This is a genomic window from Vibrio sp. 10N.286.51.C3 (assembly GCF_003050065.1).
Taxonomy (GTDB): domain Bacteria; phylum Pseudomonadota; class Gammaproteobacteria; order Enterobacterales; family Vibrionaceae; genus Vibrio; species Vibrio crassostreae.
In genome coordinates this window covers 1-57671 of sequence record NZ_PIGC01000001.1, presented here as the reverse complement: position 1 = coordinate 57671, position 57671 = coordinate 1, and the positions used below count along the sequence as shown (strand labels likewise).

General features: G+C 44.4%; 50 protein-coding genes. 21 read left to right on the top strand and 29 right to left on the bottom strand.

Annotation, left to right across the window (positions count from 1 at the left end; translation table 11 throughout):
- Positions 1–146 precede the first annotated feature (146 nt).
- Positions 147–3788, top strand: coding sequence for a pullulanase-type alpha-1,6-glucosidase (gene pulA / locus CWO27_RS00250; protein ID WP_107898340.1), 3642 nt, complete (start codon positions 147–149; stop codon positions 3786–3788).
- Positions 3789–4359: 571 nt separating this feature from the next.
- Here the strand turns inward: pulA and CWO27_RS00245 are convergent.
- Positions 4360–5190 (bottom strand): MalM family protein, encoded by an 831-nt coding sequence (locus CWO27_RS00245; RefSeq protein WP_107898339.1) that lies wholly within the window; start codon positions 5188–5190, stop codon positions 4360–4362.
- A 161-nt stretch (positions 5191–5351) separates the two neighbouring features.
- Positions 5352–6560 carry a maltoporin LamB gene (lamB, locus tag CWO27_RS00240; protein WP_017078577.1) on the bottom strand — a complete coding sequence of 403 codons (1209 nt, stop codon included), beginning with the start codon at positions 6558–6560 and terminating at the stop codon, positions 5352–5354.
- Positions 6561–6994: 434 nt separating this feature from the next.
- Here lamB and glgX point away from each other — a divergent pair, with 434 nt between their 5' ends.
- The 3 genes from glgX (at position 6995) to CWO27_RS00225 (ending at position 11828) form a co-directional block, all read left to right on the top strand.
- On the top strand, positions 6995–8968 hold the full coding sequence (gene glgX / locus CWO27_RS00235) for a glycogen debranching protein GlgX (RefSeq protein ID WP_107898338.1): 1974 nt from the start codon (positions 6995–6997) through the stop codon (positions 8966–8968).
- Positions 8969–9216: 248 nt separating this feature from the next.
- Complete coding sequence (locus tag CWO27_RS00230) at positions 9217–10959, top strand: sensor domain-containing diguanylate cyclase (RefSeq protein WP_107898337.1); 1743 nt, start codon at positions 9217–9219, stop codon at positions 10957–10959.
- A 140-nt stretch (positions 10960–11099) separates the two neighbouring features.
- A complete protein-coding gene (locus CWO27_RS00225) occupies positions 11100–11828 on the top strand; it encodes a tRNA (adenine(22)-N(1))-methyltransferase (protein ID WP_102530031.1) in 729 nt (242 codons plus the stop codon).
- Positions 11829–11932: 104 nt separating this feature from the next.
- Here the strand turns inward: CWO27_RS00225 and CWO27_RS00220 are convergent, their stop codons facing one another.
- The gene (locus tag CWO27_RS00220; RefSeq protein WP_102530030.1) at positions 11933–12877 is read right to left on the bottom strand and encodes an acyltransferase; all 945 of its coding nucleotides are present in this window, start codon (positions 12875–12877) and stop codon (positions 11933–11935) included.
- A gap of 338 nt (positions 12878–13215) precedes the next feature.
- Between CWO27_RS00220 and CWO27_RS00215 the strand changes: the two genes are divergently transcribed.
- The 3 genes from CWO27_RS00215 to CWO27_RS00205 all read left to right on the top strand — a co-directional run bounded on the left by CWO27_RS00215 (position 13216) and on the right by CWO27_RS00205 (position 15643).
- Positions 13216–14019, top strand: coding sequence for a ferredoxin--NADP reductase (locus tag CWO27_RS00215; RefSeq protein WP_102431445.1), 804 nt, complete (start codon positions 13216–13218; stop codon positions 14017–14019).
- Positions 14020–14092: 73 nt separating this feature from the next.
- Positions 14093–14425 carry a DUF1971 domain-containing protein gene (locus CWO27_RS00210; protein ID WP_048660978.1) on the top strand — a complete coding sequence of 111 codons (333 nt, stop codon included), beginning with the start codon at positions 14093–14095 and terminating at the stop codon, positions 14423–14425.
- Between the two features lie 222 nt (positions 14426–14647).
- Positions 14648–15643 (top strand): 2-hydroxyacid dehydrogenase, encoded by a 996-nt coding sequence (locus tag CWO27_RS00205; RefSeq protein ID WP_107898336.1) that lies wholly within the window; start codon positions 14648–14650, stop codon positions 15641–15643.
- A 100-nt stretch (positions 15644–15743) separates the two neighbouring features.
- Here CWO27_RS00205 and CWO27_RS00200 read toward each other — a convergent pair whose 3' ends face one another.
- The 8 genes from CWO27_RS00200 to ltnD form a co-directional block, all read right to left on the bottom strand.
- On the bottom strand, positions 15744–16616 hold the full coding sequence (locus CWO27_RS00200; RefSeq protein WP_107898335.1) for a patatin-like phospholipase family protein: 873 nt from the start codon (positions 16614–16616) through the stop codon (positions 15744–15746).
- A gap of 204 nt (positions 16617–16820) precedes the next feature.
- A complete protein-coding gene (locus CWO27_RS00195; protein ID WP_107898334.1) occupies positions 16821–18272 on the bottom strand; it encodes a catalase in 1452 nt (483 codons plus the stop codon).
- 200 nt (positions 18273–18472) lie between these two features.
- Positions 18473–19642, bottom strand: coding sequence for a glycerate kinase (locus CWO27_RS00190; protein WP_107898333.1), 1170 nt, complete (start codon positions 19640–19642; stop codon positions 18473–18475).
- A gap of 113 nt (positions 19643–19755) precedes the next feature.
- On the bottom strand, positions 19756–21210 hold the full coding sequence (locus CWO27_RS00185) for a GntP family permease (RefSeq protein WP_102479560.1): 1455 nt from the start codon (positions 21208–21210) through the stop codon (positions 19756–19758).
- 159 nt (positions 21211–21369) lie between these two features.
- A complete protein-coding gene (otnI, locus tag CWO27_RS00180) occupies positions 21370–22146 on the bottom strand; it encodes a 2-oxo-tetronate isomerase (RefSeq protein WP_102479562.1) in 777 nt (258 codons plus the stop codon).
- Entirely contained in the window at positions 22146–22793 is a 648-nt protein-coding gene (gene otnC / locus CWO27_RS00175; RefSeq protein WP_170960800.1) for a 3-oxo-tetronate 4-phosphate decarboxylase, read from the bottom strand. The genes otnI and otnC overlap by 1 nt, the downstream gene beginning before the upstream one ends.
- An 11-nt stretch (positions 22794–22804) precedes the next feature.
- Positions 22805–24061, bottom strand: coding sequence for a 3-oxo-tetronate kinase (gene otnK, locus CWO27_RS00170; RefSeq protein WP_102479564.1), 1257 nt, complete (start codon positions 24059–24061; stop codon positions 22805–22807).
- A 2-nt stretch (positions 24062–24063) separates the two neighbouring features.
- Entirely contained in the window at positions 24064–24978 is a 915-nt protein-coding gene (gene ltnD, locus CWO27_RS00165; RefSeq protein WP_102479566.1) for an L-threonate dehydrogenase, read from the bottom strand.
- 280 nt (positions 24979–25258) lie between these two features.
- On the opposite strand from ltnD, the gene CWO27_RS00160 reads away from it, so the two are divergent.
- Positions 25259–26017 (top strand): DeoR/GlpR family DNA-binding transcription regulator, encoded by a 759-nt coding sequence (locus tag CWO27_RS00160; protein ID WP_102479567.1) that lies wholly within the window; start codon positions 25259–25261, stop codon positions 26015–26017.
- 180 nt (positions 26018–26197) lie between these two features.
- On the top strand, positions 26198–26659 hold the full coding sequence (locus tag CWO27_RS00155; protein WP_102478783.1) for a hypothetical protein: 462 nt from the start codon (positions 26198–26200) through the stop codon (positions 26657–26659).
- Positions 26660–26702: 43 nt separating this feature from the next.
- On the opposite strand, the gene CWO27_RS00150 is transcribed toward CWO27_RS00155, so the two are convergent.
- Complete coding sequence (locus CWO27_RS00150; RefSeq protein ID WP_102478784.1) at positions 26703–28934, bottom strand: hypothetical protein; 2232 nt, start codon at positions 28932–28934, stop codon at positions 26703–26705.
- Between the two features lie 455 nt (positions 28935–29389).
- Between CWO27_RS00150 and CWO27_RS00145 the strand changes: the two genes are divergently transcribed.
- On the top strand, positions 29390–30289 hold the full coding sequence (locus CWO27_RS00145; RefSeq protein WP_102431785.1) for an AraC family transcriptional regulator: 900 nt from the start codon (positions 29390–29392) through the stop codon (positions 30287–30289).
- A gap of 169 nt (positions 30290–30458) precedes the next feature.
- Here CWO27_RS00145 and CWO27_RS23685 read toward each other — a convergent pair whose 3' ends face one another.
- From CWO27_RS23685 to CWO27_RS00125, 4 genes are all read right to left on the bottom strand, one after another.
- Positions 30459–30761 (bottom strand): hypothetical protein, encoded by a 303-nt coding sequence (locus tag CWO27_RS23685; protein WP_240698013.1) that lies wholly within the window; start codon positions 30759–30761, stop codon positions 30459–30461.
- Positions 30762–30814: 53 nt separating this feature from the next.
- Positions 30815–31153 carry a Fis family transcriptional regulator gene (locus CWO27_RS00135; RefSeq protein ID WP_102478785.1) on the bottom strand — a complete coding sequence of 113 codons (339 nt, stop codon included), beginning with the start codon at positions 31151–31153 and terminating at the stop codon, positions 30815–30817.
- Positions 31154–31351: 198 nt separating this feature from the next.
- Complete coding sequence (locus CWO27_RS00130; RefSeq protein WP_102478786.1) at positions 31352–32326, bottom strand: Gfo/Idh/MocA family protein; 975 nt, start codon at positions 32324–32326, stop codon at positions 31352–31354.
- 3 nt (positions 32327–32329) lie between these two features.
- Complete coding sequence (locus CWO27_RS00125) at positions 32330–32653, bottom strand: putative quinol monooxygenase (RefSeq protein ID WP_017072302.1); 324 nt, start codon at positions 32651–32653, stop codon at positions 32330–32332.
- Between the two features lie 106 nt (positions 32654–32759).
- On the opposite strand from CWO27_RS00125, the gene CWO27_RS00120 reads away from it, so the two are divergent.
- The gene (locus CWO27_RS00120) at positions 32760–33626 is read left to right on the top strand and encodes a LysR substrate-binding domain-containing protein (protein WP_102478787.1); all 867 of its coding nucleotides are present in this window, start codon (positions 32760–32762) and stop codon (positions 33624–33626) included.
- 27 nt (positions 33627–33653) lie between these two features.
- On the opposite strand, the gene CWO27_RS00115 is transcribed toward CWO27_RS00120, so the two are convergent.
- The 4 genes from CWO27_RS00115 to CWO27_RS00100 form a co-directional block, all read right to left on the bottom strand.
- The gene (locus CWO27_RS00115) at positions 33654–34847 is read right to left on the bottom strand and encodes a winged helix-turn-helix domain-containing protein (RefSeq protein WP_102478788.1); all 1194 of its coding nucleotides are present in this window, start codon (positions 34845–34847) and stop codon (positions 33654–33656) included.
- Positions 34848–34881: 34 nt separating this feature from the next.
- The gene (locus CWO27_RS00110) at positions 34882–35529 is read right to left on the bottom strand and encodes a DsbA family oxidoreductase (RefSeq protein ID WP_107898472.1); all 648 of its coding nucleotides are present in this window, start codon (positions 35527–35529) and stop codon (positions 34882–34884) included.
- A 190-nt stretch (positions 35530–35719) separates the two neighbouring features.
- On the bottom strand, positions 35720–36517 hold the full coding sequence (locus tag CWO27_RS00105; RefSeq protein WP_102478789.1) for a Cof-type HAD-IIB family hydrolase: 798 nt from the start codon (positions 36515–36517) through the stop codon (positions 35720–35722).
- Positions 36518–36595: 78 nt separating this feature from the next.
- Positions 36596–37168 (bottom strand): TetR/AcrR family transcriptional regulator, encoded by a 573-nt coding sequence (locus CWO27_RS00100; RefSeq protein ID WP_102478790.1) that lies wholly within the window; start codon positions 37166–37168, stop codon positions 36596–36598.
- Between the two features lie 138 nt (positions 37169–37306).
- Here CWO27_RS00100 and CWO27_RS00095 point away from each other — a divergent pair, with 138 nt between their 5' ends.
- The 3 genes from CWO27_RS00095 to arsB all read left to right on the top strand — a co-directional run bounded on the left by CWO27_RS00095 (position 37307) and on the right by arsB (position 39465).
- A complete protein-coding gene (locus CWO27_RS00095) occupies positions 37307–37831 on the top strand; it encodes an HPP family protein (RefSeq protein WP_102478791.1) in 525 nt (174 codons plus the stop codon).
- 134 nt (positions 37832–37965) lie between these two features.
- Positions 37966–38307, top strand: coding sequence for an ArsR/SmtB family transcription factor (locus tag CWO27_RS00090; RefSeq protein WP_060980666.1), 342 nt, complete (start codon positions 37966–37968; stop codon positions 38305–38307).
- Between the two features lie 102 nt (positions 38308–38409).
- Positions 38410–39465: an ACR3 family arsenite efflux transporter gene (arsB, locus tag CWO27_RS00085; protein WP_102478792.1), complete on the top strand. Its 1056-nt coding sequence runs from the start codon at positions 38410–38412 to the stop codon at positions 39463–39465.
- Positions 39466–39557: 92 nt separating this feature from the next.
- Here arsB and CWO27_RS00080 read toward each other — a convergent pair whose 3' ends face one another.
- Positions 39558–40445: a LysR family transcriptional regulator gene (locus tag CWO27_RS00080; protein WP_102478793.1), complete on the bottom strand. Its 888-nt coding sequence runs from the start codon at positions 40443–40445 to the stop codon at positions 39558–39560.
- 111 nt (positions 40446–40556) lie between these two features.
- Between CWO27_RS00080 and CWO27_RS00075 the strand changes: the two genes are divergently transcribed.
- The 5 genes from CWO27_RS00075 (at position 40557) to glpD (ending at position 46764) form a co-directional block, all read left to right on the top strand.
- The gene (locus CWO27_RS00075; protein ID WP_055319949.1) at positions 40557–40988 is read left to right on the top strand and encodes a PACE efflux transporter; all 432 of its coding nucleotides are present in this window, start codon (positions 40557–40559) and stop codon (positions 40986–40988) included.
- Between the two features lie 450 nt (positions 40989–41438).
- Positions 41439–42293 carry an MIP/aquaporin family protein gene (locus CWO27_RS00070; protein ID WP_102478794.1) on the top strand — a complete coding sequence of 285 codons (855 nt, stop codon included), beginning with the start codon at positions 41439–41441 and terminating at the stop codon, positions 42291–42293.
- Between the two features lie 59 nt (positions 42294–42352).
- Complete coding sequence (gene glpK / locus CWO27_RS00065; protein ID WP_102478795.1) at positions 42353–43873, top strand: glycerol kinase GlpK; 1521 nt, start codon at positions 42353–42355, stop codon at positions 43871–43873.
- Positions 43874–44148: 275 nt separating this feature from the next.
- The gene (locus CWO27_RS00060; RefSeq protein ID WP_004732237.1) at positions 44149–44934 is read left to right on the top strand and encodes a DeoR/GlpR family transcriptional regulator; all 786 of its coding nucleotides are present in this window, start codon (positions 44149–44151) and stop codon (positions 44932–44934) included.
- Positions 44935–45204: 270 nt separating this feature from the next.
- Positions 45205–46764 carry a glycerol-3-phosphate dehydrogenase gene (gene glpD, locus CWO27_RS00055; RefSeq protein WP_048669081.1) on the top strand — a complete coding sequence of 520 codons (1560 nt, stop codon included), beginning with the start codon at positions 45205–45207 and terminating at the stop codon, positions 46762–46764.
- 269 nt (positions 46765–47033) lie between these two features.
- Here glpD and CWO27_RS00050 read toward each other — a convergent pair whose 3' ends face one another.
- From CWO27_RS00050 to CWO27_RS00035, 4 genes are all read right to left on the bottom strand, one after another.
- Positions 47034–47270: a YdcH family protein gene (locus tag CWO27_RS00050; protein ID WP_012600119.1), complete on the bottom strand. Its 237-nt coding sequence runs from the start codon at positions 47268–47270 to the stop codon at positions 47034–47036.
- Between the two features lie 665 nt (positions 47271–47935).
- Entirely contained in the window at positions 47936–48631 is a 696-nt protein-coding gene (locus tag CWO27_RS00045; protein WP_107898332.1) for an aspartate/glutamate racemase family protein, read from the bottom strand.
- A gap of 160 nt (positions 48632–48791) precedes the next feature.
- Complete coding sequence (locus CWO27_RS00040; RefSeq protein ID WP_107898471.1) at positions 48792–49775, bottom strand: HAD family hydrolase; 984 nt, start codon at positions 49773–49775, stop codon at positions 48792–48794.
- 242 nt (positions 49776–50017) lie between these two features.
- Positions 50018–51262: an NADH:flavin oxidoreductase/NADH oxidase family protein gene (locus CWO27_RS00035; protein WP_102480558.1), complete on the bottom strand. Its 1245-nt coding sequence runs from the start codon at positions 51260–51262 to the stop codon at positions 50018–50020.
- Between the two features lie 279 nt (positions 51263–51541).
- On the opposite strand from CWO27_RS00035, the gene nfsA reads away from it, so the two are divergent.
- On the top strand, positions 51542–52264 hold the full coding sequence (nfsA, locus tag CWO27_RS00030; protein WP_102480557.1) for an oxygen-insensitive NADPH nitroreductase: 723 nt from the start codon (positions 51542–51544) through the stop codon (positions 52262–52264).
- A gap of 118 nt (positions 52265–52382) precedes the next feature.
- On the opposite strand, the gene CWO27_RS00025 is transcribed toward nfsA, so the two are convergent.
- Positions 52383–53915: a phospholipase D family protein gene (locus tag CWO27_RS00025; RefSeq protein WP_102480556.1), complete on the bottom strand. Its 1533-nt coding sequence runs from the start codon at positions 53913–53915 to the stop codon at positions 52383–52385.
- 205 nt (positions 53916–54120) lie between these two features.
- Positions 54121–54690 (bottom strand): TetR/AcrR family transcriptional regulator, encoded by a 570-nt coding sequence (locus CWO27_RS00020; protein ID WP_102480555.1) that lies wholly within the window; start codon positions 54688–54690, stop codon positions 54121–54123.
- Between the two features lie 61 nt (positions 54691–54751).
- Between CWO27_RS00020 and CWO27_RS00015 the strand changes: the two genes are divergently transcribed.
- A complete protein-coding gene (locus tag CWO27_RS00015; protein WP_102431537.1) occupies positions 54752–55318 on the top strand; it encodes a dihydrofolate reductase family protein in 567 nt (188 codons plus the stop codon).
- 120 nt (positions 55319–55438) lie between these two features.
- Here CWO27_RS00015 and CWO27_RS00010 read toward each other — a convergent pair whose 3' ends face one another.
- Together CWO27_RS00010 and CWO27_RS00005 are read right to left on the bottom strand one after the other, a co-directional pair.
- On the bottom strand, positions 55439–56719 hold the full coding sequence (locus tag CWO27_RS00010; protein WP_102480554.1) for a dicarboxylate/amino acid:cation symporter: 1281 nt from the start codon (positions 56717–56719) through the stop codon (positions 55439–55441).
- A gap of 166 nt (positions 56720–56885) precedes the next feature.
- On the bottom strand, positions 56886–57671 hold a 786-nt coding region (locus CWO27_RS00005; RefSeq protein ID WP_107898331.1), incomplete at its 5' end, for a zinc-binding dehydrogenase.

Below are 57671 nucleotides of genomic sequence, written 5' to 3'. Positions count from 1 at the left end.
TAAAAATAACTTTATACATTGCCATCACAAATAGTTGACCTTGGTTAAAGCTAGGATATTTATCTTCATAAAAAGTGAAATATGGATATCAAAACGTGAACAACATAAATATTAATAAAATTATATCTCTACGAAACACCTTCAATATGACCAAAAAGAGAAGCTTCAAGCGCTCGACTTTGGCCAAAGCGATTTTACCTCTATTCACCGCTACTTTGATCGCAGGTTGTGGCAGTGATAGCGACAATGACACAGACGCAGGCAACGATGGCTTATACAAAGCAGGCGAAAACGAAGTCGTTGTGTATTACAAACGTGATGTTGCAGCCGCGAGCACTTCGGGCTCAACTTACGACGGTTGGGGGCTTCACCTATGGAATGGCGAAGGCTGTACTAGCACAGACTTAAAAGGCATGGGGCTAAGCGAAACGGGTACTAACTGGGAAGCACCTTACGAATTTGATGGTATCAGTGATACCTACGGCGCTTACTATGTGTTGAAAGTCGATCCAGATGCTTCTGACCCACATAAATGCATGAACTTCATCTTACACAATGGCGACGAAAAAGCGTTTGGTAGTGCCAATTCAAAAATCGAGTTAACCAAACTTGGTGATTCGCAAGGTGTATTCGGGTTCCATGGCAGCAGCGAGCTGTACTACGACCCAATTTCAGAGCGCCCAGTGAATATTGATGGCCAAAAAGCGCATTGGTTAGACGCAGACACTATCGCTTGGGAAGCCGCTGGTAACGCCGATTCTGTCAAGCTGTTCTACGCACTCGATAACAGCATCACGATGAACGACGACAAAGAGATCGTGGGCGGCACTGCAATTGAACTAAGCAAAGATGGGGAATTGTCTTCTGAATTGAAAGAGCGTTTCCGCCACCTTGCAAGCTTACCTGCCCTTGCTATCGACGTTGACGACAACACATTACGCACCATCTTAAAATCTCAGATAATTTTTGTTGCCTATAATGCCAATGGCGATGTTATCTCTTCAACTGAGGTTCAAAAGCCAGGTGTGCTTGATGCGGTATTTGCTAGCGAAGATGCTGGTAACGCAATGGGTGAAGAACTAGGCGCGATTGTTGAAGGCAGTGCAGCGACCTTCAAGCTTTGGGCACCAACCGCGCAAGATGTAGAACTCGTCTTGTACAGCGAAGATCTGCAAAGTTCACAAGTGTTCCCAATGACGGAAAGCACTGAGACGGGTATTTGGGCGACTGACGCGGTACCTAACGCTGTCAACAGTTACTATCGCTACCAAGTGAAGGTTTACCATCCAACCACAGGTAACATTGAAACTCGCCTAGTAACCGACCCTTACTCACTCAGTTTGTCGAAAAACTCAGCATACTCTCAAGTGATCGATCTTGATGATTCAGCATTAATGCCTGAAGGTTGGGTTGGATATGAGCGTCCAACGGTAGAGAAAGACGAAGACCATGTACTTTACGAATCACACCTTCGTGACTTTAGCTTCAGCGATAAACTAGGCACAGCAAGCCTGAACGGCAAGTACCTCGCTCTCACAGAAGCCGATCGTGAGTCGGTCAAGCACCTACAAGCTCTGCAAGAAGCAGGTTTAACCACGCTGCATATCTTACCGGCATTTGATATCGCGACCGTTGATGAAGATGCCGCGAGCCGCGTCGATATCACCGACACCGTTGGCAAACTGTGTGATGTAAAACCGACTGCTGCTTTATGTGGAAACGAAGACGAAAATAAAGTCATCGAAGATGTACTCGATGGTTATGACCCTTCAACAGGCGATGCGCAAGCATTAATGAACGACCTGCGCATGCTGGACAGCTTCAACTGGGGCTACGACCCATTCCACTACACTGTGCCAGAGGGCAGCTACGCGACCGATCCTAATGGTTCTCAACGTATTCTAGAATTCCGTCAAATGGTGAAAGCCACGCACGACATGGATCTCAAGCTGATCATGGACGTGGTATACAACCACACCAATGCATCTGGCGTAAACGATAAGTCAGTACTGGATAAGATTGTCCCTGGGTACTACCACCGTCTTAATGTGAACACAGGTGGCGTGGAAAACTCGACCTGTTGTGACAACACTGCGACCGAAAACCTAATGATGGGTAAGTTAATGGTCGACTCACTTAAGGTGTGGGCTGACGACTACAAGGTGGATGGTTTCCGTTTTGACTTAATGGGTCACCAACCAAAAGACGTAATGGTAGAAGCTCTTGCTGAAGTTCGTAAAATCGACGAGAACACACTGTTCTACGGTGAAGGGTGGGATTTCGGCGAAGTAGCGGATAACGCACGCTTCGACCAAGCGAACCAAATCAATATGGCAGGCACAGAGATAGGTACATTCTCTGATCGATTGCGTGACGCTGTTCGTGGCGGTAGCCCGTTTGATGGTGGCGTCGATTCAGAAGGCAACCACCCACTTCGCTTTAACCAAGGCTTTGGTAACGCAGCGATTGCCAACGAAGAAACCAAAGTTGATCAAGATTCGATCAATGGTCGTTTGCATAACCAAGACCTTGTTCGTTTAGGTATGGCAGGTAACCTCGCAGAATACGTACTGATTGATTACAAAGGCGATACCAAACTGGGTAAAAACGTTGATTACAACGGCGCGCCAGCTGGTTACACTAAGATGCCTTCAGAGAACATTTCTTACGTTTCAAAACACGATAACCAAACGCTGTGGGATAACAACGCATACAAAATCGCCACCGGTACTAGCTCTGCAGAACGCGCTCGCATGCAGTCGGTCTCACTCTCGACCGTCATGTTGGGCCAAGGCATCCCATTCATACACATGGGTTCTGAACTGTTACGTTCTAAATCAATGCAGCGCGATTCTTACGACTCTGGCGATTGGTACAACCGCGTGATGTTTGATGGTACTGACAATAACTGGAATGTTGGCTTACCTCGTGAAGACAAAGATGGTGCGAACTGGGATCTGATCAAAACTATCATTGCTGACAGCACTGCTAAACCAGACGCAAACGACATTGAACTGACTAAGCAGCAATTCCTAGAACTACTAAAAATCCGTAGCTCAAGTGAACTGTTCCGCTTAGGTACAGCAGACGAAGTCATGAAGCGTGTCGATTTCCGAAATGTTGGCGAAGATCAAGTCGAAGGCCTGATTGTCATGTCTATCGATGATGGTGTGTCTGCGGGCGACGATCTTGACCCTGCAAATGATGCGATTGTGGCAGTTGTAAACTCAACTAATGAATCTCAATCGTTCAAAATCACAGGAGCGACAGGCTTTACACTTCATGACGTTCAACAAAACTCTGCTGATGATACAGTGAAAGGTGCAAGCTTCGCCGCTGAGACCTTCACAGTACCGGCACTAACCACCGCTGTATTTGTACAAGCTCAAGGTGATGCACAAGGTGTCGGTCTGCCAGTTGATAACTCTGATAAAGATGTGTCTAGCATTCCGCCATACGGTCAAACTACCGTGTATGTACGTGGTGATATGAATGGCTGGAACCCTGTTGAGGGTTGGGCAATGAGCTTTGTAAGTAACGGCGTTTATTCAGTAACAGGTAGCTTGGAAGCGGGTAACTATGGCTTCAAGTTTGCAGATGCTGACTGGAAAACACCTAACTTTGGTTGTGACTCCGTTGAACTTGCTAATGGGTCAATCAACCTAGGTAGTGATGGTAACTGCCAACTAAGCGTAGCAGAAGCTGGCAGCTACACCTTCACTCTGAATGCGATTAATGAGCTGGATGACAATGTAGAAAAAGCGGTCGTTTCAGTAACCAAGAATTAAGCCTTAAAGCTTACGATTCTAATAAACAGATAATAAAACCAGCGCAAGCTAGCCTTTTGGGAGACCTCAGTCTCCCTTTTTTTGTGCTCAACAAACACCAATCCCAACACGTCCCACCCTTCCCTGACCTTGATTAACATAAATGTTAAGAGATAAACAAACCGCCTTGGTTCTTGGTTCTTGGTTCTTGGTTCTTGGTTCTTGGTAGAAAGTATAACGATGTCGTGTGAACGTATAATTCCAGTGTACGTAAAGTTTAGGAGGCCGACTTTAGGCCACTAGATGAAATAGCGATTCGTCAATAGAGCTCGTATTCAGCTATTTGACAAGAGTAAAATAGACGAGAGTGTTTTTTAGTAGTTAGTAAATCAAAACTATAAACAACGAATTACGCCCATTTATATTAGCTATTGGTTATTGGTTATTGGTTATTATGTGTAAGCCTGAGATTATTTACATTCAAAGATTCTGGTTAACATGAGTATTACTTTTAATATATTACAATCAATAAAAAAGGCTCCCTACTAGGAGCCCTTCTCTTTATATCAATCAGTATTTACAAACTATTCGACTACTTTTTATTGACGGCTTTTACAAATACTTCTTGCGCGCCTTCAATACCTAGTGCTTTTGCTTCATCTAATAAGCTCAGAGCTTTAGGAATATTGTCTTCAGTTACAGCCGTTTGAATCGCATTGTGATAGTAGGTTTGCGTTTCAGGTTGAATGGTATCGATCTTAGTCGCAGCGGCTGGTTTAGCGTTAGATTCGCTGCTCGATGAACCAATAGAAAAGAAGCTCGCTTTATCGATTGTTACTTCTATCTTACCAACGTTAGCATTTGGAATCGGGATATCTTTCACTTCAGGTAAATAGTTACCACGACCTTCCGCATCTAAACGAGCAGGATGGATCACATCAGTAAAATCACCAATATCAGCTTGATCTGTATAGATAACTAAATAAACTGATTTTGCTGTTGTCGGTGGGTAAAAATCGTTCTCAGCAACGAGACGGTTCCCCAAGTGTAGTCTTGGTTTAGCGTACTCGAAACTCTCTTTACCGTAACGCTCTAGCTCACTACCGTTTTCGTCATAGATAACCGCATTAGGAACAAACGCTGTATCGCCGATAATGCTCGTGATATTAATCGAGTACTCACCGCGATCTGCAGGCAGTTCAATCGCTACTACAGGGCTGTTTATTCCTTGATAGTTTAATACTTGGCTATTTGGTGTCACATCAAAAATTGCCGAGCTTGGAAGCTTCATCGGGGCAAATTGAAGACCAGTAATCGAGTTAACTTGTTCAGCCTGTACCACTTGCACTTGCTCGACTACTTGTGCAGATTGGCAACCGGCCAATGCAACACAGCCACTCAACATCAGAGCTTTAAAATACATAACCCTTCCTTTTTATTTTTTTAAGAAATTTACTAACTTTAATTACCACAAAGAGAACTATTCACCTAGGGAACGATCAACTTAATCGTACATTCCTTAAAAAAATAGCCGACGCAAGCCGGCTATGAATTAGGACAGTTTAGGATTTTAAGCTAAGTGGCTTACCACCAAGCTTCAACTTGGATACCAACAACGAAGTCGTTGTCAGCACCTTTAGCTGTTACATCTCCGCTCGCATCTTTCACTTCGCCGAATGAATCACCTTCTAGATCCATTAGGTAGCTACCGTATACACGGATTTCAGGACGAGCCCAGAAGCTGTCACCCATTGCCCATGCTTGAGCAACAGTAAATTTAGCGCCACCAAAGTCAACGTTGTCTACTTCACCAGCGTTATAGCCAGCTTCGAAGATAGTACGCATTGTGTCGTTCCACTTATACATTGGACGAGCCACGATAGAGTATTGGCTTGAATCATGCTTATCAACACCTAGGTCTGAACCTGCTAGGTATGCAAGTTGGTGACCCATTTCCCAAGATTCGCCTAGGTTCATTACACCCCAGTTAAGAATACGGTAACCAAAACCATCATCTTGAGCACCAGAGCGATCATAGTAAGCACCAGAACCCCAGAAGTTAGCCATTTGAACGCCGTAACCAGCAGTACCTAGCTGAACAACTGTTTGGTTAAAACCATTGCTCATGTTTTGGTGGATAATACCTGTAGCAAGTAGACCATCATCACCATCGTATTTGCCATTCTTGTTTTCAGTACCGAAGTTGTAAACAACACCAAGCTCTAAACTAGCATCTTCCCATAAACCGATATTCGCTAGGCGGGCATCAGCCATGTAACCAGCACCGTTCTCATCTTCGCCATCTTGAATAATTGCTAAAGAAAGTTTTTGGTTACCAACTGAAATATTTTCAATACCACCACCAGTACCTGATGTATTTAGGAAGTAGAAGTCAGTGATGTGAATATCTTTACGTTGGTAGTATGTTTTACCAGCCCAAAGAGTCGCTTCTTCATCGAAAGATAGAACGCCTTTTGCTTTAACCGCAAACTGAGCAACGTTAAAGTCACCGTCTTCCCAACCATTTGCGCCATCAGCACCAGAAGCAATCATTGACTCTAAACGCCAAGTTTGCTCACCAGTTTTTAGTTCTTCAGCCAAGCCAAACTCAGAGTAGTTGTCGTTTTCATTACCTAGACGGCCAATACCATTCTTCATGAATGAAACGTCACCACCATCATTTCCGCTAATACCAGTACCAGCACGCATGTAGCCATTAAAATCTACAGCGAACGCAGAGCCAGCAGCTAATGTAGTTGCCACTGCAGCAGCAATCAAACTTACTTTTTTCATTCTTAACTCCATTAAGGACGATTTATTTTAGGTTTTTATATTTTTGCTCTCTTGCGGCAACCAAAGGCAGTAATGGTAGTCGTAAGATAGAGAGGTTTAGGGTTTCCCCTGATTCGTTTCAACGGGGTCAATATTAAGAGGGGATGACAAGTTTGACTTCCTCCACCCCTAAGTTAATTAAGGGGGACTAGAGGGGAGTAGAAAATATACAGAATGGTGTTTTAAAGAGGTAGATCACTTAATCTAGGAGGAGTAGACAGCACACAGATCTAATTATTCACCTTAAGTGAGATCTACTTCAAATATATAATTTGAACCTAATCGGTAAATTATTTTTTTAACAATAATTATTCTGTGAAGTTGCTTGACCTTACTGTGACAAAGCTTTTTACTTATAGTTCACTGATGTTGATAAACGAACAAGAAATCAAGCAATGACTAGAACGCTCGCTCGCCCTTATCCACTAGGCGCAACGCTAGGAAACACTGGCTGTAACTTCTCAATTTATTCTCCTGACTGTAAATCCCTCTCTCTTGCTCTTTTTGACGAGAACGATGAATTCACCACTTATAAGTTGGAAAATGAATACGCTGATATCAGATATGTTTTTATTGATGGTATAAAAGCGGGGCAAAAATACGGCTTCATTGCTGACACTGACAATGGGCCAATCCTACTTTCAGACCCGTATGCCAAAGCAATCAGCGAACCGCTCGATTACGTCACGCCGTATACCAATGAGAAGAGCTTTGCTATGGCGAAATGTGTTGTTATTGATGACACTTTCGATTGGCAAGGCGTAGAAAAACCACGCATTAGCCGCGAAGAGACCGTTCTTTTTGAAACCCATGTAAAAGGCCTATCTCAACTTCATCCTGAAGTAGCGACCAATACTAAAGGACGTTACTTAGGGTTAGTTAGCCCTGAAATGCTTGCGTTCTATAAACAGCAAAATATCAATTCTCTACAACTTTTACCTATTGCTGCGTGTATGCATGAACCCCACCTATTGGATATGGGGAAAGTAAACTATTGGGGTTACAACCCATACCTGTTCATGGTGCCAGACCCTCGCTATGCAGAAAAAGACGCGGTTACTGAGCTCAAAACCGCGATTCGTGAACTGCACCGCAATGGTATCGAGGTCATCCTTGACGTCGTATACAACCACACAGCTGAAGGTGGTGAAGGTGGGACAACGTTCAATCTAAAAGCGCTGGATAGCAACTCCTACATCAAACATGGCTGTCATTATGCGAACTTCACAGGCTGCGGTAATACGGTCGATCTAACCCATCAACCTGCACTCAACTTAGTCATGGATACGCTTCGTTACTGGGTAAGTGAATTCCAAGTCGATGGCTTCCGTTTTGATTTAGCAGCCACGCTGGGGCGAGAAGGTGACAACTACAATCCTGAGGCCGCTTTTTTCAAAGCCGTTGCTCAAGATCCTGTACTTAAAGAAACTAAGCTCATCGCTGAACCTTGGGACATCGGCCCGAATGGCTACCAAGTTGGTAATTTCCCGTTAGGTTGGAATGAGTGTAACGACAAGCTCAGAGACATCACACGCAGCTTCTGGCGCGGTGATCAAGGCTACCTGAAAGAGTTTGCGACTCGCTTGATGGGTTCACGTGACATCTATAGCGCAGCACACTGGCCGTACAAATTGACCGTCAACTACATCACTTATCACGATGGTTTCACCATGCAGGATCTTGTTTCTTACAAGCACAAACACAACGAAGAGAATGGTGAAAACAATCGCGATGGACACGGTGACAACCGCTCTGAGAACTATGGTGTTGAAGGCGAAACCGAAAACCTGTTAGTGATCGCCACGCGTGAGAAGCAGAAACGTAACTTCATGGCGAGCCTGCTGTTTGCTTTTGGTATTCCACATATTCTGACGGCCGATGTGTTATCTCATACTCAAAAAGGTAACAACAACGCATACTGCCAAGATGGCGTGACAAGTTGGCTTAACTGGGAAGACTCTGAACGCAAGACATACTTCAAGACTTGGCTATCGGAAATGATTTCTGCTCGTCAGCAATACATGGTGCCATTTATTAAGGCATTCAGTGGCGAAAAGCGTAACTCTAATCGCATCTTCTGGAGCCGTGTCGATGGCACACTCATGGAGCATGATGACTGGAACCGTTTAAGCTCAGTTGCGCTGCATTTAGGCATTGGTAAAAATGGTGACGAGTTGATTTATCTGATCAACCAAACCAACGCACCAGCACGTTTTTCTTTACCTAGTGATCGTGATCAAAACTGGGTGAAGATCTGCGATACTAACCTACGAAATGTAAAACCGGGTCATGCTGAAGGTGAAATGTTATTGTCGCCAACTTCGATGGCGATTTTGCATTATTCGCCAGGAAAGACTGAGTTAAGTTAAAAGTTAAGCCAACGTAATAAAACACCGAAAACCATAGAAGCCAGTTATATTTATGACTGGCTTTTTTGTTAGCCTAATATCACAAAACTCATTCATTTATATGGAATCATTTGCATTGATGTGATTACGAAAACTGTTTAGTATGGCCGTACTATAAAAATGAATCTATAACGTCTTTGGATATCATGGCTTTACCTAAAACATTAATTCGGCTTTTTAAACCATACATTATTTTATTAACTGGAGGGATGCTCTATCTAGCTGTGGCTCAGCTTGAAAAAGTAGAAACAGCAGCAACTGAACAATCATCGTCAAACATTCGTATCGCAAGCTCCACTATTCGTTCCAACATCGAAGCGGTATTTGGCAAGCTTTACTTCCTAGAAACTAGCCTAGGCTTACCTCAAGCCACCAGCTTTGATGACAAAAAATTCCGCGAACTCAGCGATAACATTCTAAAAAGAACGCCTAACTTCTCCGATATCATTCGATACCAACCTCAATATCAAAACTACATTTCCACTCGAGGTTTGCCTCTATCAAATGAACAGATATCAGCAATTCAATGGCATTCAATAGACAGTGTTGTTGAAGACTTCTATATCTCTTCCGTTTACCAAAAGGCAGACGGTCGTTGGGTATTCGCCGTAAAGCACACAGCCGAAAGGCTGAATGAGGAAATATGGATTGAGTTTGATCTTCTGCACACCACACAAGGCTTAAGAGATTTAAAGACCCTTAACCATGGTTATGTGTTCGTGGTGGATAGAGCGACAGAACGACTGGTTTTCCACCCAGACCCAAAACGTATAGGCTCTAAATCTGTTAGCTATCACGCAGGTATCAGCCATCAACTCTCACAAGGTGAAACCGTTGGTAAGCACGAATACTACTATCAAGATAACTTCAAAATATCGGTGTTTGACGCTGACAACAGCTTGAACTGGGTATTCATCGCAGGCACCGATCGCCACGACATCTTAACCAGCTCACACCAATTTACGCTAACTGGCTTGGTACTTGGTTCACTGCTTCTATTGTGGATTGGCGCAAACTATTTGGCTTATCGTTTGAACGTGTCCTTGTCACAACTGAATAAAGTCGATGACCTTGTAAGCTTTAAGCGAGAGTTAAGATCCATACTGGACAGCTTCACCTACCAAAAAGGCATTCAATTCTGTCTCTATCAGCCTGAGAACCACTCATTCAGTACCATCGACTATCACGGAAATAAATCAACGGTACATTGTGACAAAGCCCTTGCAGAGCGCTTTGCTCCGGACTCCATGGCTTACAGAAGCGGAAAATACGCCGACCCATTGGCGCGTAAACTCAAAATACACCAACGCCATTACTGTATTCCTTTGCACTCTCGTAAGCAGTTGATCGCTGTGCTCTATGTAAACGCAAACTTACCGATTAGCCAGAATATTCTGCGAATGATCCGAGATTACACTGAGGTATCTTTGTCGAACTTACTGCTTCAACATCAATTGAGCAGCAAAGATCTGATGACACAGTTAGACAATAAAAACAGTTTCAGTAGCGCCATCGAAAACTACGCGAGCGAGCCCGATACCTATGTTGCTCTGCTTGATATCGATAACTTCGACCACGTAAACCGTGCCTACGGTGAAGCAGTCGGTGACAAGATGATTAAGCTGACTGCAGAATCAATACGAAGTTACTTCCCTAAACCAATAGGTCTTTGCTTGGCACGTGTTGGAGGAAAAGAGTTCGCTGTATTATTCAAAGCGAATGATGTGAAAGATGCCAAATTCCAGCTAGACCAGTGCCGAAGAGCAATCGCGGAGAAAACCATCGTCACTCCAGATATCACCTTATCACTAGGGGTTAGCGTGGGGTTCTCGCAAATAGAAGGCGAACGCGATTCAGCTTTAGCGCTAGCGGAACAGGCAAAGCTTATCGCACAACAGCTTGGTAAGAACCGAGTGGAAGGCCATATCAGAGCCGTTGCCAAAGCATCTTAAACGTATTCCAACAAGCCTGTAGACTATCTCACACGACAAAGCACCTAGGGTTCACATCCAAGGTGCTTTTGTTTTTCTAGAAAGTCATTACAATGCGCCTTCGATAAGACAATATCCCCTTTTCTAACGACACGAACCTTATGAAGCTAAGTAACCGACTGCAAACTCTCCATTCCCTTGTCAGCAATGACTACCAGCATATTTGGGACTGTTGCTGTGATCATGGCTTTTTGGGTGTTCAACTGTTGTCGGATAACAAAGCCTCTCAGATTCACTTTGTCGATATAGTCCCGTCTCTGATGAATGAACTGGAAGGCAAGCTAGCGCGCTACTTTCCACAAGATAACAGAGCTGAAAAAACGGTTACCAGTCAATGGCAAGTCTACTGCATGGATGTCGCCGCTATTCCGCTTGAGAAACATACTGGCAAACACCTGGTTATTATTGCAGGCGTCGGTGGCGATCTGACTCAGAAATTAGTCGATGATATTCACCGTCAACACCCAGACAAAGCGATCGATTTCTTGCTTTGTCCGGTGCATCAGCAATTCGAGTTGAGAAGCCATTTAAAGGCGCTCAATTTTGGTCTTATTGATGAAATGTTGATCGAAGAGAACCGTCGTTACTACGAGGTTTTATTGGTGAGTAATAACCAAGGTGATTCAGATAATAGCCAAAACGTTCGCGAGATATCGAACGTCGGTGACAAGATCTGGGCACCAAGTTGTGACGAACAAATGAAGGTATCACAGCAATACAAAGCCAAAACATTGCAGCACTACTTACGTATCCATCAAGGACAGGAGAAGCAAGGCAAACCGAGTCAAGTGAAGCATATTATTGATGCCTACCAGTCGGTTAAACCATAGTAAGTACTAACTTTATTGCTGAATATTAAGAATGTTCAAATCAATAAAAAGCCGATAGTTCAATGAACTATCGGCTTTTTCAATACTATCAGTTTGGTTTGAGCTTACTGCTCTTGTTTCTTATGAACCGCATCTGTCTCATCAATCGATTCAGCCTCAGAGGGCGTATCAACCCCATAAACCGTATCAAGATAAGCATCTTTCTCTTTCCACGTATTGTTCAACCAACTGTGGAAGCGACGTTTAAACGCCTTATCTTCAAAGTAATTGCCGTTTACGTTCTCATCCATTGGGTGCAATTTAATACGCACAACTACCTTAGTCATTTTGCCTTTCAGCATATCTTCAAACGGAGAGGTTTGGTTTTCAGGGTAAGCTAGAGTCACATCCACAATGCCATCCAAAATTGGACCCATTGCAGATAAAGCAAACGCTACACCGCCGGTTTTCGGCTTTAATAGGTGTCGATAAGGGGTTTTCGCTGTCGCCAGTTTGTCGTGGTTAGCACGCGTACCTTCGACAAAGTTAACCAATGTTGTCGGCGCTAGCTTGAACTTAGTACACGCTTTGTTGATTGCATTGAAGTCATCATTACGACGCTCTGGGTTACGTAGCAAAAACTCGCGAGAGTGACGTCGCATGAACGGCATATCCAAGCCCCAGCAGGCCAAGCCAACAAAAGGCACATACAGCAGTTCGTGCTTAAGGAAGAACTTCGTCATCGGCATCTTGTCTTTCAAGATGGAAGACAAAATCACAATATCCGCCCAGCTCAGGTGGTTCGACATCATCAAATACCACTGCTTAGTCGAGATATCTTCCCCGCCTTCCACTTGCCACTCGATGTCATTATTCACGTTCAACATCCAAAGATTGAGCGAAGCCCAGCACCAGAATGTGAAGTTAGCTAAACGAGTACACGACTTTTGCACAACAGAGATTGGCAGAATCAGTTTGATGAGGCCAAAGAAGCTCACGGTAAACGCAGTCATTGCGGTATTGAGGGTCACGAACAACACGTTCAAGGCCATACGAAGATTATCAAGCATAAAACACGGCTATATTGAGATCGAAAGCCGCCATTATACGCATCTACAAATTATTCTCTTTAGTTATTAGTACAATACTTCAGGGGTCAAACCACTCTTCGGACTTTGCGAAAGCTCGGCTCTAAATCCCCCAAAACAACGCACCACGTACACAACAAACACACATATGAGTCATTTAGACCAATTTATAAAAGGGTCTTTTTGACACAAAAAAATTAATTTTAGCCAACAAGTCAGTATTGATAAGCATTCTCATTATTGGCATGGTACATGCAACTCCAAAATGTAAATAGTTGAGTATCCTTAATGAGATAACTTCTCTTCTTAAAGGTGATGATATGACAGATATTCCTCATGGTTTGGTAACCGGAAAAGTCCTACACAAGACAGAATGGACAGAACAATTGTTCTCACTCCAAGTCAGTGCTCCTGTCTCCCCTTATCAGGCAGGTCAGTTTACTAAGCTCGGTTTGCTAAATAGTGAAGATGAGTTCGTGAGACGTGCTTATTCAATGGTAAACGCACCAGAGCACGAAAAAGGTCATCAACATCTCGAGTTTTTAATTATTAAGGATCAGAACGGTCAGCTCTCTCCTCAGCTTCATGAATTGAAAGCAGGCGATGACATCTTTGTCGGCAAAGACCCAAGCGGCTTTATGACATTGGATGAGCTCCCAGAGAACGTCGACGATCTATGGATGCTTTCAACCGGAACCGCGGTTGGCCCATTCATCTCAATGCTCGAAAGCATGCAGATTCAACAACAGAATGGATTGGCTACAGAAAAAGCCGCCTCATTCAACAACCTTGTATTGGTTCATGCCGTAAGAACAGAACAAGACTTGACTTATCGAGACCGTATCACTCAACTCGTCGATCACTTTCAAGGAAAACTTAAATATGTGCCAATTATTTCTAGAGAATCAGTTACCGGAACTTTGCGCGGACGAATCCCAAGTTTGTTACTTGGAGGCGACCTTGAGCAAGCCGCGTCTGTCGCTTTCAATCAAACCCGCAGTTTCTTCTACCTGTGTGGCAATCCGCAAATGGTTCGTGACACAAGTGAAGCGCTAACCAGCTTAGGTTTCGAAAAACACTTACGCAGAAAGCCCGGTCAATTCAGCAGCGAGAACTACTGGTAAATACCAACCACCACCAGTTACATAGCAGCACAGAAACACAACTTTCAAAGAACAGTCAGATAAGAGGTTTTATATGAGTCATTTACGTATTCCGTCACACTGGAAAATCCAACGTTCAACACCGTTTTTCACTAAAGACAACATCCCAGCAGCACTGCTCAACCATCACAACACCGCGGAAGGCGTGTTTGGTCAGATCTGCGTCATGGAAGGCACTGTCACCTTCTATGGTTTTGCTGATGCAGAAGCAACAGAACCAGAAAATGTTATCACGATTGAAGCCGGGCAATTTGCCACCAGTCCACCTCAATATTGGCACCGAGTAGAACTGAGTGACGACGCGCAATTCAACATTAACTTCTGGTCAGAAAAAGAGACCAAGAAGATGTTCAACACTCGAAAATAAGATCCATTCGATATTGATGAACTTATAAGCAAGCTACTTCGTACTGTGATTTTTAGTGTTCAATAAGTAAAGATATAAGACCAAATAACCATAGTAATTACAATGACTAATGGTGATAGACAAGAGAAAAAAACTCTAGCACACTGAACAGAGTTATTAGTTTTAACCCCTTATCAAATAAACATAATTGGGGTTTTCATTTTTTAGGTAAGAGAGGAAGCCATGCTCAACATTGCTTTTTTTAGCTCAAAATCATACGACGAAAAATCATTCAACCTAGCGAAAGGCAAACTCAACGCTGAGTTTCATTTCCATGATTTTCGCCTCACTACAACCACAGCGAAAATGGCGCACGACAATGAAGTGGTGTGTGCATTTGTAAATGACGACTTATCACGAGACGTGTTAGAGATTCTTGCACAAGGCGGCACTAAGCTGATTGCGATGCGTTGTGCAGGCTTTGATAAAGTCGACCTAGACGCAGCCAAAGAGTTTGGCCTGCAAGTGGTTCGCGTTCCGGCTTATTCACCAGAATCGGTAGCTGAACACACGGTCGGCATGATGATGTGTTTGAACCGTAAACTGCACAAGGCATACCAACGTACTCGTGATGCGAACTTCTCCCTTGAAGGGTTAGTAGGCTTTAACTTCCACGGTAAAACCGTTGGTGTAATCGGTTCAGGTAAGATTGGCTTAGCAACCATGCGTATTCTGAAAGGTTTGGGCATGAACATCCTATGTTACGACCCGTATCCAAACCCATTAGCCGTTGAACTAGGTGCTAAATACGTTGAACTGGATGAGCTTTATCAAGAGTCTGACGTGATTTCTTTGCACTGCCCTATGAGTAAAGAAAACTACCATCTATTAGATGCGACTGCATTTGAGAAAATGAAAAATGGCGTGATGATCGTCAACACTAGCCGCGGTGAACTGCTAGATTCAACTGCAGCTATTGAAGCGCTTAAGCAGAGTAAGATTGGCGCGCTTGGCCTTGATGTTTACGACAACGAGAAAGAGCTGTTCTTCCAAGACAAGTCTAACGATGTGATTGTCGATGACGTATTCCGTCGCCTATCTGCTTGTCACAACGTGCTGTTCACAGGTCACCAAGCTTTCTTAACCAAAGATGCTCTGTTCAACATTGCCAATACAACACTAACCAGCGTTGACGCTTTCTTTGCAGGCAACACCAGCGGCAATGAGCTTGTTCAATAACGAACTGAGTTAAAAACAAACTAGATCTACAAATATAAAGCCACGCAGGTTCTTGATGAACAGCGTGGCTTTTTGGTTTATGCCTGTATCGAAAGCAGGGCTAGATGCAGAAGTGACAATCCTCTATATCTAACCCGTATGTACCTTTTCGAATCGCCAGATGCTCTTCCCCTGCCTTCACGCCCATCTCATAACCTGCATCCAAGATGCTTTGATCCATAGTGAGTCGCTTAACTGCAAACGTTTCCGGTGGCGCAATCACCTTGATGGTCGCATCTTTTGGAGGGTTACGAATGAACTCCAAAGATTGGTTGTAGTTTTCAGCACGCACCGCCATCGACTCTGCAATGTTAGGGAATTTCTTTAATAGTTTTTTCAGCATCCATTGGTGCTTTTGAGGCTTCATTCGGTAACTCAAAGGATGAGAAAGAATCACGGTAATGTCTCGTGCACCACGACGGTATGCTTCGCGAACCGGAATTGAATCCGCTACGCCACCATCGGTATAACAACCACCAGAGAAGCACGGTGTTTCACGGTAAGCGATAGGTAGAGCCGTTGTTGCTTCAACCACGTTAGAAAGGTTTTCAGGCTTGATATGGTAGTAGTCTGCACTGCCAGTATCGACGTTAGTTACAGCAGCAATTAAAGGAACACTTGAGAACAGCTGACCGTAATCAAGCGGATAACGTTGGTTAGATTCATCCCACAACCACTTAACGTCGACCAAATTGCCACCTTTAGCAAAGCGAGCAGGGTTAAAAAACGTCTTATCGGTCGCCATGGTAGTAATCACGTTATAACTACGCTTCGGTGCTTGAGATAAGTAACCAACAAGGTTCGACACGCCCGCAGATACGCCAATAGCAAAATCATAGGGACGGAAATCGTCTTGCATAAAGGCGTCCAACACTCCGGCAGCGAAGATGCCTCTCATTGCTCCACCTTCAACGATTAATGCGCTGTTACTCATCTCAAACTCTTCTACTTTATAAACTGATAGTCGTAGAATAATTCGATCACTCTTACAAAGATAATGGGCTGAGTTTATTAATTTGATAGGCAAAAGCTATCATTAAATATCAACTAAGATTCAATAGTTTATTAAGCCATAGGAGCAAAAAAGGCCGTGAGTGCATCACTCTACGGCCTATTGATTAACCAATTACATTATCGATTACGAATTAAACTCGCTTACATCGATTTCAAGCAGTTTACCAATGCCTTCGCCGTATGCCGGGTCGGCTTTGTAACAGTGTCTTAGGTGACGCAGTTGAATCTCTTTAGGCACGCCGCCTAGGTTACGAGCTGTGTTATCAAACAGAATCGCTTGTTTTTCTGGTGTCATCAGACGGAATAGGTCTCCCGGTTGTGAGAAGTAATCTTCATCTTCGCGGTGATCCCAGTGCGCTGCAGCACCATCCAAGTTCAATGCTGGCTCTGCAAAGTCTGGTTGCTCTGCCCATTGGCCTTCATTGTTTGGCTCATAGCCAAGTGTACTGCCAAAGTTACCATCAACACGCATTGCACCATCACGGTGGTAGCTGTGTACAGGACAACGAGGTGCGTTCACAGGGATATGCTGATGGTTAACACCTAAACGGTAGCGCTGTGCATCACCGTAAGCAAACAGGCGACCTTGCAGCATCTTGTCTGGTGAGAAGCTGATACCCGGAACCACGTTTGCAGGGTTGAATGCAGACTGCTCAACTTCAGCGAAGAAGTTTTGCGGGTTACGGTTCAATTCAAACTCACCCACCTCAATCAATGGGTAATCTGCGTGTGGCCAAATCTTAGTGAGGTCGAACGGGTTGTATGGCACTGTCGCTGCATCCGCTTCTGGCATCACTTGCACTTTCAACGTCCATTTAGGGAAGTCTTGGTTGTCAATACTGTCTAACAAGTCGCGCTGGTGACTTTCACGGTCATCGCCGATCACTTGTGCCGCTTCTGCATCAGACAAGTTCTTAATACCTTGCTGAGATTTGAAGTGGAATTTAACCCAGAAACGTTCGTTATCTGCGTTAATAAAGCTGAATGTGTGGCTACCAAAACCGTGCATATGACGGTAAGTCGCAGGGATACCACGATCACTCATCACAATCGTGATTTGGTGAAGCGCTTCAGGTAGAGAGGTCCAGAAATCCCAGTTGTTCTTCGCGCTGCGCATGTTGGTGCGTGGGTCACGTTTCACCGCGTGGTTTAGATCTGGGAACTTAAGAGGATCACGAAGGAAGAATACTGGCGTGTTGTTACCCACCATATCCCAGTTACCTTCTTCAGTATAAAACTTCAATGCAAAGCCGCGAATATCACGCTCAGCATCGGCAGCACCGCGCTCACCCGCTACAGTCGTAAAACGGGCAAACAAGTCGGTCTTTTTACCTACTTCAGAAAACAGCTTTGCCTTGGTGTATTTGGTGATGTCATGCGTAACAGTAAATGTACCGTAGGCACCAGAACCTTTCGCGTGCATGCGACGCTCTGGAATCACTTCACGATCAAAGTGAGCCAATTTCTCTAAAAACCAAACATCTTGTAGAAGCTGTGGGCCACGTTTGCCCGCCGTTTGAACATTCTGGTTATGAGCAACAGGACAACCCGCAGCTGTAGTTAGTTTTTTACTCATGGTCTATTCCTTAAGGTAAAAGATATCGCATCGTTGCCATATCTTCGATTAAAGTGGATTCAGTACTTTAAAAACCACTAAAATAATATGGATAAAGAATAGACCTGAGTGACTAGAAAATATAATCGTTTATATTTATCGTTGCTATCTATGAAACCTATCGAACAGGTGAGTTAACTAAGCCTTTGTATCACCGAACTTTATTTAAGAATTACATGGCCTAACCTCAGAGTTGAGGCAATGTTCCTCGCCGTTCTGGTTAGGTTCAATTCAGCTTCTCGTAGTACTTGCTCGAGTGGCTGAGGAGAGCGCACTGTTCCGAACAAGCTGCTCATTTCACCATATAAGGCTTCGACTTCAGTGCCCAAAGATCCTGCAATCCCTATCGTCGGAATGCCTTGCAAGCTCGCACGTTTAGCAATGCCATAAGGCGTTTTTCCTTGAAGGGTTTGATTGTCCATCTGACCTTCGCCGGTAATCACAAGGTCTGCGCCTTTCAATACTTCATCGGCTTGTAAAACATCGAGTACCATCTCAATGCCCGGTTTAATCTGCATATTGAATAGCAAGCCAAGTCCCATCGGCGTACCACCAGCCGCGCCATAACCCGTGCGCTTGTGAACGGATTCATCGCCACTAACACAACCTTGCGCTTCAGCTACTTGAGCAAAGTTCGCAAGCGCCTGATCCAGCATCACAACTTGTTCTGGGCTTGCGCCTTTTTGTGGGCCGAATATATGGCTGGCACCATTATCGCCACACAGTGGATTATCCACATCGCACGCCACAATCAATTCGATATCAGCACAGCGTGAATCTAGATCGGTAAGATCGATAGATGCTAAATCCGCTAGCGCAGCGCCACCTCGGCTGAGTTCTTGCCCTGCACGATCAAGCAATCTACCACCTAACGCTTGTACAATTCCTGCACCACCATCATTGGTCGCACTGCCACCCAAGCCAAGAATGATCGTTTGAACGCCCTGCTGCATCGCTTCTAAAATGAGCTGACCTGTACCAAATGAAGAGGCTACCAATGGATCACGCTGCTCTGGTGTTAACAAATCCAAGCCTGATGCGGCAGCAATCTCAATCAGTGCAGTTTTTTTCTGATTGCTTGCGGATGGCTCAAGTATCGCCCACTCCGCGTTTACAAGTTCACCCAACGGCCCTTCTACTTGGTAGGTTCGCTTCTGTCCTGCTAAACCTTGCAACAACACATCTACCGTACCCTCACCACCATCAGCCAGAGGTAAAGTCACATAGTCAGCGTCAGGAAAGATTTCACGAAAACCCTTTTCAATACACGCCGCCACCGATACCGCCGATAAAGATTCTTTAAACGAGTCTGGTGCAATAACAATTTTCATACTGATAAATCCAAGGAAATAATAATTTTGATAGGCTGTCGATCCAAAAATGCCCCTATGTCAGATTAGCAAGCCAATCAAGCAATAGGGGCAGTATATAAAGGTAAGCGGTATTAGTTAGTAACAGCTGCCTTTACTTGTGATTTCTCTTTGCTTTTTAGCCAGATAAATACTGCTGCTAAAACTGCAATTGGAATCAATGGATCAATCAGTGTACCGCCTTTACCAAACACCAAGTTTAGAACCATGATGATGCTTGCACCAATCGCCCATGCGATAGTTGAAGACACAGACCAGATCTTGATTTGGTCTGCTAGTTCAGTAATCCCTAGCGTACGGTTGATGATGTGGAAGTACGAATCGTTCAAATGAGAGAAGCCAACCGGGCCTACCGCACATGCAAGTGCTACGAATACTGGGTCTAGACCTAACGTTTCGACCAATGGCAGCGTCATCGTTGCTGCAACCATCATAGATGCCGTTGCTGAACCTTGGATTAAGCGAAGCATTGATGCGATGGCTAGCGGAACTAATAATGGAGGAATACCGCTGCTTGCAATCGCTTCTGCTACTTGAGGACCAGCACCTGATGCTTTAAGTACGGCCCCCATTGCGCCACCACAACCAGTCACTACAAGAATTAGCCCCGTAGTAGACAGAGCATCATCCATAGAGCTAACCATGTCTTTACGCTCAATATGGCGAGTAAGACCGTATAGCGCCATAAGAACACCAATACCAACTGCAACTACAGGATTACCAATTAAAGAGATCACAGTGTGTATTGCGCTGTCACCCTGACCAACAAGTGTGTTGATTAGGATAAAGGCGATTGGAAGAAGGATTGGACCAAATGATAAGAAGTTACTTGGCAGTTCTTTGTCATCCGTCTCTTTTACTTTTTCTAGGTTTGCCCAATCAGCTTGGTTAGTAATCCATGTTTCACCGTTTGGTACACGGTAGTATTCATTGCCCACGCGGCGAATGTAAATCATAGAAAGCAACATCATAGGGATAGAAACCATCAAACCCCAAAGCATGTACTCACCGAGGTCAACGCCAAGAATACCGGCTACTGCAACTGGACCCGGTGTTGGTGGTACAAGTGCGTGAGTGATCAGTAGGCCAAGCGCTAGAGTCACACCTAGGCCAACCGCTGACTTACCAGTGTCACGTGAAATTGCGCGAACAAGAGAATGCAAAATGATATACGCAGAATCACAGAAAACCGGAATAGCGACAAGTACACCTGTAAAACCTAGTGCTAAGTCTTCGCGACCTTTACCACACAGCTTTACAAACGTTTTTGCCATTCGAACAGCGGCTCCAGAACGCTCAAAACACGCGCCCATGATCACGCCAAACGCGATAATCAAACCAATCCCGCCAAGTACGCCACCAAAGCCAGCTTTAATTGCGTTGATCAGCTCTGTTGGTGCCATTCCAGCAAACAGACCCATGATGATACTGGCAATAATCATAGCAAGTGCCACCGGGATTCTCGTTTTAATGATCATACCCATCATGGCTAAAATGCCAATTACGATGCCTATCAGTGCTCCATCCATTGTATTTTCCTTTTTGTACTATTTGTTGTGTAGGGTTTGCATGCGAGAGGCATAGGAGTACCGCCCGCAGCACTTTATTGTGCAGCGACTTTTATTTTGGGCCGCTTTATCTTATTTTTACGAGTTCAAATCTGCCTTAAAGGCTCAAGCTGGCTGCTTCTATAAATAGGGTTTAACCCATTCCAAACCGGCTTCAGTTGTATTTTTTGGGGTGTATTCACAGCCAATCCAACCTTGATAACCCGAATCATCCAAAACACTAAATAAGTGTGGGTAGTTCAGTTCGCCTTCCGATGGTTCATGTCTTTCTGGTACAGAAGCAATTTGGATATGACCGGTATAAGCGGCAACCTCACGAATCAAAGTACTTAAATCGCCATCCATGATTTGTGCGTGGTACAGGTCAAGTTGCAGCTTCACATTTGACCTATCGACCAGCTTAATAAGTTCGACAGCATCACGTTGGTGAGCTACGAAGTAATTAGGAACATCACGGCTATTCAGCGGTTCAATCATCAATTCAATGTCTTGCTCAGCAAACTTATCTGCGGCAAAACGAATGTTTGAGATAAAGGTTTCAACGTGTTGCTGTCTCGTGAAATTCGCATCATGTAGACCCGACATCGCGTGAATTTTCTTGCAGTTCAGGGCTTTAGCGTACATAAGTGCCGTATCAACGCTGGCTTTAAACTCTTCTTCACGGCCGGGAATCGCTGCAAAGCCACGTTCACCTGCATCCCAATCACCTGGGGGCATATTGAAAAGCGCCTGTTCAAAACCAAATTTCTGCATTTTTTCTGCCAGTTCTTCAGCTTCAAACGCGTAAGGGAATAAGTATTCCACCGCTTTAAAACCAGCTTGGTGTGCTTTCTCAAAACGCTCCAAAAATGGCACTTCTGTAAATAGCATGGTTAGGTTTGCTGCGAATTTAGACATTATTTGCCTCTCCCTTTTAGATCCATCACTTCTTCATCAGTGAGGTAACGGATGTCTTTGTCGTTCAGTAAAAACGCTAACTTGGCGGTCTCTTCTAACTCTTCTGCATTGTCCACGGCATCGACAAAGTCAGTGCCTGTTACTACTGGACCATGATTCGCCAACAAAAAGGCTCGGTAGTCGCCAGCTCGCTTTGCAAGCTCTTCAGCGATCTGAGGATCTCCTGGGCGCAAGTAAGGAATCACAGGTAGTTCACCAATTCGCATCACAAAGTACGGCGTAAACGCCTTAATCGCGTTGTTGCGATCCAACCCTTCAAGGCATGAAAGTGCAGTCAGGTATGTTGAATGCAGGTGCACAATCGCATTGCACTCTGCGTTGTTTCTATAAATCGCTAGGTGAAACGCGGCTTCTTTTGACGGTTTTTTACCTGATATATGGTTGCCATCAATATCAACAACCGACAATTCCTCAGCGACAAGGCGACCAAATGAAGAGCCGGTTGGTGTTGCCAAAAAATGCCCATTAGGTAATTTGATAGAGAGATTACCCGCACCGCCTGTAGCGTAACCTCGTTCGAACATCGAACGAGCGAGCGTTACCATTTGCTCTCTTAACTGCTGCTCGTTCATCAAAACTTTACTCATCTGAATCTCGCTTATGAAAAGAATGATTGCGCTTTAGCGAAGAAATTCTCGTCACCAAAGTTGCCCGATTTAAGTGCTAATGAAAGCTCACCTTCAACCGACTTAACCCAAGGCACACCCGGTGCGATTTGAGGACCGATATGAAAACCTTTAACCGCTAAACTTTGCGTCACAACACCTGAGGTTTCACCACCAGCAACGATGAAATTTTTCACGCCATGTTGTTGTAGCTTGATAGCTAACTGGCTAAAAAATTGCTCTACGGCATGGCTTGAAGCTTGTGCACCGTATTCTTCTTGAATGGCTTTCAGTGCAGCCGCATCCGCGGTTGCATACACCAAAGGAGCAAGCTCACCTTGGTTGTTAGTCATCACCCAATCGAATACTTCATTGGCGTATTGATCGTTGGTTAAGCATGCCTTCACGTCGATAGCGAAATGAGGAGCGAGTTGCTTGTAAGCTGTAACTTGTTGATTAGTCATTACCGAGCAAGAACCCGAGAACACAACCGTTGGCGCTTTTATTGGGCTACCTGCGTTTTTTGCGTCGCTTTGGTCAGCAAGATGTTCAATCCAGTTTTTTGCTATGCCCGCTGCTAAGCCTGAACCACCTGTGATTAACTTCAGAGATTTAGCGGCTTGGCCTAACGTCACCAAGTGTTCTGCGTTAAAAGCATCAACGACCGCATAACGGTTGCCTTGAGCTTTTAATTCATCAAAACGAGCGGTGACTGCATCAGAGCCTTGTTCAATGGTTTGGAAGTTAACCAAGCCAGAAACACCCTCTGATTGTGCATCCATCATTCGAACGACACTGGAATCTGTCATCGGTGTAACCGGGTGATTACGCATGCCTGAATCACTTAATAGCTCACCAAAAACAAACAAGTGACCGTTGTAAACCGTGCGACCATTAACGGGCAATGCAGGACAAACCACAGTGAAAGATTCGCCAAGCTCAGCCAAAAGTGCATCGGTTACGGGACCGATATTGCCCTCAGCTGTGCTGTCGAACGTCGAGCAATATTTGAAGTAAAACTGTTGGCAGCCTTGAGATTGGAGCCATTTAAGCGCAGTCACCGAATCGGTTACCGCTTCATCTACCGGGCAAGAGCGAGATTTAAGGCTGATCACGACCGCATCCGCTGAAGCATCAAAGTCACCCTTCGGAATGCCGTTCAATTGAATAGTGCGCATCCCGTTTTCAACCAAGAAACCAGCAATGTCTGTTGCACCTGTAAAATCGTCTGCAATAACACCTAATAACATGATTACTTCTCCACTTTTGGTGTATTAACACCCGGTAGGTCAATGCCTTGGAACACTTTGATTACTGCGCTATCGTCTTCTTGACCAAAGCCAGCATTACTCGCAGTTAAAAACATATTCAGTGCTGCACTTGATAGTGGAAGCGGGAATTTTAGGTCTTGAGCGGTATCCGATACCAAGTTCAAGTCTTTTACGAAGATATCGACCATAGATTTTGGAGAGTAATCACCATCAACAACGTGCTTCATACGATTCTCGAACATCCACGAGTTACCCGCTGCGTTAGTCACAACGTCGTACATCAGATCTAGAGGGATATTCGCGCGAGCTGCTAATGCCATTGCTTCAGCGCCTGCAGCAATGTGAACACCTGCAAGTAATTGGTGGATGATCTTTACAGTCGCACCAAGGCCAATAGCTTCACCGATGTTGTAAACTTTTGCCGCCGTCGCATCGAGTACAGGAGCCAATGCCTCGAATGTAGTAATCGCACCTGAAGCCATGATAGTCATTTCACCTGCTTCTGCTTTTACTGCACCACCTGAAACAGGTGCGTCAAGCATCACAAGATCATGTTCAGCAAGCTGAGCTTCGATTTGTTTCGCGTCTTCTGCTGAGATCGTTGCCGAGACCATAACTGGCGTGTTAGGTCTTAGTGCCGCCGCAAGACCAGTCTTAAACAGTACCGTGTTAACTTGAGCAGCATTCACAACGAGTACCAAAACAGAATCAAGTTTGTCTGCAAACTCAACCGCATTCGTCGATACCGCTTTTGCACCATATTCACACAAGGTTTCAAGCGCTTGCGGATTCAAATCGAAACCATATACATCAAGCCCTGCACGCACACATGACTTAGCTGCGCCCATGCCCATTGAACCTAAACCGATAACACCAACAGATTGAACTTCACTCATAACAAGATGCCTTTCACGTAATTATTGAATTTTAAATTTGTTAACTATTGTTTATGTTTGTGATTATATGTGAAGCAACCGAATGCGACTTAGTGACAAGTCACACTTTTAACAAAAGTTAACATGCATGGGTGATTTACCCCTTTCGAGGCATTAGATAATGGTAATTTCCGCAACAATCACAGTTCTTACTGCTATATCACAACAGATATTCACAGATATTCACAAAACAACGAAAGGTTGATAGGATAATGAAAAATAAGAACATAGAAGAAGAATCATGATTCCAGCAGAACGTCAGAGAACCATTTTGTCACTATTATCACATCAAGAAGTGATCAGTATTTCTGAGCTTGTTGAGCACCTAGAGGTGTCTCATATGACCATTCGTCGAGATATCGTAAAGCTAGAGACATCAGGGAAAGTGATTTCAGTTTCGGGTGGCGTTCAGCTGACTAAAGCACTTCACAGTGAATTGTCACACGACATCAAGGTAGAACAGCAAGCAAACGAAAAAGCTCAAATAGGTCAACTAGCTGCTCAATTAGTTCCTGAGTATTCGACTATCTACTTAGACGCCGGAACCACCTCTTTGGAGATCGCCCACCAACTTGCAGGGCGAGATGATCTGCTTATCATCACCAATGACTTCGCGATTGCCGCGTACCTAATGAACAGTACACAATCTGAGATTTACCATACTGGTGGTAAGATTGACCGTGAAAATCAATCGAGTATTGGGGGCAAAGTAGCGGAGTTCTTAGCAGGGATGAATATTGATATTGCGTTTATCTCTTCTTCATCTTGGAATCTAAAAGGGCTCTCGACACCTTGTGAAAATAAGGTATTAGTCAAACAAGCCATTGTTCAAGCAGCTCATTCAAACTATCTGATTTCAGACTCAACCAAATACGGGCGCATCGCTACTTTCCACGCCTTAGATTTAAGTGCGCTTGATGGCGTGATCACCGATATTGATCTTTCGAGTAGTGTGATTGATGAGCTTCAAGATAAAGGTATTAAGGTCATTAACTCGTAACTGTTCCCCCCATCAGCTTCAGGCTCACCAATCAAACATTCAGAGCCTGAATACCAAAACTCCAAAACCATCTATTTATCCACTCGATAAAAATAATTCTTACAATTAAGTTTCTATATTCATTAATAATATTATCAGCGGACGGCATAATAGCCACGAATCCTTTTAACGAGTTTGGTTATGTTCAACAAGCGCCTTTTGATATTAGCTTTACCGCTTACTTTTGTGTTTCCCACCCATGCTGAAACGTTTGGTGAGCGAATGACGCGTATCGAACAAGAGAATGTACTGGCGAAAACCATGAGTGAAGAACAAGTTGAATTGATACAAAAAGTCGTACAGATCAACCACTGCGCTAAAGTGGCGCTAACCCATCACCAACGTATTTTAGGCCAATATAAGGTTGAAACGTCCTCTTCAGAGTTATTTGTAAAATGGCGTCAACTCGGTAAGGAGTTAGACGCTCAATACGAAACGGATTACCCCGGCTACCCTAAGCACGCTTTTCAAGAATATCCTGCGGCTTCAAGCAAAGTCGATGGCTACCTTTTTGCTTTAATCGACAATGGATTAAACGAGCAATCGTGGATCGCCAAAGAGTTTAAGCAGTGTAAAAAGAATAAGCTGATATCCCGAACCTAAGCTCTAGTCTGCTCTGATTCGAGAGTGCTCATTCGCATTGGTTTTAATAAAGTAAGAACAGCCCTTCATAGCCACCTATTTCTATTTGCGTGACATATTCTCCGATGTTGCCGTTTGCATCGACAGGCTTCATCGGTACGTCCAATACAACCGTCAGCTTCTCTGTCTCATAAAAGCTCGCGTTCTTACCGTGGAAATCTGTACGGTACAACACTCGACCCTTATCGAACTCTCTCGCTAACACCATGTCCTCAGGACCACCAGCGACCACCTGATTATCAGATTGATATATAAAGTACGTGAACGTCGGTAGAACGTGAGTCATTCCATGGGGCAGATCAGCATGCACCATTTCATTCATCGAGGAATCGCCAACGATGGTGTAGTCAGCGGGTTGAGGTGTCATTGTCGATAGCATCAAAGGAATCGGCTCAAAGCCTTGTGGGATATGATGACTCGGCTCTCCCAAATCAACAGCCAATAACGAACTTGGTTGATAGGCGATGTTTTTAGGGACACCACTTTGCCAGAAAGTATCTGCAGTCGTGTTACCACTTCCATAAACGTAACCATTGTTCCACTGATTAAAGTAGCTATGTTGAGCGTGTCGATTGAGGTGATAAATCGCTAGGGTCGAGTATTGGTCTTGCTTCCAGTTATCTTCACTATTTCCAAGATATTGAACTCGTCCATAACGCGTTGTCGCCTGAAAGATAACACTTTGCCCATTATAGGCGAGCGCAGAATTATCCCAGAATTTAGAGATCCCCGAGTAACCACTAAACCCAGTAGACGGAAAAATGTAGTGCTCTCGTAAATACAGAGATCCCGCCTCGCTAAGATGAGACTGTCCATTTCGACCCAGCAAGTTCGCGGTTCCGATGTTCAACCCAATCGACGCATCACTTTCTAAAGCAGATAGATTTTTCAGAAACGCTGAAAATTGTTGTTTGTAGAGATCGTCTGCTTGATTCGAACCCGCAACTGCTCCTAACTCTTGAACATGCCCGCCAGAATGAACATAGAACTGGTTCGAACCAATGAGTTTATTTGTGTCGTCGTTGTACGCACCATTCAAACCTTGGCTTTCCCAGCTTTGCTTATAGTAGCGATGAATAGCAGATAGATAATCCGTGTTTGCGACGTTCGTTAACGACCAAGATGAATTAGCGCTCCACATTCGACCAAATGGCACCACTCTTGATTCCCAACGAAAACGCGCTGTCGCGTTCTTATTAGTTCGATTTCGATACTCGCTCGGCGACAAGTAGTTATCGCCATCTAGGTCTGCAGACACATCAAAACCGCGGATTTTGCGCCATTGGCTGATAGCATCGCCATCCGGTGTTGTGCTCGGGGCATCGGTTAATTTGACGGTTGGAAAACTGTTTTTGAGTTCTACTTCTTTTAAACGCGGCCTGTCGTCAGCGTTCTCACTTTGCCAACGAACTCTCACAACGTATAAGCGCCCACCATCTCTCAAAAAGGTTGAACCAAAATACTGGCCGCCACCATAACTCGCACCGCTCCCATCATGAGTTGTCGCTCTCACCCAATCATTAGGTAGGTTCCAAATCACAGACTGGTTTTTGGTCATATTGAGGGTTCTGTCTTTCTTAATATCAAGCCTTTCCCACCGAGACACCATTCCGCGAGAATCAATAACCGTTGGGTATTCAATCCAGAGTTCTCCGCTGCCAGCAAACTGTGAGAAATTGAAGGTCAGCCGTTCGAACTGCTCGGCATGATAGACGTACAAAGCCCCGCCCTGTTCAAAATTCTCAAACACATCGGCATCCCATGGAGGCTCTTGATACAGCCAAAATCCAGCATGATCTTCACCTGAGGTATAACCGACGATCATGGGCTTGCGATTTAGTAGAGTGTTTTCACCGTGAGTATTATCAACTTCGGCAATGACAGTATCTTCAGAAAAGTGTAGGAAATAATCTTCGAAATTGAGGCCTTCTACCTCAGCTTGGTTACGGAGATCGTTCTCCAACCAACCCGAGTTCATCGCCATGACTTGGTTGTACATATAACCAATTGTCGTAGCCCGCTCATTGTCGGCTTTGTCGGCATAGGCACCGAAGACAATATCACTGTTGGTAATTTCCCAATCAATGACAGCATTCGCAGATAGTGGGGAGCCCGAAAGATCAACACCAGCTTCATGTTGCCCTGGCAGCACAACTGCTATACCAACAGCAAAAGCGTAGCCAGCGATTAAACATGACGGTATGAATGCGAGCAGCCCAGAAGTGTAGGTTTTCATGAATCATATTTCCTAATCGATACTGTCATGCCTTAAATCACAAGACGAAAAGTCAGCCAACTTACGTGTCAATTTAGGAATCAAAATACGAAAAAAGTATCGACTACATTGCTGAATTGTTCAAGTGCTCGTCTGTCTTGTTTCATCGGTGGTAAGGAAAACGAGAAAATGTCGATTAAAAATCAAGATATTAAGGAAAAGATAAATTTTTGTGATTTTAATTTTATTTGGAAACCAAGTATCTCCGGCTAACGAAAAATCAGCTCAGATTTTCTCAAAATGAGAATAAAGCAGTTTGGAAGACAGAAGATTATCAGAACTTAAAGCTCAGAACGGGCTGAGATTTGCTGCATCGAATCTCAGTTTCAACGCCACACTGTTGAAACTCAATTTGGATAGGCTAGTCTCGGTCATCTAAACAAGAACGATGACAACAGAGAGTGGTAAATAAAGAGATGTACGTTGACTATCATAAGCGGCTTGTTCCCGTTATACGCTATTTAGAGAAGCACTTTAACGATCCGCTTAACCTGATCGAAGTCGCGGCATTAGCCAACTTTTCACCCTACCATTTTCATCGTACTTTTAAGGCCGTTCAAGGCGAGACGCTTGCTGATTTCACCAGACGGCTGAGACTTGAAGCGGCAGCCAACGATCTCTTCAAATCCAAACAACCTATTATTAATATTGCATTGGATTATGGATTCTCATCGTCTCAAAGCTTTGCCAAAGCCTTCAAGCAACACTTTGGTATGACGCCTAGTGCCTTTCGTGATTGTGAAGACTACCAAGCTTTCGGTGAGTTAACTCGAAATAGCAAGATTGGACACACGTTGCGCAAGAATGGAACCGATGCAGTCGTCGGCAATTCATATACTGACTCCGAACTTTCAACATGGAGCATGACAATGAAAACACAACAATTCGAACCATCAAAACTGGCGTATGTGCGAGTAACAGGTCCCTATGGACAAGGGTATGAAGAGCCAAGCGGTCGTCTTTATCAATGGGCAGAAATTAAAGGGTTATCAGGCAATACCTGTATGTTCATTTATCATGACAATCCAGAAATTACACCGACAGATAAGTGCCGAACAGACATTTGTTTAATGGTCCCTGAAGATGTGGAAGTACCCAGCGGTATCGAACTGAAGGACTTTCCCGGCGGGCAATATGCGGTGATGAGACAAACGATTACCGAAATCGGCCAATATGCCAAAGCGTGGGATGATTTAATGAGTAACGTCATTGAGTCCGGTATTGAAACAGACGATCGACCTTGTTTTGAGCTTTACCACAGCTACGATCCGCAAACTCAACATTCAGACGTCAGCTTCTGTACCGCAATTAAATAACGACAATCAAAGCCTACCTCGCGTAGGCTTTCTTCTCTTCGGTTCGCTTGCCAACGGCTTTGTTGATTAATTAAGTTTATGGATAGCGACATCTCGTTTCGTAGATTTTTAGTCAATCAATGAGAACAAATACTAGTAGATACCAGTAATGTCATAACCCAAACGGATTTCATCCATCGCTTGAGGCTCGAAGCACTTTCCTAACGCGTACAATAAAAAACATCACCGCACACGCGGTATAGAGCTTACCTACCCATAAGCCGATATTGATCAGCTGAGTTTCTTGCTTAATGAGACGTTGATACTCAGTATCAGAGAGGTAAGGATCGTCAAAGGGGACAACGTTAATCCCCCACATAAACCAAACAGACCAAACGACACTTCCTACTAGCAGCCACAGAGCTAGTATCAAAAATTGCTCGAACACACCTAGCAGTGTGTTCTTGTTAAGCGATATTTGAGCTTTATTCATTTCACGACCTTTTTATCACGACACAGTTGAGGGATTCTAAAGAAGCAAGAGCACTAAAGCCTCTTGTTCCACTTTCCTTGATGGTCGCGGTCGCAATTTTCCTGCGTATCGTAGCTAACATGCTTGTCGATATTCTTTAATGCAATTCCAACTTGATTGAACGCTTGTTGAATAGACTCAGAGACACTCTGTTGACCTTCGCCATTTAAGAAATTCGCTCTATCCTGATTGGTATCGAATACACAGACGATTTTCAAACTTTGCGGAAATGAAGAGAAGTTGACCGAGTGAGTCACCCACAAAAAACCATCGAAGCCTTTTAGCGTGTCTTCACAAACGTCAGTTAGCACGTCTCTGATCTGATTTTCGATCTTCTTATCTGATTTACGCATACAGCAAACTTCCTATTTAACATCTTAAAAATAAGGTTTTTCGATCAATGTAGTCTCAACCGATATTGGACACTGCGACTGTTTCAAATGCAAAGTATTTATTGAGGATAATGGGCGAGAAGGATTAGAGAAACACCTCATGCTTGATAGCTTACAAAGCTACCAAGTATGAGGCGTGTACAGGAATTAGCAAAGAAACTAGCTCGCCGCTTGTTCCCAATCCGTCAGTAACTTCATGATTACGCGAGAGTCTTGATGAGTCGCCATGGGTGCTGCAAGTTGTGTGTCACCTCGCTCAACTGCTTGGCGGATATTGCGCGCTTGATAATGGAAGCCATCGCCTTGCGCTTCGACTTTTACTTCACGTGTCGATGTTTCGTAGATCTCAACCGTGAATGTGTTGTCTTCGGTCGGTAACCATGGGTTGGTGTCGAGAATGATACAGCCTTTACTGCCTAAAATCGTAAAGCCATGCTTTAAACCGTGGTCTTCTGCAGTATGGATTTGCGCTGTGAAGTGGTCGTTGAAGCGCATCATCGCCGATGACTCGCAGATGTTACCATCTTGACCACGTCGGCCAATGGCTGAAATCTGCACGTCATCAAACACACTCTCACCAAACTGGTGTTGCGCGACAGAGTGAATCAGTGACATTGGGTAACAACCTAAGTTGTACAACGCGCCTTTGCTCGCAGGGTTAACGAACTGGTCAATCGCAGCAACGTATGAACCCTGAATTGAGCGCACTTCACCAATCTCACCTGTCGCTAATTCTTGATGAAGCTTAGCGATAAGCGGGTGATTTAGATACATCAAACCTTCTGCGAAGAACACGCCAGATGCTTTTACCGCTCGCAGAGCTTGCTCGGTTTTTTCCATATCAACCGACAGAGACTTTTCACACAAGATCGCTTTGCCTTTTTGAGCCGCTTTAATCACATACTCATGATGAACATGGTTTGGCAGAGCAATGTAGATGATGTCGACTGACTCATCTTCAATCAAGGCGTCATAGCTGTTGAAGGTTCGTGTTGGTTGGTATTGGGCAGCAAACTCGTTTAGTGTTTTTTCAGTACGACCAGCAACGGCATACAGCTCGCTTTGAGCATCGCCTTTGATCGCATCCGCCATTACGCCTGAGATAAAGCTAGTTCCTAGGATTCCCCATTTCATGTCTTAGATCTCCTGCTCTTGTGCTTTGATAGGTCCACGTTGCGTTTCGAATGCTTGAACCAACTCGGTAATGCCACGCTCAATAAACGCTTGGGTATGAGGCATCACAAAGTGCTGATTGATCGCCTCGCGGTTTGCGTATTGTTCAAGCAAGATCACACGATCGCTTTGGCTTTGATCATAGGTTGCAATCGCTTGTAGGCAGCCCGGTTCGCTTTGCATGTCTAAACAAAACTGTTCGATGGCTTCGATCGCAGCAGCTCGCTCTATGTTGGTTTTGATCTTAAGTTCGGCAGTAACAAAGATGATTTCATTCATTTGAGGCATTTCACGCTCTTATTTTAGTTAATTATCGGTTTGCCATTAATATAATTAACCCCTAATAATTGATAAACTCACCTTTTGTTTATTGTTTATCAACCAAGAGTGTTTAATGGATAAGTTAACCAGCATGAAAGTCTTCGTCTACGTAGTGGAACAGGGCAGCTTTCGTAGCGCCGCAAACCACTTCAACCTGTCGGCGACCATGATCAGTAAGCATGTCCATTCCTTAGAAACCAGTTTGAACTCTCAGCTGATCCACCGCACCACGCGTAAGCAATCGTTAACCGACTCAGGGCAGCTTTACTATCGTGAGTGTAAGCGAATTCTCGAAGATATCAGCAATGCTGAAAACCTGATTCAAACCTTGGAAAATCAGCCGCAAGGCACGGTAAAGATTAACTGCCCCGTCACCTACGGCAACAAGGTACTTGCCCCTATCGTAGCTAAGTTTCTCGCACATCACCCAACCATTAACGTTGAGCTGATGTTGAATAATGATCTTGTTGATCCTTACTCATCCGACATTGATTTGATTGTGCGAATTGGTGACCTATCCGATTCAAGCTTGGTCGCAAGGTATTTAGGGGACTATAAGATGTGTTATTGCGCGGCGCCCGATTACCTTAACCAACATGCTGAGATCAGAGTATTAGAAGACTTGGCGCAGCACCCGTCGCTTGGGTTCAGTTACAGCAGCCAAGCCCCTCAAGCCCCTCACGCCACACCGAACAAAGAACGTGTGCGCTTGATGTCGAATAATGGGGATGTGTTGCGATATGCCGCCCTACAAGGTGTGGGCGTGTTGTTGCAACCGACAATCTTAGTCGCAAAAGAGATTAAACGTGGAGCGCTGTTGGAAATCCTACCCGGCATGGCGCCGTTACCAAAGCCGATTCACTTGCTCTACAAAACCAAGCAACTGTCGTTGAAGAACAGAACCTTTGTCGAGTTCTTGTTAGCTGCGTTTGCTGAGTAACTAAGCGCTTCTAAACAACAAAGACCGCTAGACTGTTTGCCAATGGCTCATCAAGCGCTTGCCAAGATCGTAAGGTGTGGTGTTATGGACGATCATCTCATCACATTGGTTAAACACCATGAAGTGCTTTAGTTCTTCGCATAAAGCGTGAATCAATGACTCATGAGTTTTAACTCTATCTTCAACAACCAAGTTACGAATATTGAGTAAACGGGTCTTCCTGTCGACCTTACAATCCATTCGCGCCACCAGATTACCTTGCCACAGAATCGGCAAACTAAAGTAACCAAACTGACGCTTGGCCTCTGGCACATAGCACTCAAGGAGGTAGTCAAAGTTGAACAATGATTGCATTCGCTTTCGTTGAATCAGCAGGTTATCAAACGGAGACAGTATCTTTAGCTTGGTTCTAGAAAGCGGCAGATTCAGCAGATCAAAAGCACCTGGTAGGACATAGTAGCCAGAGCCTTGAATATCTACTTTCAGAACCTGCTTATCTTCAAGCATCTGTTGGAGTGTTTTCTGAATCAGAGGTTTAGTGTTCTTGAGTAGATAGCTCATTTCCGACGCTATTCCCACACCATTGGCTTCTAAATAACGCGTGATTAGATGCTCGATGTACTCTTGTTCCGTAGGTTCTGAGGTATCAATGCCACTCGGCAAAACTCGCTCGGTAAGGTCATACACCTTATGGAAGTTCACTCGGCTCGGCACCATTAAGTCACCTTGCATAAACAAAGTTTCTAGTGCCTGTTTGGCAGGTTTACCGCCCCATCCGCTGGGGTTTGGTCTATCCCCCTCAAAGTCTTTCGCCATTAATGGCCCTTCGTTCTCAATACGTTTGAGAACATGCGCCATCAGTGCATCATCCTTTTTATACCAATGCTTAAGCTTACCGCTCGTAAATCCATTCTTTCGATGCAAGCTGAAACGATAATCTCGCATGGGTAAATACGCGGCGGCGTGCGACCAATACTCAAACACTTCACGACGCTCTAACAACTTATCAAGGTGATTCAGTTGGTAGTCTTGATTGCGATTCCACAACGTATGGTGGTGGGCTCGCTGAATCACGGAAATGGTATCAATTTGCACATAGCCAAGGTTTTCAAGCGCAGACAGCGTGTTCGCCAAAGCGCCCCCATTACATTGCTTTTTAGGTGGCAGCTTTTGCGAAAGCAGTACAATTTTTTGTGCTTGAGCGAGTGACAATGATTCCATGAAATTCAGACTCTAATTGATACCAATGATCGGCTTATGATTCAGCAATAAGCTCTTGAAGGATCTGCTTGTACGTTTCGACCGTCTGCGCACCAGTGACTGCACTCTTGCGGTTAAATACCACAGTAGGTACCGCAGAGATGCCCATGCGTTGCCATTCAAACTCTTGCGCTTCAATTTGCTTCAAGTTATCGATGTTCTTTAGGCACTTCAGTGCCTTCGTTGAGTCTAAGCCAACCACTTCAAGTTCTTGCGCGATAACCTCAAGATCAGACAGATCTTTCTGCTCTGAAAAATGAGCAGTAAAGAAGCGTAGCTTTAACTCAGCCTGTTTGCCATGCGCCAACGCGAAATCGAGCAGCACATGTAGGTGACGTGAATTAACCATTCTCATGCTGTCATAGAAATTGAAATCGAAACCAACCGCTTTGCCACGCGCCGCAAGCTGTTCGCGTGAACTTTGACTCTCTTCTGCGCTAGATCCGTATTTTCTCATGATATGGTCACGCAGGTTTTCACCTTCTTGCGGCATATCAGGGTTAAGCTCAAACGGCTGCCATTCAAGTTCAATTTGCTCCGCTAAGCCAAGTTCAACAATAGCTTGCTCTAAGTTTTTGTAACCGACCACGCACCACGGGCACATTACGTCAGAAATAATATCAAGTTGAAGTTTCTTGCTCATCGTCATTCCAAATGCTCATTGATAAGGCATGTCTGCAGTAAAAGCAGGCATCCAATTTATCTTCAGACTACAACAACCTGAACAATCGTTCAAATTTAACTAATACCAGTCACAGCACCTGTAGCCAACAAAAAAGCCAACTCATGTTCACGAGTTGGCTTTGATAAAAATCTGTTGGAGCTTAAGAGCGTTACGCTAGCAACTTCTCAAGCACTTGGAACACACCCGCATCAACGTTACTTGGCGCAGCAAAACGTGCGATCTCTTTTAACTTTGGATGTGCGTTTTCCATCGCGTAAGAGTGGTAGCTCTCTTTTAGCATTTCCAAGTCATTGAGGTAATCACCAAAACTCATGGTTTGCTCGTAAGTGAAACCTAATGTGTTCTGTAGATGTTTAATCGCCGCACCTTTCGACGCTTCAGCGTTCATCACGTCCAACCAAATTTTTGCACTGACAACCACTTGGTAGTTCTCACCAAACTTGGCATTAATACTTGGGTTCACTTTCTCTTGTGAACCGTCAAAATGGCAGATAGCCACCTTGATGAAATCGTCTTCTACCGCCAGTAAGTCTTCTACTTGCGCACGGCGATGGTAGTACTTAGAGATCTCCGCTAAAGCACGTTCGTCTTTGGTTTCGATGTATGCTGACTTCTTACCACAAAGTACAACGTGTGCACCTTCAATAGCACGCGCTTCTTTAATGATCTCTTTGATGGCATCAGTATCAAGTAAGCAGCTGTAGAGCTCTTGCCCTTTGTGCATCACCAATGTGCCATTTTCAGCAACGAACATCATGCGATCTTTTAGCGGAGAAAATGTTTCCATCAAGCTGTAGTACTGACGACCCGATGCCGCCGCAAAAATGATGTCTTGAGCTTCTAGTCGCTCATAAAGATTGAAGAATTCTGGGTCTAACTTTCCGTGTTCATTAAGCAGAGTGCCGTCCATATCAGCAGCGATAAATTTGATGTTCTGTTGTGGCATTTCAGGGCTTACCTATAAGTAAAGATTAAAGTGTAAATTATGATTTTTCGTTATCTTGTGTAACGGTTCTGCGTTCGATTATATCGCTAGAATAGCCAGTGAATGCAATGCTTTTCGGTAGGCTTGTCTGTTTGAGTCTGACTTTGAATCAAGCTGACCAAATTCACCTCTTACAATAAGTCCTTCGATAAAAGTCATAACCGATTCACTGCGTAATTCGAGTATTGCAGTGTCTACTTCTTCATTACCTCTTACCACATCACGAATGCTGTTTTTGAGCCAAACCTTGTGCTGTCGCGAGAGCATCGTAATGTCATCTTCCGACTCTTTAAATTCGGCTAGCGCGTGCATGAACATGCAGCCTTTGAAGTCAGGTTGTTCAAACCACGCAAGATGCCAATCTAACAGCGCATCCAGTTGGTTTTGTAATCCAGAAGTTGATAATAGTGCCGCTTCTAAACTCGACTCGAAACGCTGATGACGCCTTTCTAACACAGCTTCAATCAGCTTGGTTTTCGAGCCAAAATGGCGGTACATAGATGTTTTGGAAACCGCCGCTTCGTCTCGGATCATATCCACCCCAACAGCGGTATAACCAAACTGATTAAACAACGACTCTGCTACATCCAGAATCAAATCTTTTTTACTCATCGTTCATCAACCTCAAATCGCTCTGAAATCGTAGAGCTCAATTTATCATTGCAAGAAGTGTACAGATCTGTATCATCCAAATCAAATGGTACAGATCTGTACACTTAATATAAAAGAGATAACGAAGAGGAAACGATTATGATCAACAAACTATCTGGTGGTGGAGCCCTTCCTCCGAAAGCAAGCATTAGCCAGCTTATTAAAGGTTTTATTGGCGGTACGCTCGGTATCTTGACCTTGTGTCTATTAGCCGAAAGTTCTGGGTTCCCGTGGTTAATGGCTCCATTTGGTGCGACGAGCGTACTGCTGTTTGCGGTGCCAACATCGCCGTTAGCTCAACCTAGAAACGTCATTGCGGGACACTTTATTTCAGCTGCTGTGGGCTTAATCGCGTTATATGGCTTTGGGGATTCTTATTTGACTATGGCTATCGCTGTCGGCTCATCCATCATGCTAATGCAATACTGTCGAGCGGTTCACCCACCCGCTGGCGCCAATCCGATTGTGATAGCTTTGGCAGGTACCGCACATGTGGATTGGATGTTCTTATTCACTCCCGTATTAGTAGGCAGCATCGCTTTGGTTGGTATTGGTGCGCTATTGAATAACAGCTATTCAGAACAAAAGTGGCCGTTATACTGGTTTGGTTCATCCAAGTCTTAGTCCATTGAATTTCAATGATAAATATGGATTTTGACATCAAATTTAGAAGCAAATTGAAAGATCACATTGACCCTTATATAAAATGGGCTTACTATTAATCGTCTTTTAACGATTATAGAAAACGAAACATCAATATGAACGAAACTTGCCCTACAACTGGTGGCTGTGCTCTGCCAATCGGACATGGTGATGCCGAAGCTGAAACACAAATGGCCGCTCTGGCTAAAGCGCTCGCTCACCCAGCAAGAGTTCGTATATTGAGTATCCTTTCAACGTTAGAAAAATCGGGGGGCTGTTTGAACAGTGACTTGGTTAGCGAATTAGGTTTAGCTCAGTCAACCGTATCAGAGCACCTAAGAATCTTGAAAACCTCAGGCTTCATCACTGCTGAATCAATACCACCGAAGATGTGCTACCGAATTAATCGAGATAATATTCAGCAATTTGAGTCGCTGATAGACACCATATTAAAATAGATTAACCACGCTTAGTTTGTCGAACACAATAAACTAAGCGTATTTTTTGCCTTTAAATATCGCTTTTCGACGATTAACGATAACAACCAAAGAGATAATATAATGAAACCAAAATTAGGTTTTCTCGATCGCTACTTAACGCTGTGGATCTTCATCGCCATGGGCATTGGTGTACTGCTTGGCACCTTGTTTCCACAAATCGAACAGTGGAACGAATCAATGTCTGTTGGCACAACCAACATTCCACTGGCAATTGGCCTTATCTTAATGATGTACCCACCTCTGGCTAAGGTTAACTACAACCTGCTAGGCACAGTGGTAAAAGATAAGAAAGCGATCAAACTATCTTTGATCATGAACTGGTTTGTCGGCCCAATTCTGATGTTTGTGTTGGCGCTAACATTCTTAGGCGACCACCCAGGTTACATGGTCGGTGTGATTCTGATTGGTCTTGCTCGTTGTGTGGCAATGGTTCTGGTTTGGAACGACATCGGCGGTGGTAACAAAGAATACGGTGCGGCATTAGTTGCTCTAAACAGTGCATTCCAAGTGGTGAGCTACAGCTTTATGGCGTGGCTATTCATCAGCGTTCTTCCACCAGTATTTGGTTACGAAGGCATGATGGTTGATATCTCAATGATCGATATTGCACACAGTGTTCTTATCTACCTAGGTATACCATTCCTAGCGGGCTTCTTAAGCCGTAAGATCCTAGTGTCGATGAAAGGTGAGCAGTGGTACAACGATGTGTTCATTCCACGTATCTCACCAATCACACTGATTGCTCTACTGGCGACTATCGTGCTGATGTTCAGCCTAAAAGGCGAGATGATTGTTGAACTGCCAATGGACGTATTGTTGATTGCTGTTCCACTGACTATCTACTTCACAGCGATGTTCTTCATCAGCTTCTTCATTGGCAAGAAGATGGGCATTGAGTACGACAAGAACGCATCAATCGCATTCACAGCGACAGGCAACAACTTCGAGCTAGCGATTGCCGTTGCTATCTCAGTATTCGGTATCAATTCAGACCAAGCGTTTGCAGGCGTTATCGGTCCACTGATTGAAGTGCCAGTATTGATTTACCTAGTGAACGTTGCACTTAAGATGAAAGGCAAATACTACAACGGTCTAACAGTGAAATCTGCGAACTAGAAAATCGAGTATCGCTTTAAACAGAAAGGCTCACAAATTACTTTGTGAGCCTTTTCTTTATTCTAGTTCATCCAATTTAAGTCTCATCCAGCTTATGTTTCGTCTAATAGGCCTTTCAATGCTTGTTCAAGCCATAGCAATGCAGGCCCCTTCGAGCGTGTTTTAGATAAAACCAAATCAACCGGAGGCGACCACGTTTTGTGGTCAAATGAGACGTTCACCTCAACTAAGCGCTGTTTACTCAGCTCTTCTTCAACAAGGTGTTTAGGTAAGTATGCCCAACCGACGTCACTACCGAGGATCATTTCTTTGATGACGATAAAACTGTTTGACCACCATACTTTGCCCGCTATGAGTGGAAACTGATCCATCATCTTACCTTTATCGCCCCTTAGCATGAGCTGACGATGTGGCAACAAATCAGACAATTTCGCGACACCTGTTTTGGCTAGCTTGTGGCTTGGGTGACACACAGCAACAAACGGCAAATGCCCAATAAAGCAAGGTTCAGAACCTACATCAAAAGCCAAGTTGGTGAACATCAAACCAAGGTCTGCCTTCTCTTCAACTACAAAGGGATTCACTTCGGTGGTGGTACAAGCGATCAACTCAACCTCTGTCGCAGGGAAATGTTGGCTGAATTCACTTAGGATTCTAGATAGATTAGGGACCAACAAGGAATCGTCTAATGCGATTTTAATAAGCCCTTCTTCGCCAGTTCCTATCGCACTAACGGAAGCATTGAGATCTTCAACCTGAAGGACGATTGCTTTCACTTGTTTAAACAGTTGCTCCCCTTCTTTCGTCAGCGAAGGTTTGCGAGTCGAACGATCAAATAACTCTACATTGAAATCTATTTCAAGATTGCTGATGCCTTGGCTTACCGCCGATTGCACCTTCCCCAAATGACGAGCGCTTGCTGAGAAAGAACCCAGCTCTACTGCGTAAACGAACATTTTAAGCTGTTCAATGTTATACATGCCACCAACCTATTATCACCATTAGTGATAGTTACTATCTTTCTATAATCATAATTAAAGATAATATGCCTTTCAAACAGCAAATATAGATTCAACAGAAAGAGAAAATACATGTCACACAAAGAACGAATTCTACATATGGTGCTATTTGAAGTGTTCGCACTGATCATGATGGCGGGGCTAGCAACCTACATTACTGGTAATGGAGCTGGGGAAATGGCGGGGTTAGCACTTGCGATGTCGCTAATAGCAATGGCTTGGAACTACGTCTACAACTACGGCTACGACAAAATCTTCGGGGCAGACAGAACAAAACGAACCAAGAAAACACGAGTTTTACACGGATTGGGATTTGAACTTGGTTTAATGACTGTAACGCTGCCAGTCTTGATGTGGGTGTTGAAGCTAGATTTTCTAACCGTATTGATTATGGACATCGGCCTAGTCATTTTCTTTGTACTCTACGCTATCGGATTTAACTGGGCGTACGATTCAGTAAGAGACTACTTTGTTACACAAGGAAAAGTTAGCGCTCTCAATTAAGTCACCAATTCGCTCAAATATCATCACTGAGCGATAGACCAAGCGAATTGCCAGATTCAGTATGGATCTGGCATTTTTTGTCATAGCTTAAGTACATCCTTGTTTGTTAACGCTTTTCCAACATTTGAGAACTAGGATAGGCCCACAAGATCCAAGTTTAATAAACCACCACTCGCGAATCAGCATCACAAATCCAAACATAAACTCCTCGTACCAGTTGCGCATTCATTTACATATAGGTAGTTTTAGCGGCTTCGCAACCTATCAATTCGAGCAATGACGTTCATGCGAGCATCTTTTCCGAACAAAAGTGTTCGGATTAACATTTCAAGTGACTTTAATTAACAATTTTATGTTCAAACGCTCATTTTTGATGTTCGTTTATTTTCGAGTTCGCAAATTTATGCACAATACACGTGCTAGATAAGCAAAACTAAAAAGGACTCGAACATGACAACAAACAAACACCCTTCTTTATTTGGGCAATGCTTGGCTGAATTTATCGGTACAGGCCTGCTCATCTTCTTTGGCGTTGGCTGTGTGGCTGCACTGGTATTAACTGGCGCAACATTCGGACAATGGGAAGTTAGTATCATCTGGGGCTTCGGTGTTGCGATTGCAATTTACTGTACTGCTGGCGTTTCAGGCGCACACATTAACCCGGCGGTAACCATCGCGCTGGCCATGTTCCATGGCTTTGATAAAGCGAAAGTGGTGCCTTACATCATTTCGCAACTGCTTGGCGCTTTCTGCTCTGCAGCATTGGTTTACAGCCTGTACAGCAACCTATTTACTGACTACGAAATCGCACATAACTTCGTTCGTAGCAGCCAAGACGCACTATCAACTGCTGGTATCTTCTCGACTTACCCACACGCTTCACTCTCTTTCTTCGGCGCTTTTGCTGTGGAATTCGTGATTACTGCAGTGTTGATGTTTGCCATCTTAGCGTTAGGTGATGAGAACAACGGCGCATCTCGCGGTGCGATGAACCCTCTACTGATCGGTATTCTTATCGCGGTAATTGGTGGTTCTTTAGGTCCACTGACTGGTTTTGCAATGAACCCTGCTCGTGACTTTGGACCAAAACTGTTCGCTTACTTTGCAGGTTGGGATTTCGCACTAAGCGGTGCTCGAGATATTCCTTACTTCATCGTTCCAATCCTTGCTCCAATTGCGGGTGCGTGTTTTGGTGGTTGGTTGTACCCACGTGTTATCGGTGCTTACCTACCAATTGAAGGCCAAGGCTGCACAATTCCAAACCAATGTGAGACAGAAGAAGAAGCTGAACAAGCTCAAGCTTAATTCCTAAGCGACCCTACATTTACTAAAATATAAATAACAAAAGAAAAAGGATTCTTACCATGACCGAGCAAAAATACATTGTTGCCCTAGACCAAGGCACCACAAGCTCTCGCGCTGTAATCCTCGACCACGATGCAAACATCGTAAGCTCTTCTCAACGCGAATTTACTCAGATTTATCCAAAAGCCGGTTGGGTTGAGCACGATCCAATGGAAATCTGGGCGACTCAAAGCTCTACATTGGTTGAAGCACTTGCTAAAGCAGGCATCCGCAGCGATGAGCTAGCAGGCATTGGTATCACTAACCAACGTGAAACCACCATTGTTTGGAACAAAGAGACAGGCAAGCCTGTTTATAACGCAATCGTATGGCAGTGTCGCCGTACAGCAGACATCTGTGAAGACCTAAAAGCACGTGGCCTAGAAGACTACGTACGTGACAATACTGGCTTAGTCCTTGACCCGTATTTCTCAGGTACAAAAGTAAAATGGATTCTAGACAACGTTGAAGGTGCTCGCGAAGACGCTGAAGCAGGCAAATTGCTATTCGGTACGGTTGATACTTGGTTGGTTTGGAAGATGACTCAAGGACGTGTACACGTTACGGATTACACTAACGCGTCACGTACTATGTTATTTAACATCAACGACCTATGCTGGGATCAAAAGCTACTTGATGAGATGGGTATCCCTTCATCAATGATGCCAGAAGTGAAGCGTTCTTCTGAAGTGTACGGTCAAACGAACCTTGGTGGTAAAGGTGGTACTCGTATCCCAATCGCGGGTATTGCGGGTGACCAACAAGCTGCACTTTACGGTCAAATGTGTGTAGAAGCTGGCCAAGCGAAGAACACGTACGGCACAGGTTGTTTCCTTCTGATGAACACAGGCCAAGAGAAAGTAACCTCGAAAAACGGCCTACTAACAACACTGGCATGTGGCCCTAAAGGTGAACCTGCATACGCACTGGAAGGTGCGGTATTCATGGGCGGTGCATCAATCCAATGGCTACGTGATGAGATGAAGTTACTGGCTGGCGCAGAAGACTCTGAGTACTTCGCAACCAAAGTAGACTCTTCAAACGGCGTTTACGTGGTTCCTGCATTCACTGGCCTAGGCGCACCATACTGGGATGCTTACGCTCGCGGTACGATTGTTGGTCTAACTCGTGGTGTTAACTCGAACCACATCATCCGTGCTACGTTGGAAGGCATTGCTTACCAAACTCGTGACGTACTAGACGCGATGCAAGCTGACTCAGGCATCAAGCTAGCGAAACTACGTGTTGATGGCGGCGCAGTAGCGAATAACTTCCTAATGCAATTCCAATCAGATGTACTGGATACTGAAGTTCACCGTCCTGAAGTAACGGAAGTAACCGCTCTGGGTGCCGCTTACCTTGCTGGCCTAGCGGTTGGTTTCTGGGACAGCATTGATGAGCTTCAAGACAAAGCCGTTCTTAACCGCACATTCATGCCACACCACGACGAAGAGAAGCGTAACCGCCGTTACAAAGGTTGGAAACGTGCTATCAAGTGTGCACAGGTTTGGTCTGAACTGCACGATGACGACGAAGAGTAATCTAAGCTTGAGTTAACAGAGGAGCACGAATAATCCCTTCTTAGTCGATTAGATTGTTCGAACCTCAGAAAACGAAACTAAAAAGAGCACTATTTTGTGCTCTTTTTTGCGTTTCAGGCTCAAATTCCATGTTTTGAGCAGCGTTTTTGCGGTTTAGACATGATTCCTTACCATCATTACTTCTCTCTTTTCATCAATTCGAGCACAATAGCGTGAGTTTATATTTTCGATTTTGACGCGCTAGAGCCCTTTGCGCGCAGGGAGTGGTAAGTTAAGTGAAGCAGATACCAAGACACCAGCAGATTGTAGATCTGGTAAAAACACAAGGATATGTGAGTACCGAAGAGCTCGTTGAAAAGTTCGATGTCAGCCCACAAACCATCAGACGAGACCTCAATGAACTGGCCGATAGCAACAAAATCCGTCGCTATCACGGTGGTGCAACCATTCCTTTAAGCTCGGAAAACACCTCTTATAACACGCGTAAAGCGCTTAACTTCAACGAAAAAGACGTGATTGCCGATGAACTGGTTAAACACATCCCTGATGGTGCAACCCTGTTCGTTGATATCGGCACTACACCAGAATCAGTCGCCCGCGCACTCAACAAAAATCACAAACAATTGAGAGTCGTGACCAACAACATCAATGTTGCGAGCATCCTTCTACCGAACCCAGAGATCAAGGTTATCTTGGCGGGCGGTGAAGTACGTAACCGCGATGGTGGTATTGTTGGTGAAGCGACACTCGATTTCGTGAAGCAGTTCCGCCTCGATTTCGGTATCTTGGGCATCAGTGGCATCGACTTTGACGGCTCGTTGCTCGATTTTGATTACCACGAAGTTCGTGTGAAACAAGCTATCATCGAAAACAGCCGCAGTATCTTCTTAGCCGTCGACCACACTAAGTTTGGTCGTAACGCGATGGTTAAGCTCGGCAATATCTCTCAAGCGCACATGGTGTTTACTAATAAGCAACCACCGGAAGAGATTCTCAACATCCTTAAAGATTCAGCAATACCATTAGAAGTGATCGATACCGCTCGTCCTGTGAGCGAATAACTCAACATAAGTGCTCAGTGACGCCACTTTCTTAAATGAATCACGATTCTTTATAGAAAAGTTAAAAAAGTAAAACTTGCTCACTACCAGTGTCACTTCTATGCTCGAATAAGTTTTATTTGAACCTCTGCATTCATAAGCAGAGGTTTTTTTATGCGCAAATCACATAAAACGCGCATAAACGAAAATAATAAATGACCGCAAACGAAAGTTAAGATAGGATTCACTTATGTTCTAAAATGCTCGTTCGCTCAGCAAGAGGTCAAAATCATGAGTGCTCAACAAAATAATTCAAACAACAGTACATCTTCCACTTTAGACTTGATCGTGATTGGCGGCGGCATCAATGGTGCAGGTATCGCGGCAGATGCAGCAGGTCGCGGTCTCAACGTTGGCTTATACGAAGCAAATGATTTTGCTTCTGCTACTTCATCTGCAAGTTCAAAACTGATCCACGGTGGCTTACGTTACCTTGAACATTACGAGTTTCGTTTGGTTTCGGAAGCGCTTGCAGAACGCGAAGTATTGTTAAGAAAAGCACCTCATGTTGCTCAACCAATGCGTTTCCGTTTACCTCATCGACCATTTTTACGCCCAGCTTGGATGATCCGCTGTGGCCTATTCCTTTACGATAACTTGGGTAAACGCACCACTCTTCCGGGAAGTAAAACGGTGAACTTGGCTAAATCAGGTTTACTGAAGCCAGAAATGAAGACAGGTTTCGAATACTCAGATTGCTGGGTTGATGATGCTCGCATGGTATTGCTCAACGTGTTGGCAGCAAAAGAGAACAACGCAGAAGTACGTAACTACTGCCGAGTTGAAAAAGCGCACCGTGAAGGCGGTATCTGGCATGTAACGATCCTTGACGTAATGACAAACCAGCGTTTTGAACGTAAAGCGAAAGCTCTCGTAAACGCTGCAGGCCCTTGGGTTAAACAGTTCTTTGATGATGGATTAGAGCAGGCTTCGCCTCGTAATATTCGTCTGATCAAAGGCTCACACATTGTTGTGCCACGCATTCATGACGAACCACAAGCGTACATTCTGCAAAACAAAGACAATCGCATTGTGTTCATGATCCCTTACCTAGATAAGTTCTCGATCATCGGCACTACCGACCTTGAATACAAAGGCGACCCGCGTAACGTCGCAATTGATGATGTTGAAGTGGATTACTTGATTGATATCGTTAACCAGCACTTTGTTAAACAGCTTGGCCGTGAAGATGTGGTTTGGACATACAGTGGCGTAAGACCGCTTTGTGACGACGAATCGGATTCACCACAAGCGATCACTCGTGACTACACGCTGGAATTAGATGCAGAGCTTGATCAAGCACCACTGCTTTCGATCTTCGGTGGTAAGTTGACCACTTATCGTAAACTCGGCGAAGCGGCACTTAAGAAGTTAGAACCACACCTAACCAACATGGGTGCGCCTTGGACAGCCAACAACACGCTTCCAGGCGGTAACTTTAGCTGCAGCAGAGAGCAGCTTGCGAAGATGATCCACACTAAATACCCTTGGGCATCTGAAGCGCTATTGCTTCGCTACGTGACTCAATTTGGTACTTACACGTGGAAACTACTGGAAGGTGCGAATAGCGAAGCTGACCTTGGCAGCCAATTCTCAAGCGAAGCCCATGGCGTTTATCAAGTTGAAATCGATTACTTGATCAATGAAGAGATGGCGATGACTGACGAAGACATCTTGTGGCGCAGAACCAAGCTTGGCCTGTACATGAGTGAATCAGAGCAGCAAGCAGTGACTGATTACTTAAAAGAGAAACTACAAAGTAAGGTAGTGAGCTTTTCTCAAGTAGGCTAACCCCACCAGCCTAAAAATGGTTCAAGAACATACTTAACAACGAAGCTTAGCGTCCCCCGCGCTAAGCTTTTTTTATACCCTATTTACAAAACCATAGTGCTAATTGAGTTTACCTATATCTAAGGTTTCTTGTATCCAAACATTCTTATGCGTTCAGATAGGGACTGGAGTGCAGAAACAAAAAAACTCCCGAAGGAGTTTTTATTATCTCAATCTGCAATTCGCTAACTAACTATTTAATTTAGCTATTCAGCAAAATAACCCGCTAGCTAGGCAATTAAGCGAGCATGCAGTGAATCTTTAAGCTCAGAACGATCATGTTTTAGTTGGTGCATCGAGCCGTCATCAATGGGTGAATCTTTCAGCTCTAGTTTACGAATCTCTTTATCAAGGTTGTCGTATGTCTTCATATCTGCTGCAAAGCCATCGTCAGTTTTAGCAAGCTCAGCAATTTTGTCTTTCATTTCAGGAAATTCGTGAACAAGAGAGTGATTTTCACCTAGCATAGAAACCTCTTAAGTTGAGTAAAGTGATTGGTATTACACATTCATTATTTACCTTAGCAAGGGACTCAAATGACAAATGAGATCCAGTACACAGCCTAGAATTTAAACAATTCAAATTAACAAATTTACAACCTTCCACCACAAAGCTATGGTATTGGATTGAGGTTTTTCTCAATAACAAAATCTGCCACTGACGATATGCCATATCACCAAGTTGTTTTTTATAGCCTTTGAATAAAACAAAACCTCACTTGATCGTGAGGCCTTAGACTGGTCGTTGTTATAAACGATAGCTAACAAATTTTGCTACATAAATTGGGGTTAGCTACTACAACCACCCGAATGTACTCGATTCATATCATCACCAACCTGTGATTCAGACCCCGTAGATTGGCATCCTGCCACGAATAATAGCGTTACAGATAAGATAAGCCATTTCATAATAATTCCTCTTTTAGTCATGACTAAAGCATAGTGCTTAAAAGCGCGGATACCTCAGCTATTAACTAAAGCCTTACCTGTCGATAAAGCCTTGGTTAATGAATAAAGCATCGCTTCATTAATTAAAGACCTGCTTTTGTACAAAAAACTTTCACTCCTATGAATAAAAATTGCACAAGAGTGAAAAAGAGGACAGTTATCGAGCTAAGAATAAGAGCTATAAGCTAATCACTCGTCGCCAAGCGCACCGCCGCCTCTGCATGAATGGCTGTAGTATCAAACAAAGGAGCATCAGTATGTTGTTGCTGAATCAGTAAGGCGATTTCAGTACAGCCCAGAATAACGGCCTCTGCACCTTGTTGGCCTAGCTTCTCAATGATTTGACGATAGACAGCTCGAGATTCTTCTTTTACTTCACCTCGGCACAGCTCTTGGTAAATGATGTTGTGCACTTTCTGTCGGTCACTCTCATCTGGAATCACAACATCAATACCGAACTTGTTAGTCAGGCGTCCTTTATAGAAATCTTGTTCCATCGTAAAAGCAGTACCGAGCAATCCGACTTTCTTTACGCTCTGTTCAAGCAGCTTCTGCGCGGTGGTATCAGCGATATGTAATCTAGGAACCGTGATCTTCTCTTCGATCTCAGGCACAACCTTATGCATGGTATTGGTACAGATCAGAATGAAGTCCGCGCCGCCTTTCTCAACAGATAATGCCGCGTCAGCTAAAATATCGGCCGTCTCAGCCCAACGGCCTTGGTGTTGTAACTTTTCAATCTCGTTGAAGTTCACGCTGTACATACAAATCTTTGCAGAGTTAAGCCCGCCCAGCGTCGCTTTAACACCTTCGTTAATGGATTTGTAATAGCTCATGGTCGATTCCCAACTCATGCCACCAAGCAAACCGATCGTTTTCATTTTTTATTCCTTTAATTTCTGACTATCCCGATTAAAGCGTCATGCGTTAAAAATTTATAGTACGTTCTTGCTGAAAATGAGACGAAGCCTTCGCTATTTAGCAAAAAAGCTCGAATGAACCATCCGAGCCTTTGTTGTTTTATCTGAATGTTTATGAGCGTTAATACACCTCACACCAATCGGATTTCATGTCGATTAACGTCCAATCATCTCTAGAGTTCGCTTCATCGAGTGCTTTATCTAGCTTGCCCACATGGGACTCACGATCATATTTCCACTCTCGCTCAGCATCAGTATGGTGAACAATCATCGCCATTGAGTTGGGTTGGCTGGTTGCCCATTGCATCATAGCTTGGTCACCGTCTGAGTTACCGACCGCTAGAATAGGTTTCTTACCGATAATATGCTGAATATTGGTGACCTTTCCGGCTTTGTCATCAATGGTCAAAATGGACGAATCTTTGGTAACGGTCGGATTGCCGTTGTTATAGCTGTAGTTGTATTTAAGTGCGCTACCGATGATCTGCTCTGACGGGATATTGTAAGCCTCAGGAGCCCACACTCTCATGAAGTCAACACCGCCACCCGACACGATGTAAGTCTTGAAGTCATGCTCTTGAAGGTAAGTCAGCATCTCTTTCATTGGTTGGTAAGTCAAATCGGTATAGGCTTGGTTGAAACGAGCGTCTTTCGCTGCGGCTAACCATTGCTCAACATCTTTTTGGTATTGTTCGACTGTCATACCAGAGTGCGTCGCCATGATAATTTTCAATAAACCTTCTTCGCCGCTTCCTAGAACACTCTTAACGTCATCTTCAAGCACGAACTTAAACGGTGCTTCCGTTTTCCATTCAGGGTGTTCAGGCGCCATCTCTTTTACACGAGCTAGCGCAAAGGCCAGCTGGAAGTAATAAGGTTTTTCTGACCAAAGCGTACCGTCGTTATCAAATACAGCAATACGGTCTTGGACCGCAACGAACGTATCAGACTCTGCTTTGGTGGTTTGCCCAACAAAATCCACGATAGCGGATTTACTCTCACTATCCTTCCATGAAGGCAGCAAATTGGGGTCGCAGTCTTTAGCAAAAGATGAGAAAGAGAGGCTAGATAAAATCGCAACTGACAAAAGGGTTATTTTCTTCATAGCAACTACCATGTTATTGAATTAATTGTAGGGTTTAATTCAATTCATCCTAATTGGTCTACTCTGATTTTCCACTTATGAACACTATAACCAATACTCATGTTGGTATTAGATTAGTGCCACAACAAGGACTGACCGAGAGTGCTATACGACGTATTTCTCGAGAATTAAGATTTTAAAAGAGACAAACAAAAAACAGAACATCAATTCCTCAAAGCTCTGCTTTAACAATCCATGACTGCTTACGCTCTGCGCTTTTTGAAAGCGTGCCAACCAGCGCTGAAAATTGTTTTTAACACCACACCGAGTGCGCTTAGTTTTGGGTCGGCGTTCTTGCCAGAGGCAATGCGCCACATCTGATGTTCATACCAAACCAGCCCGACCATCGCCACTTTGTCTAATGCGGGTTTACCTGTGGTTGGCACCGTTAGCGGCATGCCGTGGCTAGGGTTTTCAATTAACTTGTTAGGGAAATCAGGATCAACCGCCATTGTGCGCGCAATGCCAATAAAATCGGTCGCCGAGGTGTTTAATGCTTCATTCATTGCTTGCGCGGTTCGAAAACCTCCCGTGACCACCAGCGGTGTACTCACGAGTTTTCTCGCCTTCACCATGTAATCCATAAAATACGCTTCACGTTTTACTGTGCTGGACTTGATTGATTCAGCTTTGCTCTTTGAACCCATCATTGATGGACTTTCATAGGTGCCGCCAGAGATCTCAATCAGGTCGATACCGTTATCACTCAGTGTTTGCACAACCTGCATCGACTCTTCTTCAGTGAAGCCACCTTTCATGAAGTCAGCACTGTTGAGCTTAATTCCGACAGGGAAATCTTCACCGACCTCTTTTCGAATCGCACGATAAACCTCAAGCACAAAACGAAGTCTGTTTTCAAGTGATCCACCCCATTTGTCTTGGCGTTGATTGTGTCTAGAAGACAAAAACTGACTGACCAGATAACCATGAGCACCGTGAATCTGTACACCAGTAAAACCCGCTTGTTTTGCAAGCTTTGCACTCAGCGCGAATTTATCAATGATTGCGATTATTTCCTTCTCAGTCAGAGCTCGTGGCGTATTAAAGCCTTTTTCTAATCCGCGCTCTAAAGAGATAGCTGAAGGGGCAACCGGGCTATCACATAAGAATTTAGGAATTTGCTTACCTGGGTGATTCAGTTGCATCCATATCTGCGAACCATTCTGTGTTCCAGCCTTCGCCCACTCACGAAATACGCTTAAATCACTGTGCTCATCCAACACCACGTTTTTAGGTTCACCAAGCGCACCTCTATCGACCATCACGTTGCCCGTCATGGATAGGCCAATTCCTCCTTGAGCCCAACGCTGGTAAAGCGTGACTAAACCTTGCTTAGGGTTATGATGTTTATCACCTAGCTGTTCACTCATTGCCGATTTGAACAGGCGATTTTTGATCACTTGGCCATTAGGAAGAGAAAAAGGGTCGTTGAGGCAGATTGGATTCATGCGCGTGGTTACTTTCTTGGGTTTATATATTGCGTCCAGTATGCCCTATTTTATCTGACAGTTCTGAGCATTTAACGCCTATTTCGAAGCAATTTCTGCTCAACAATCAAAACCAGCAGCATAACAACCGACATGAATCAATTATCAACAGGAGCTCAAAAATCGGAGCTAGCACTACAACATTACGCTAATCAGAAAGGCTCTAACGCCCTTTACGCTCATAGTAATTGTCGTTATTGTGATTCTCTACACCATCATCACAAGGACTGTCTGAGAGTTATGAACAGCACGATTGAAACTATTCTGGGGCACCGCTCCATTCGTCAATATACCGATCAACCAATAGAGAAGGAGCACCTCGATTTAATTGTCCAGGCAGGTCTCGCTGCGTCATCATCAAGCTTACTGCAGGCTGTTTCTATTGTGAGAGTGACAGACAAAGAGAAGCGAAAGCTGCTAGCAGAATACGCAGGCAACCAAGCTTACATTGAAAGTGCGGCTGAGTTTTTAGTATTCTGCATCGACTATCAACGCCACGCTCAAATCAACCCTGAGGTGAAAACCGACTTTACTGAACTGACACTGATTGGCGCGGTCGATTCAGGCATCATGGCGCAAAACTGCATGCTGGCTGCTGAGTCTCTTGGCTTAGGTGGTGTGTACATCGGAGGCTTGCGCAACAGCGCTCAACAAGTCGATGAACTACTTGAGCTACCACTACACACTGCCGTGCTATTTGGGATGTGTTTAGGTCACCCGGTACAGCAACCTGAGATTAAGCCTCGCCTTCCTGCTCATGTGGTGATGCACGAGAACCAATACCAGCCGTTGAGCTTAGACGAAATTGCTCGCTACGATGATTCAATGCAATGCTACTACGCGAATCGCTCAAGTAATCAGAAGCAGAGCAGTTGGTCACAGCAGATCACTCAAAAGCTGTCTGGCGAATCTCGTCCGCATATCCTGCCTTACCTAAACAGCAAGGAGCTGACTAAGCGATAGAGCAAAAGCCGCTCTGAAGACAGAAAGAGATTCCGGTGAGCGAGCCCCGTTTTAGCAACACAAACAAAAATGTCAGCGTACGATACGCTGACATTTTATTAATCCGGAGGCCGCTAGCTTACAGATATTTCTCTATCGGAAGTAATTGTAGAAAGCCAGACTGCATTCTCTCCCACTTGCCAGTTTCAGGTTCGCTGTCCCAGCTTTGCTCACCGGAATACCAATACACATCACCGTCTTCCAGTTCCAAGCGCCAGCTATTATCTTCACTCATCGCTTGCTCAATAGTGTCCGCTAATGTTTCAGCAATACCTTTGTTCTTGATGATCAAAACCGATTCCGTATTGAGGTAGGTAGAACGTAAATTGAAGTTAAATGAGCCAATGCTCGCGATACTGCGGTCAAATACCACTGATTTAGCGTGCAGACCATAAGCTGTCTCAGGTGCACATTTAGACACGTCTTGAGTCGATGCTTCACACAGCTTGGAATCTGGTTTTAGCTCAAACAAATCGATGCCATGTTCTAACATGTCGTAGCGTCTGCCCGCGTAAGCAGAGTGATTGGTCACCAGATCATTAGAAGCCATTGAGTTAGTCAATGCTTTGGTCTCGACGCCGCTTTTGTTCAACACTTGCCACTCTTCTAATTGGCCGTCATCAAATACTAGGTAAGCCGATTCTAGCAAGATCTCTTTCTTCGATTCACTGGCTAGCTGACCTAACAGAACTGCGGTCGCTTTCGGTTGATCGGTATTATCTGAGTCAACTGGAACGGGTCGGTCATAAGCGAAACTCGCGTTAACCCAAGTCATCTCACCAAGTGCCTTTTTTAGCAGGCTGTCTGCCGCTTCACGATCTAATGGTAGCTCTGGGTAATTCAGATATTGCGGAGCGGCAATATTCTCAATTTTTGAGATATCGGGTTGTTCTTCATCGCCCAACATATCGACTGGATAAGACCATCGGCTGTTCCAGTATTCGATAAAGCTAGTTTGGATAGTGGTGACGACTGAGCCCATGACCAATACATCACGATCTCGGAAGTTAATCTCATCGGAAAGGTCAAAGTATTCATCACCAATATTGCGCCCACCAACCACAGACAAAGTGCCATCCACGGTAAACGATTTATTGTGCATGCGACGATTTAATCGAGAGAAATCGCCAAGGAAGCTTAGCCACTTACTGAAACCACGGCGTGTTGGCGTTGGGTTGAAGATACGAATCTCGACGTTAGGGTGCGCATCCAGTGCTGACAACAAACCTTCACGTTCGTTGAGGTTGATATCATCCAACATCACTCGAACCTTCACACCACGCTCGGCTGCTGCCAATAAACGGCTGGCTAGGTAACTGCCCGATTCGTCAGAGTTCCAGATGTAATATTGAATATCGATGGTGTGTTCTGCACTTTCAACCAACGCCAAACGCTGTGCCAATGCATCCCAACCAGACTCTTGTAAACGAACGGCGGTAGTCGCCTGCTCTGATGCTTCTGGTTGATATTCATCCGCTAAAACCGACAGAGTGCTTGGTCCATAAGAGGTATACGGTTCTACAGGATGGTCGATGCCTTCTGGCAATGAAGAACAGCCACCAAGAATAGCGACTAAAATTAAGGTTAAACTGATGCGTTGGAGCACAGGCATGTGTCTGACTTCCTTTTCACGGTGACATCTTAGAAACTGTCCCTACAGCTTTGCGACTCACAAGCTGTTCAGGTCTATTCATTGATTATTACTGCTAAAGCCTGAAATTTATAGGTAATTATCCACTATAAATGAAACATCAGTACTCCATCGAGAGCAGCACATAGCTAAACCGCGCCCTGAAACCCTCACCTTTGCTCTGAAATTACTGCGATCTCAACTGTTCGATAGCCAAACAATAAAGGCCTAAAGGCTTTCTTACCACCTCAACCGTAATCTCTGTTCTATCCGGGTTACAGTTCAATGCAAGCGCATAACCGTGCAAATAGTCCACTAGCAAGTGAAGGGCGTCTTCGGTTTGTTCTGATGTAAGGTTCAGCGGACTCAACACCGCTTCAAAGCGTTCACCAAACACCTCAACAGGCCCAAGCGATTTCATCGTTAGTAGAGTTTCTAGCAACCCACGGTAGTCATTCAATACCGACAAGTAACTCACACTAAGCTGATAAAGGTTCTCTTGCCACACTTGGTTTTGCTCAGGCTGTGCCACTTCACCTACTAATGAAACAGTGATCGACTCCAATAGATCATTTTTGTTTTTGAAGTAATGGTATATCGCCATCGCATCGACGCCGAGCTCTGTGGCTAACCCTCTGATACTCGGCACTTTACCACCTTCCCGCATCATGCACTTTGCCGTATCTAAGATCTTTTCGGCACTTAGTTGGCTTGATCCACTCTTTGGTCGACCTCGCTTTTGATCCTTGACAGTCATAACACCACCTCTTAAATTTATATTTCTACACTGTAGAATATTTTAATTTAATACAGCGTAAATGCCAAGTTTCTGTTCAATTTCGGAGTTAACAATGTCAAATATTGTCTTTATCGGTGCGAGTCTTGATGGTTACATTGCAGACAAAAATGGTGGTCTAGATTGGCTACAAGCCATCCCAAATCCAGAAGGTGATGACATGGGGTACAACGCCCATATCGATCGTATCGATGCTTTGGTAATGGGCCGAAACACAATGGATATGGTGCTGAGCTTCGGTATTGATTGGCCTTACACAAAACCTGTTTATGTATTGAGTAACACGTTGACGGAAGTACCTAAAGAGGTTGAAGGTAAAGTGTTCTTGATAAAGGGTGAGCTCACTCAGATCATCGAAGAGCTGAACGGTAAAGGCTTTAACAACCTGTATATTGATGGCGGTGTGACCATTCAAAACTTCCTGAAAGAAGACCTGATTGATGAACTGATCATCTCGACGATTCCCGTTGTTCTTGGTGGCGGATCTCCGCTATTTGGTAACTTAGTCTCTCCTCTCGACTTTACGCTCAAAAACGTCACGACTTACCTTGATGAGATCGTCACTACTCACTACTTACGTAAGTGTTAAATCTGTTGTTCGCATAAAGGTTATGTACCGATCAACACTGAATGACTGCATACATTAACAAACAACAAAAAGCCCGTTCATAATGTCTGAACGGGCTTTTTAATCAAACAAGAATATTCGCTAAGCTGGAGACTCGCTCAGTGTTGGCTCAGATACTGTTGTTTGTTGTTTCTGCCATTTATCCACGACCAGTGCAGCAATCATGTCACCTTCTACGTTTACCGCCGTACGGAATGTATCTAACGGGCGTTCAATTATGAGCAGAATCGCGATCGCTTCCAGTGGTATACCAGCAGCCAATAACACCAGCTGCATGCCAGACATAGACCCAGATGGCATGCCCGGAGCTCCCACAGAAGAGACCATCGCCATAATGAAGATCATCACCAAGCCAGAAGTAGTGAGATCCACACCAAACAGTTGAGCCAAGAAGATCGCAGCAACCCCTTCGAAGAGTGCCGTACCATCCATGTTCATCACTGCACCAAGTGGCAACACCATGCTACTCGTACTTTGCGATACACCGAGCTTTTCTTCTGCACTCTTCATCGCCAAAGGCAATGTAGCGGAGCTTGATGACGTTGCGAACGCCATCGCCATCGGTGCCGAGATACCTTTGAATAGTGTGCTGAGACGAATCCCTGTCATCACCTTTGCAATAGTCGGCAGTACAATTGCCCCATGGATCAAAGTCAGCACAAACACGAGCAAAGCAAACAGTGCCAATTGCTCAAACAGTGACTCACCACCACGAACGGTAAAATCGAGGACAATGGCGAAAACCGCTAGTGGAGCTAAACGAATTATCCAACCAACAATGGTATTGATGCTCTTGTTCAAGCCATGAAGCACCTCAAAAATCGGGTGTTTTTCTGGCAATGAAGAAAGCAGAGCAATACCCAACATGAATGAGAACACAACAATCGCGAGCAAGTTACCATTGGTTAATGCCGCTACCGGGTTCACTAATGCCATGCTAAACAGCTTGCTGGCAATAGCAGCTCCTCCTGCCGCATCTTCGCTGATAAGCTGAACATCGTCTCCAATCGCAGCAACGCTGGTTAAAGGTTCCCAAGCAGGCAACAACAGTGAAGCCCCCAAGCCCAAAGAGATGGCTATCAGCGTCGTGAAGCTATAGAAAAGTACGGTATTTCGGCCAATTTGCTTCAATCGAGTTATCGAACCAATGCTTGTTATACCTTGCAATAGCGAGAATAAAACTACCAAGCCAACGACCATTTTTAGCAAGCCGATATAAGTAGTTTTGCCAAGCATTAAGAACTGATACCACCCCGTTTGGGTAATGCCAGAGGTTGAAGCAATAAGTTGTGCAAAAAGCCATGCAAGCAAAGCAGCTAACATTAACTGAAGAGGTAAAGAGTGGCGAAGTTTAGTCAACATAAGGACAATTCCAGTAACCCTGTAGGACAATTCAGATACCTTTATTAAAGGGAACAACCTTTAATAAAAATATTCCTTGGTAAAGTGTGCCTAGGAAAAAATAAAGTCCGTTAGAGATTCAATCTAACGGACTTTATGAAAACCAGATGAGGTTTAAGATTTAAGGCTATTTATCCATGTGTAGAACAGTACGGATAGACTCGCCTTTGTGCATTAGGTCGAATGCGTCGTTTACTTCGTCAAGGCTCATTGTGTGAGTAATGAACTCTTGAAGACCAAACTCACCTGCCATGTAACGGTTTACGATTTCTGGAAGCTCAGAGCGGCCTTTAACACCACCGAAAGCAGAACCACGCCATACACGACCGGTTACTAGTTGGAATGGACGAGTTGAGATCTCTTGACCTGCGCCTGCAACACCGATGATTACAGATTCGCCCCAACCTTTGTGACAACATTCAAGCGCTTGACGCATCACGTTTACGTTACCAATACATTCGAAAGAGTACTCAACACCACCGTCGGTCATCTCAACGATAACGTCTTGGATTGGCTTGTCGAATTTCATTGGGTTGATGCAATCAGTCGCGCCAAGTTGTTTTGCTAGCTCGAATTTGCTCTCATTGATATCAACACCGATGATTTTGCTTGCACCCGCCATACGAGCACCGATGATTGCAGAAAGACCGATACCGCCTAGGCCGAATACAGCAACGTTGTCGCCTTTTTCAACTTTAGCTGTGTTCAGTACCGCGCCCATACCTGTTGTAACGCCACAACCTAGAAGACAAACTTCTTCAAGTGGTGCTTCTTTGCTTACTTTTGCTAGTGAGATTTCTGGAAGTACTGTGTACTCAGAGAAAGTAGAACAACCCATGTAGTGGAAGATTGGCTCACCGTTGATAGAGAAACGGCTTGTGCCATCTGGCATTAGGCCTTTACCTTGAGTTTC

Excerpts from the sequence above, each read along its gene's own strand:
- CWO27_RS00195 (WP_107898334.1), bottom strand. The coding sequence starts at position 18,272 with ATGAGTAAAAAACTAACTACAGCTGCGGGTTGTCCTGTTGCTCATAAC.
- CWO27_RS00135 (WP_102478785.1), bottom strand. The coding sequence starts at position 31,153 with ATGCGTAAATCAGATAAGAAGATCGAAAATCAGATCAGAGACGTGCTA.
- CWO27_RS00050 (WP_012600119.1), bottom strand. The coding sequence starts at position 47,270 with ATGCTAGGTGAAAATCACTCTCTTGTTCACGAATTTCCTGAAATGAAA.
- CWO27_RS00155 (WP_102478783.1), top strand. The coding sequence starts at position 26,198 with ATGTTCAACAAGCGCCTTTTGATATTAGCTTTACCGCTTACTTTTGTG.
- CWO27_RS00200 (WP_107898335.1), bottom strand. The coding sequence starts at position 16,616 with ATGAGTAACAGCGCATTAATCGTTGAAGGTGGAGCAATGAGAGGCATC.
- CWO27_RS00105 (WP_102478789.1), bottom strand. The coding sequence starts at position 36,517 with ATGCCACAACAGAACATCAAATTTATCGCTGCTGATATGGACGGCACT.
- CWO27_RS00125 (WP_017072302.1), bottom strand. The coding sequence starts at position 32,653 with ATGCCTCAAATGAATGAAATCATCTTTGTTACTGCCGAACTTAAGATC.
- otnK (WP_102479564.1), bottom strand. The coding sequence starts at position 24,061 with ATGTTATTAGGTGTTATTGCAGACGATTTTACAGGTGCAACAGACATT.
- CWO27_RS00150 (WP_102478784.1), bottom strand. The coding sequence starts at position 28,934 with ATGAAAACCTACACTTCTGGGCTGCTCGCATTCATACCGTCATGTTTA.
- nfsA (WP_102480557.1), top strand. The coding sequence starts at position 51,542 with ATGAACAGCACGATTGAAACTATTCTGGGGCACCGCTCCATTCGTCAA.
- ltnD (WP_102479566.1), bottom strand. The coding sequence starts at position 24,978 with ATGAGTGAAGTTCAATCTGTTGGTGTTATCGGTTTAGGTTCAATGGGC.
- CWO27_RS00070 (WP_102478794.1), top strand. The coding sequence starts at position 41,439 with ATGACAACAAACAAACACCCTTCTTTATTTGGGCAATGCTTGGCTGAA.
- CWO27_RS00245 (WP_107898339.1), bottom strand. The coding sequence starts at position 5,190 with ATGTATTTTAAAGCTCTGATGTTGAGTGGCTGTGTTGCATTGGCCGGT.
- CWO27_RS00205 (WP_107898336.1), top strand. The coding sequence starts at position 14,648 with ATGCTCAACATTGCTTTTTTTAGCTCAAAATCATACGACGAAAAATCA.
- CWO27_RS00035 (WP_102480558.1), bottom strand. The coding sequence starts at position 51,262 with ATGAATCCAATCTGCCTCAACGACCCTTTTTCTCTTCCTAATGGCCAA.
- otnI (WP_102479562.1), bottom strand. The coding sequence starts at position 22,146 with ATGTCTAAATTCGCAGCAAACCTAACCATGCTATTTACAGAAGTGCCA.
- glpK (WP_102478795.1), top strand. The coding sequence starts at position 42,353 with ATGACCGAGCAAAAATACATTGTTGCCCTAGACCAAGGCACCACAAGC.
- CWO27_RS00220 (WP_102530030.1), bottom strand. The coding sequence starts at position 12,877 with ATGCTTGATAATCTTCGTATGGCCTTGAACGTGTTGTTCGTGACCCTC.
- CWO27_RS00145 (WP_102431785.1), top strand. The coding sequence starts at position 29,390 with ATGTACGTTGACTATCATAAGCGGCTTGTTCCCGTTATACGCTATTTA.
- CWO27_RS00230 (WP_107898337.1), top strand. The coding sequence starts at position 9,217 with ATGCTCTATCTAGCTGTGGCTCAGCTTGAAAAAGTAGAAACAGCAGCA.
- CWO27_RS00075 (WP_055319949.1), top strand. The coding sequence starts at position 40,557 with ATGTCACACAAAGAACGAATTCTACATATGGTGCTATTTGAAGTGTTC.
- CWO27_RS00045 (WP_107898332.1), bottom strand. The coding sequence starts at position 48,631 with ATGAAAACGATCGGTTTGCTTGGTGGCATGAGTTGGGAATCGACCATG.
- glpD (WP_048669081.1), top strand. The coding sequence starts at position 45,205 with ATGAGTGCTCAACAAAATAATTCAAACAACAGTACATCTTCCACTTTA.
- CWO27_RS00095 (WP_102478791.1), top strand. The coding sequence starts at position 37,307 with ATGATCAACAAACTATCTGGTGGTGGAGCCCTTCCTCCGAAAGCAAGC.
- CWO27_RS00010 (WP_102480554.1), bottom strand. The coding sequence starts at position 56,719 with ATGTTGACTAAACTTCGCCACTCTTTACCTCTTCAGTTAATGTTAGCT.
- CWO27_RS00090 (WP_060980666.1), top strand. The coding sequence starts at position 37,966 with ATGAACGAAACTTGCCCTACAACTGGTGGCTGTGCTCTGCCAATCGGA.
- arsB (WP_102478792.1), top strand. The coding sequence starts at position 38,410 with ATGAAACCAAAATTAGGTTTTCTCGATCGCTACTTAACGCTGTGGATC.
- CWO27_RS00215 (WP_102431445.1), top strand. The coding sequence starts at position 13,216 with ATGACAGATATTCCTCATGGTTTGGTAACCGGAAAAGTCCTACACAAG.
- CWO27_RS00225 (WP_102530031.1), top strand. The coding sequence starts at position 11,100 with ATGAAGCTAAGTAACCGACTGCAAACTCTCCATTCCCTTGTCAGCAAT.
- CWO27_RS00040 (WP_107898471.1), bottom strand. The coding sequence starts at position 49,775 with ATGAAGAAAATAACCCTTTTGTCAGTTGCGATTTTATCTAGCCTCTCT.
- glgX (WP_107898338.1), top strand. The coding sequence starts at position 6,995 with ATGACTAGAACGCTCGCTCGCCCTTATCCACTAGGCGCAACGCTAGGA.
- CWO27_RS00015 (WP_102431537.1), top strand. The coding sequence starts at position 54,752 with ATGCCAAGTTTCTGTTCAATTTCGGAGTTAACAATGTCAAATATTGTC.
- CWO27_RS00080 (WP_102478793.1), bottom strand. The coding sequence starts at position 40,445 with ATGTATAACATTGAACAGCTTAAAATGTTCGTTTACGCAGTAGAGCTG.
- CWO27_RS00020 (WP_102480555.1), bottom strand. The coding sequence starts at position 54,690 with ATGACTGTCAAGGATCAAAAGCGAGGTCGACCAAAGAGTGGATCAAGC.
- CWO27_RS00120 (WP_102478787.1), top strand. The coding sequence starts at position 32,760 with ATGGATAAGTTAACCAGCATGAAAGTCTTCGTCTACGTAGTGGAACAG.
- CWO27_RS00160 (WP_102479567.1), top strand. The coding sequence starts at position 25,259 with ATGATTCCAGCAGAACGTCAGAGAACCATTTTGTCACTATTATCACAT.
- pulA (WP_107898340.1), top strand. The coding sequence starts at position 147 with ATGACCAAAAAGAGAAGCTTCAAGCGCTCGACTTTGGCCAAAGCGATT.
- CWO27_RS00210 (WP_048660978.1), top strand. The coding sequence starts at position 14,093 with ATGAGTCATTTACGTATTCCGTCACACTGGAAAATCCAACGTTCAACA.
- CWO27_RS00100 (WP_102478790.1), bottom strand. The coding sequence starts at position 37,168 with ATGAGTAAAAAAGATTTGATTCTGGATGTAGCAGAGTCGTTGTTTAAT.
- CWO27_RS00185 (WP_102479560.1), bottom strand. The coding sequence starts at position 21,210 with ATGGATGGAGCACTGATAGGCATCGTAATTGGCATTTTAGCCATGATG.
- lamB (WP_017078577.1), bottom strand. The coding sequence starts at position 6,560 with ATGAAAAAAGTAAGTTTGATTGCTGCTGCAGTGGCAACTACATTAGCT.
- CWO27_RS00025 (WP_102480556.1), bottom strand. The coding sequence starts at position 53,915 with ATGCCTGTGCTCCAACGCATCAGTTTAACCTTAATTTTAGTCGCTATT.
- CWO27_RS00130 (WP_102478786.1), bottom strand. The coding sequence starts at position 32,326 with ATGAAATGGGGAATCCTAGGAACTAGCTTTATCTCAGGCGTAATGGCG.
- CWO27_RS00110 (WP_107898472.1), bottom strand. The coding sequence starts at position 35,529 with ATGAGCAAGAAACTTCAACTTGATATTATTTCTGACGTAATGTGCCCG.
- otnC (WP_170960800.1), bottom strand. The coding sequence starts at position 22,793 with ATGAGTAAAGTTTTGATGAACGAGCAGCAGTTAAGAGAGCAAATGGTA.
- CWO27_RS00190 (WP_107898333.1), bottom strand. The coding sequence starts at position 19,642 with ATGAAAATTGTTATTGCACCAGACTCGTTTAAAGAATCTTTATCGGCG.
- CWO27_RS23685 (WP_240698013.1), bottom strand. The coding sequence starts at position 30,761 with ATGAATAAAGCTCAAATATCGCTTAACAAGAACACACTGCTAGGTGTG.
- CWO27_RS00115 (WP_102478788.1), bottom strand. The coding sequence starts at position 34,847 with ATGGAATCATTGTCACTCGCTCAAGCACAAAAAATTGTACTGCTTTCG.